Source organism: Vibrio sp. SCP2 (genome assembly GCF_059295395.1).
This window is the reverse complement of the sequence record NZ_JCAFVV010000004.1, coordinates 230,549-288,219: the sequence shown is the minus strand read 5'-3', so window position 1 is coordinate 288,219 and position 57,671 is coordinate 230,549. Positions and strand designations below refer to the sequence as shown.

At 45.8% G+C, this 57,671-nt stretch carries 49 protein-coding genes and 1 other annotated feature (2 of these 50 running past the window's edge); of the genes, 34 read left to right on the top strand and 15 right to left on the bottom strand.

The window, feature by feature from the left end; genetic code table 11:
* The 10 genes from AC5O63_RS14620 to acpS all read left to right on the top strand — a co-directional run.
* Window positions 1–267, top strand: partial view of an RseA family anti-sigma factor gene (locus tag AC5O63_RS14620; protein WP_275664509.1) — the 3' end only. 348 nt of this gene lie to the left of the window's left edge; only the last 267 of its 615 coding nucleotides appear in the window; its start codon lies off the left edge, out of view; the stop codon is at window positions 265–267.
* On the top strand, window positions 264–1,229 hold the full coding sequence (gene rseB, locus AC5O63_RS14615; protein WP_069667205.1) for a sigma-E factor regulatory protein RseB: 966 nt from the start codon (window positions 264–266) through the stop codon (window positions 1,227–1,229). The genes AC5O63_RS14620 and rseB overlap by 4 nt, the downstream gene beginning before the upstream one ends.
* Window positions 1,226–1,696 (top strand): SoxR reducing system RseC family protein, encoded by a 471-nt coding sequence (locus AC5O63_RS14610; protein WP_239850857.1) that lies wholly within the window; start codon window positions 1,226–1,228, stop codon window positions 1,694–1,696. Before rseB ends, AC5O63_RS14610 begins: the two co-directional genes overlap by 4 nt.
* A gap of 127 nt (window positions 1,697–1,823) precedes the next feature.
* Window positions 1,824–3,617 (top strand): translation elongation factor 4, encoded by a 1,794-nt coding sequence (gene lepA / locus AC5O63_RS14605; RefSeq protein ID WP_004744758.1) that lies wholly within the window; start codon window positions 1,824–1,826, stop codon window positions 3,615–3,617.
* A gap of 201 nt (window positions 3,618–3,818) precedes the next feature.
* On the top strand, window positions 3,819–4,715 hold the full coding sequence (gene lepB, locus AC5O63_RS14600) for a signal peptidase I (protein WP_004744757.1): 897 nt from the start codon (window positions 3,819–3,821) through the stop codon (window positions 4,713–4,715).
* A gap of 149 nt (window positions 4,716–4,864) precedes the next feature.
* On the top strand, window positions 4,865–5,542 hold the full coding sequence (gene rnc, locus AC5O63_RS14595) for a ribonuclease III (protein WP_004744756.1): 678 nt from the start codon (window positions 4,865–4,867) through the stop codon (window positions 5,540–5,542).
* Entirely contained in the window at window positions 5,535–6,512 is a 978-nt protein-coding gene (era, locus tag AC5O63_RS14590) for a GTPase Era (protein WP_069667202.1), read from the top strand. Before rnc ends, era begins: the two co-directional genes overlap by 8 nt.
* A gap of 112 nt (window positions 6,513–6,624) precedes the next feature.
* A complete protein-coding gene (recO, locus tag AC5O63_RS14585; protein ID WP_069667201.1) occupies window positions 6,625–7,347 on the top strand; it encodes a DNA repair protein RecO in 723 nt (240 codons plus the stop codon).
* Entirely contained in the window at window positions 7,344–8,075 is a 732-nt protein-coding gene (gene pdxJ, locus AC5O63_RS14580) for a pyridoxine 5'-phosphate synthase (RefSeq protein WP_004744753.1), read from the top strand. Before recO ends, pdxJ begins: the two co-directional genes overlap by 4 nt.
* Window positions 8,076–8,077: 2 nt before the next feature.
* Window positions 8,078–8,458 carry a holo-ACP synthase gene (acpS, locus tag AC5O63_RS14575; RefSeq protein ID WP_494505440.1) on the top strand — a complete coding sequence of 127 codons (381 nt, stop codon included), beginning with the start codon at window positions 8,078–8,080 and terminating at the stop codon, window positions 8,456–8,458.
* 27 nt (window positions 8,459–8,485) lie between these two features.
* On the opposite strand, the gene barA is transcribed toward acpS, so the two are convergent.
* Window positions 8,486–11,275, bottom strand: coding sequence for a two-component sensor histidine kinase BarA (barA, locus tag AC5O63_RS14570; RefSeq protein ID WP_494505439.1), 2,790 nt, complete (start codon window positions 11,273–11,275; stop codon window positions 8,486–8,488).
* A 374-nt stretch (window positions 11,276–11,649) separates the two neighbouring features.
* Between barA and rlmD the strand changes: the two genes are divergently transcribed.
* From rlmD to eno, 5 genes are all read left to right on the top strand, one after another.
* The gene (gene rlmD, locus AC5O63_RS14565; RefSeq protein ID WP_494505438.1) at window positions 11,650–12,969 is read left to right on the top strand and encodes a 23S rRNA (uracil(1939)-C(5))-methyltransferase RlmD; all 1,320 of its coding nucleotides are present in this window, start codon (window positions 11,650–11,652) and stop codon (window positions 12,967–12,969) included.
* A 72-nt stretch (window positions 12,970–13,041) separates the two neighbouring features.
* Window positions 13,042–15,261 (top strand): GTP diphosphokinase, encoded by a 2,220-nt coding sequence (relA, locus tag AC5O63_RS14560; protein ID WP_494505437.1) that lies wholly within the window; start codon window positions 13,042–13,044, stop codon window positions 15,259–15,261.
* A gap of 220 nt (window positions 15,262–15,481) precedes the next feature.
* Entirely contained in the window at window positions 15,482–16,294 is an 813-nt protein-coding gene (mazG, locus tag AC5O63_RS14555) for a nucleoside triphosphate pyrophosphohydrolase (RefSeq protein WP_494505436.1), read from the top strand.
* A gap of 146 nt (window positions 16,295–16,440) precedes the next feature.
* Window positions 16,441–18,081, top strand: a complete 1,641-nt coding sequence (gene pyrG, locus AC5O63_RS14550) for a CTP synthase (RefSeq protein WP_272785677.1) — start codon at window positions 16,441–16,443, stop codon at window positions 18,079–18,081.
* Window positions 18,082–18,158: 77 nt separating this feature from the next.
* Window positions 18,159–19,457 carry a phosphopyruvate hydratase gene (gene eno, locus AC5O63_RS14545; protein WP_272785676.1) on the top strand — a complete coding sequence of 433 codons (1,299 nt, stop codon included), beginning with the start codon at window positions 18,159–18,161 and terminating at the stop codon, window positions 19,455–19,457.
* A gap of 353 nt (window positions 19,458–19,810) precedes the next feature.
* Here the strand turns inward: eno and AC5O63_RS14540 are convergent, their stop codons facing one another.
* On the bottom strand, window positions 19,811–21,040 hold the full coding sequence (locus AC5O63_RS14540) for a multifunctional CCA addition/repair protein (RefSeq protein ID WP_494505435.1): 1,230 nt from the start codon (window positions 21,038–21,040) through the stop codon (window positions 19,811–19,813).
* Window positions 21,041–21,128: 88 nt separating this feature from the next.
* Between AC5O63_RS14540 and AC5O63_RS14535 the strand changes: the two genes are divergently transcribed.
* Window positions 21,129–22,751: an ExeA family protein gene (locus tag AC5O63_RS14535; protein ID WP_494505434.1), complete on the top strand. Its 1,623-nt coding sequence runs from the start codon at window positions 21,129–21,131 to the stop codon at window positions 22,749–22,751.
* Window positions 22,744–23,535, top strand: coding sequence for a general secretion pathway protein GspB (locus AC5O63_RS14530; RefSeq protein ID WP_494505433.1), 792 nt, complete (start codon window positions 22,744–22,746; stop codon window positions 23,533–23,535). Before AC5O63_RS14535 ends, AC5O63_RS14530 begins: the two co-directional genes overlap by 8 nt.
* A 65-nt stretch (window positions 23,536–23,600) precedes the next feature.
* On the opposite strand, the gene AC5O63_RS14525 is transcribed toward AC5O63_RS14530, so the two are convergent.
* From AC5O63_RS14525 to AC5O63_RS14515, 3 genes are all read right to left on the bottom strand, one after another.
* Window positions 23,601–24,212 (bottom strand): TIGR04211 family SH3 domain-containing protein, encoded by a 612-nt coding sequence (locus AC5O63_RS14525; RefSeq protein ID WP_367937889.1) that lies wholly within the window; start codon window positions 24,210–24,212, stop codon window positions 23,601–23,603.
* 174 nt (window positions 24,213–24,386) lie between these two features.
* Window positions 24,387–25,646 carry an inorganic phosphate transporter gene (locus tag AC5O63_RS14520; RefSeq protein WP_486787618.1) on the bottom strand — a complete coding sequence of 420 codons (1,260 nt, stop codon included), beginning with the start codon at window positions 25,644–25,646 and terminating at the stop codon, window positions 24,387–24,389.
* A gap of 132 nt (window positions 25,647–25,778) precedes the next feature.
* On the bottom strand, window positions 25,779–26,459 hold the full coding sequence (locus tag AC5O63_RS14515; protein WP_069667294.1) for a TIGR00153 family protein: 681 nt from the start codon (window positions 26,457–26,459) through the stop codon (window positions 25,779–25,781).
* Window positions 26,460–26,665: 206 nt separating this feature from the next.
* Between AC5O63_RS14515 and AC5O63_RS14510 the strand changes: the two genes are divergently transcribed.
* Window positions 26,666–28,183, top strand: a complete 1,518-nt coding sequence (locus AC5O63_RS14510) for a CYTH and CHAD domain-containing protein (protein ID WP_494505432.1) — start codon at window positions 26,666–26,668, stop codon at window positions 28,181–28,183.
* 15 nt (window positions 28,184–28,198) lie between these two features.
* Here the strand turns inward: AC5O63_RS14510 and AC5O63_RS14505 are convergent, their stop codons facing one another.
* Complete coding sequence (locus tag AC5O63_RS14505; protein ID WP_494505431.1) at window positions 28,199–28,966, bottom strand: potassium channel family protein; 768 nt, start codon at window positions 28,964–28,966, stop codon at window positions 28,199–28,201.
* 111 nt (window positions 28,967–29,077) lie between these two features.
* Here AC5O63_RS14505 and AC5O63_RS14500 point away from each other — a divergent pair, with 111 nt between their 5' ends.
* The 3 genes from AC5O63_RS14500 (at window position 29,078) to hldE (ending at window position 34,769) form a co-directional block, all read left to right on the top strand.
* Window positions 29,078–30,334 (top strand): methyl-accepting chemotaxis protein, encoded by a 1,257-nt coding sequence (locus AC5O63_RS14500; RefSeq protein ID WP_494505430.1) that lies wholly within the window; start codon window positions 29,078–29,080, stop codon window positions 30,332–30,334.
* 111 nt (window positions 30,335–30,445) lie between these two features.
* Entirely contained in the window at window positions 30,446–33,286 is a 2,841-nt protein-coding gene (gene glnE, locus AC5O63_RS14495; RefSeq protein ID WP_494505429.1) for a bifunctional [glutamate--ammonia ligase]-adenylyl-L-tyrosine phosphorylase/[glutamate--ammonia-ligase] adenylyltransferase, read from the top strand.
* Window positions 33,287–33,338: 52 nt separating this feature from the next.
* A complete protein-coding gene (gene hldE / locus AC5O63_RS14490; RefSeq protein ID WP_004744735.1) occupies window positions 33,339–34,769 on the top strand; it encodes a bifunctional D-glycero-beta-D-manno-heptose-7-phosphate kinase/D-glycero-beta-D-manno-heptose 1-phosphate adenylyltransferase HldE in 1,431 nt (476 codons plus the stop codon).
* A gap of 118 nt (window positions 34,770–34,887) precedes the next feature.
* On the opposite strand, the gene arcA is transcribed toward hldE, so the two are convergent.
* Window positions 34,888–35,604, bottom strand: a complete 717-nt coding sequence (arcA, locus tag AC5O63_RS14485; RefSeq protein ID WP_038202903.1) for a two-component system response regulator ArcA — start codon at window positions 35,602–35,604, stop codon at window positions 34,888–34,890.
* Window positions 35,605–35,930: 326 nt separating this feature from the next.
* Between arcA and AC5O63_RS14480 the strand changes: the two genes are divergently transcribed.
* Both AC5O63_RS14480 and AC5O63_RS14475 read left to right on the top strand, forming a co-directional pair.
* Complete coding sequence (locus AC5O63_RS14480; RefSeq protein ID WP_004744733.1) at window positions 35,931–36,320, top strand: DUF3293 domain-containing protein; 390 nt, start codon at window positions 35,931–35,933, stop codon at window positions 36,318–36,320.
* Window positions 36,321–36,357: 37 nt separating this feature from the next.
* Entirely contained in the window at window positions 36,358–36,843 is a 486-nt protein-coding gene (locus tag AC5O63_RS14475) for a putative 4-hydroxy-4-methyl-2-oxoglutarate aldolase (protein ID WP_004744732.1), read from the top strand.
* Here AC5O63_RS14475 and AC5O63_RS14470 read toward each other — a convergent pair.
* Window positions 36,840–37,301 carry a hypothetical protein gene (locus AC5O63_RS14470; RefSeq protein ID WP_494505428.1) on the bottom strand — a complete coding sequence of 154 codons (462 nt, stop codon included), beginning with the start codon at window positions 37,299–37,301 and terminating at the stop codon, window positions 36,840–36,842. The two genes, AC5O63_RS14475 and AC5O63_RS14470, sit on opposite strands and share 4 nt — an antisense overlap.
* A 284-nt stretch (window positions 37,302–37,585) precedes the next feature.
* Window positions 37,586–37,705, top strand: a sequence feature (Thr leader region).
* A 30-nt stretch (window positions 37,706–37,735) separates the two neighbouring features.
* Between AC5O63_RS14470 and thrA the strand changes: the two genes are divergently transcribed.
* The 3 genes from thrA to thrC are packed head-to-tail and all read left to right on the top strand — an operon-like array spanning window position 37,736 to window position 42,447.
* A complete protein-coding gene (thrA, locus tag AC5O63_RS14465) occupies window positions 37,736–40,195 on the top strand; it encodes a bifunctional aspartate kinase/homoserine dehydrogenase I (protein ID WP_494505427.1) in 2,460 nt (819 codons plus the stop codon).
* 15 nt (window positions 40,196–40,210) lie between these two features.
* Complete coding sequence (gene thrB / locus AC5O63_RS14460) at window positions 40,211–41,167, top strand: homoserine kinase (RefSeq protein ID WP_004743205.1); 957 nt, start codon at window positions 40,211–40,213, stop codon at window positions 41,165–41,167.
* Window positions 41,164–42,447, top strand: coding sequence for a threonine synthase (gene thrC, locus AC5O63_RS14455; RefSeq protein WP_486787313.1), 1,284 nt, complete (start codon window positions 41,164–41,166; stop codon window positions 42,445–42,447). Before thrB ends, thrC begins: the two co-directional genes overlap by 4 nt.
* Window positions 42,448–42,664: 217 nt before the next feature.
* Here thrC and AC5O63_RS14450 read toward each other — a convergent pair whose 3' ends face one another.
* From AC5O63_RS14450 to mtnN, 4 genes are all read right to left on the bottom strand, one after another.
* Window positions 42,665–43,285, bottom strand: coding sequence for a TRIC cation channel family protein (locus AC5O63_RS14450; protein ID WP_239850900.1), 621 nt, complete (start codon window positions 43,283–43,285; stop codon window positions 42,665–42,667).
* Between the two features lie 74 nt (window positions 43,286–43,359).
* The gene (gene btuF / locus AC5O63_RS14445) at window positions 43,360–44,181 is read right to left on the bottom strand and encodes a vitamin B12 ABC transporter substrate-binding protein BtuF (RefSeq protein WP_494505426.1); all 822 of its coding nucleotides are present in this window, start codon (window positions 44,179–44,181) and stop codon (window positions 43,360–43,362) included.
* Window positions 44,182–45,135: a cobalamin biosynthesis family protein gene (locus tag AC5O63_RS14440; RefSeq protein ID WP_494505425.1), complete on the bottom strand. Its 954-nt coding sequence runs from the start codon at window positions 45,133–45,135 to the stop codon at window positions 44,182–44,184.
* 14 nt (window positions 45,136–45,149) lie between these two features.
* Complete coding sequence (mtnN, locus tag AC5O63_RS14435; RefSeq protein WP_171323141.1) at window positions 45,150–45,845, bottom strand: 5'-methylthioadenosine/S-adenosylhomocysteine nucleosidase; 696 nt, start codon at window positions 45,843–45,845, stop codon at window positions 45,150–45,152.
* 344 nt (window positions 45,846–46,189) lie between these two features.
* Between mtnN and rpsO the strand changes: the two genes are divergently transcribed.
* The 5 genes from rpsO (at window position 46,190) to AC5O63_RS14410 (ending at window position 51,887) form a co-directional block, all read left to right on the top strand.
* Window positions 46,190–46,459 carry a 30S ribosomal protein S15 gene (rpsO, locus tag AC5O63_RS14430; RefSeq protein ID WP_004745010.1) on the top strand — a complete coding sequence of 90 codons (270 nt, stop codon included), beginning with the start codon at window positions 46,190–46,192 and terminating at the stop codon, window positions 46,457–46,459.
* A 329-nt stretch (window positions 46,460–46,788) separates the two neighbouring features.
* Window positions 46,789–48,921, top strand: coding sequence for a polyribonucleotide nucleotidyltransferase (pnp, locus tag AC5O63_RS14425; RefSeq protein ID WP_171323139.1), 2,133 nt, complete (start codon window positions 46,789–46,791; stop codon window positions 48,919–48,921).
* Window positions 48,922–49,054: 133 nt separating this feature from the next.
* Window positions 49,055–49,984 (top strand): lipoprotein NlpI, encoded by a 930-nt coding sequence (nlpI, locus tag AC5O63_RS14420; RefSeq protein ID WP_494505424.1) that lies wholly within the window; start codon window positions 49,055–49,057, stop codon window positions 49,982–49,984.
* Window positions 49,985–50,091: 107 nt separating this feature from the next.
* Window positions 50,092–50,505, top strand: a complete 414-nt coding sequence (locus tag AC5O63_RS14415; protein WP_494505423.1) for a MarR family winged helix-turn-helix transcriptional regulator — start codon at window positions 50,092–50,094, stop codon at window positions 50,503–50,505.
* A gap of 44 nt (window positions 50,506–50,549) precedes the next feature.
* Complete coding sequence (locus AC5O63_RS14410; RefSeq protein ID WP_494505422.1) at window positions 50,550–51,887, top strand: MATE family efflux transporter; 1,338 nt, start codon at window positions 50,550–50,552, stop codon at window positions 51,885–51,887.
* Window positions 51,888–51,936: 49 nt separating this feature from the next.
* Here AC5O63_RS14410 and AC5O63_RS14405 read toward each other — a convergent pair whose 3' ends face one another.
* The 3 genes from AC5O63_RS14405 to AC5O63_RS14395 form a co-directional block, all read right to left on the bottom strand.
* Window positions 51,937–52,815, bottom strand: coding sequence for a U32 family peptidase (locus AC5O63_RS14405; RefSeq protein WP_272785654.1), 879 nt, complete (start codon window positions 52,813–52,815; stop codon window positions 51,937–51,939).
* A 34-nt stretch (window positions 52,816–52,849) separates the two neighbouring features.
* On the bottom strand, window positions 52,850–53,863 hold the full coding sequence (ubiU, locus tag AC5O63_RS14400) for a ubiquinone anaerobic biosynthesis protein UbiU (RefSeq protein ID WP_494505421.1): 1,014 nt from the start codon (window positions 53,861–53,863) through the stop codon (window positions 52,850–52,852).
* A gap of 117 nt (window positions 53,864–53,980) precedes the next feature.
* Window positions 53,981–56,020 carry a sensor domain-containing protein gene (locus AC5O63_RS14395; protein ID WP_494505420.1) on the bottom strand — a complete coding sequence of 680 codons (2,040 nt, stop codon included), beginning with the start codon at window positions 56,018–56,020 and terminating at the stop codon, window positions 53,981–53,983.
* Between the two features lie 195 nt (window positions 56,021–56,215).
* Between AC5O63_RS14395 and ubiT the strand changes: the two genes are divergently transcribed.
* The 3 genes from ubiT to secG form a co-directional block, all read left to right on the top strand.
* Window positions 56,216–56,743, top strand: a complete 528-nt coding sequence (gene ubiT / locus AC5O63_RS14390; protein ID WP_494505419.1) for a ubiquinone anaerobic biosynthesis accessory factor UbiT — start codon at window positions 56,216–56,218, stop codon at window positions 56,741–56,743.
* Window positions 56,727–57,230, top strand: coding sequence for a GNAT family N-acetyltransferase (locus tag AC5O63_RS14385; RefSeq protein ID WP_494505418.1), 504 nt, complete (start codon window positions 56,727–56,729; stop codon window positions 57,228–57,230). Before ubiT ends, AC5O63_RS14385 begins: the two co-directional genes overlap by 17 nt.
* Before the next feature lie 223 nt (window positions 57,231–57,453).
* On the top strand, window positions 57,454–57,671 hold the 5' portion of the coding sequence (secG, locus tag AC5O63_RS14380) for a preprotein translocase subunit SecG (RefSeq protein ID WP_171323123.1). 115 nt of this gene lie beyond the right edge of the window; 218 of the gene's 333 nt are visible here — the first part of the coding sequence; its start codon is at window positions 57,454–57,456; its stop codon lies off the right edge, out of view.

Here is a 57,671-nt window from a genome sequence, read left to right as displayed (position 1 = left end):
TTAGGTGTTCAGCAGTATGGCGGTTCAGACGCGACAACTTCACCTGAAACAGAAACATTACCTGTTCTCCAAACAATTCCATTTTCTGGTAGCGCAGAGCCTGTAAGCTTGACGCGCTCTTCGGTTGAACAACCAGCAAGTGAGATCAATGTTCAGGAGCAACGTCGCCGCATTAATGCGATGTTACAAGATTACGAATTACAACTACGCTTAAACAGTGAGAAAACCATTGAATATAGCGATAATCCTGAAACGGTAGTTGAATGAAAAAATTTCTGATCAGTGCGCTGACACTGTTCAGTTTGAATACACCAATAGCCTTTGCAGAAGACAACGCTGCAGAGGCTTTGTTGCATCAAATGAACGAGGCCAGTCAGCAACTTAGTTATGAACTGTCTTACATACTGATAAAGAAAAACAGTATTGAACCTCTGCTGTATCGTCATGCCAAAGCAGACGAACAACAACTTGCCCATCTTGTCTATCTGAGTGGGCCAATACGTGAAGTGATTCGTCGTGGTGACGAAGTGAGCTACATTGAACCTGGTGTTGAGCCTTTTACCATTGAGTCTGGCAATATGGTCGCGCCGACGATACCGCTACTCAACTCTGATGTAGGCCAACTAAGTGATTTCTATGATTTTATCCAAGTAGGTCGTGCTCGTGAAGCGGGCGCAGCTTGTCAGGTTCTGCGTGTCGTACCAAAAGATGGTCAGCGCTACTCTTACGTGCTTTGGGTAGATGAGAAGAGTAAACTACCTTTACGTGCTGATCTTGTCGATCGTGACGGTGAGATCTTAGAGCAGTACAGAACGATCTCTTACAGCGTAAACGATCGAATCAGTCAGATCCTTGGTGGATTGAATCAGGTTAAACTGCCTGAAGTCCTATCTCTGCCAAAAGGCCAGATTACTAACCCTTTCTGGACTGTGGGTTGGATCCCTAATGGGTTCGAACCTAAAGAGCTTAATCGCTATCGTATGACCAATACAGAGCGTATGGTTGAGAGCCAAATGTACAGCGATGGACTGTTCAGTTTCTCGGTATATGTCTCAGACAGTGATAACTTGTCTCTTAAAGGGCAGCTTGTTCGTCAAGGTCGCCGTACCTTACATAGCTTCGTCCGTGGAGACAGAGAGATTTCTGTGATTGGTGATATTCCGCCAGCAACCGCAAAGCGTATCGCTCAGTCTGTCACTTTTAATACTAGTGAGAGTGCCACTCAATGATGACTGCATTAGCCACAGTATCGAGCGTTAAGCCTGTTGCTTCAGGCTTTGACGTTGAGCTGAGCTGCGAACAACAAACCAGTTGTAGCAGTTGCTCTTCACAAAAGAGCTGTGGTACCGGCATTGTATCTAAAGCGGTAGGTAACAAATCTTTACACTGGCATTTGATTACCCAAAAGCTGGTTAAAACAGGCCAAGTTGTCGAAATTGGTCTGCCTGAAAAGAGCTTACTGCAATCTGCCGCTGTGGTTTATTTGGTGCCTTTGTTTGCCATGATAGTGGGCGCATTAGTTGCTCAGTGGTGGTTGGCACCACTCCTTTCATTAGGGGAGGGGCTAGTTATTTTGTTCTCTGCGCTCGCAACCACAGCAGGCATTTTCCTCGCAAAACGATTATCTGCGAAATTAGAGCAGCAATCTTCGCAACAAGTCATACTATTAAGGGTGTTGGGCGAACCAATTAGCTAGTGCGAAGTGGCTAGAAATTGGGTAGAATCTGCCAACTTGATTGAAATGCCGTCGTTACCGTTGAATTGAATCAATGGTTGGATCGGCTTTCTTGTCCTTATTTTAAAGAGTTTAGTCACACCAAATCATGAAGCACATTCGTAACTTTTCGATTATCGCCCACATCGACCATGGTAAGTCGACCCTATCAGACCGTTTGATCCAAGTATGTGGTGGATTGAGCGACCGTGAAATGGCCGCACAGGTTCTGGACTCCATGGATCTAGAGCGTGAGCGTGGTATCACCATTAAATCTCAGAGTGTGACTCTAAACTACACCGCTAAAGATGGTGAAACATACCAGCTTAACTTCATCGATACCCCAGGACACGTTGACTTCGCCTATGAAGTATCACGTTCTCTCGCAGCTTGTGAAGGTGCACTACTGGTGGTTGATGCAGGCCAAGGTGTAGAAGCGCAAACTCTTGCTAACTGTTATACCGCGATCGAAATGGATCTAGAGGTAGTGCCAATCTTGAACAAGATTGACCTTCCAGCAGCCGATCCAGAGCGTGTTGCAGAAGAGATCGAAGAAATCGTTGGTATCGACGCGATGGAAGCGACTCGTTGTAGTGCGAAAACTGGTATCGGTGTTGATGATGTTCTAGAGAACATTGTATCTGCGATTCCTGCACCAGAAGGTGATCCAGAAGCGCCACTACAAGCACTAATTATTGACTCTTGGTTCGATAACTACCTAGGTGTTGTTTCATTGGTTCGTATCAAAAATGGCGAACTGAAGAAGAACGACAAGATCAAGGTAATGAGCACAGGTCAGGTTTGGGGTGTTGACCGTCTTGGTATCTTCACACCTAAGCAAGTTGATACTGAAATTCTACGTACAGGTGAAGTAGGTTGGGTTGTTTGTGGTATCAAAGACATCCTAGGTGCACCAGTCGGTGATACGCTAACACTAGCGAAACATGGCTGTGAACAAGCGCTACCAGGTTTTAAGAAAGTGAAACCACAGGTTTACGCTGGCCTATTCCCAGTATCATCTGATGATTACGAAAACTTCCGTGATGCACTTGGTAAGCTTAGCCTTAACGATGCTTCTCTGTTCTATGAGCCAGAAAACTCAGCTGCTCTTGGCTTTGGTTTCCGCTGTGGCTTCCTTGGCATGCTACACATGGAGATCATCCAAGAGCGTCTAGAGCGTGAATACGATCTAGACCTGATCACAACGGCGCCAACAGTAGTTTACGAAGTTGAAGAAACAAACGGCAACCTACTTTATGTTGATAGCCCAGCGAAGCTTCCTGCGGTTAACGACATTGAAGAAATTCGTGAACCAATTGCTCGTTGTAACATTCTTGTGCCTTCAGAGTACCTAGGTAACGTAATCACGCTTTGTGTTGAAAAACGTGGTGTTCAGGTTGATATGGTTTACCACGGCAATCAAGTCGCGGTGACTTACGATATTCCGATGGCTGAAGTGGTACTCGACTTCTTTGACCGTCTAAAATCAACCTCTCGCGGTTATGCGTCGCTAGATTACAACTTCCAACGTTTTGAAGCATCTAACATGGTGCGTGTTGATGTTCTACTAAACGGTGACACGGTTGATGCGCTTGCAATGATCACTCATAAAGATCAATCGCAAACTCGTGGTCGTCAGCTAGTTGAGAAGATGAAAGAGTTCATCCCTCGTCAAATGTTTGATATCGCGATTCAGGCTGCGATTGGTAACCACATCATTGCACGATCAACAGTTAAGCAGTTACGTAAGAACGTAATCGCGAAGTGTTACGGTGGTGACGTGAGCCGTAAGAAGAAGCTACTGAAGAAGCAGAAAGAAGGTAAGAAACGTATGAAGCAGATCGGTAACGTAGAGCTGCCTCAAGAAGCGTTCTTGGCTATTCTACATGTAGGAAAAGACTAATCCCTGTCATATTTGGCGCTACAGCGTTGTTGCCAGCGCAAACTCACCCTAATCACATAGACCCTCTATGCTCATAGGGCTGAGTTTGCTTGCCGCCTAGCTGTAACACCAACTATTTAAGGGATTACTGAAACAAATTAAATTGGTAAGTGGAAGGGTTTCGGCTCTTTCACTTTCGTATTTTTGAGATAAGGGAAGTCAATGGCGAATACATTTTCACTCATCCTAGTGATCGTTACCTTGGTAACGGGTGTTGTCTGGGTTCTAGAAAAGCTAGTTTTTGCGAAAAAGCGTCAAGAAAAACTGGCTGAAGTTGAAGCTCAAACAAATGGCTTAGATGCCGCAGTACTAGAAAAAGTGAAGACGCAACCATGGTGGATTGAAAATAGTGTTTCTATTTTTCCAGTGATTGCCGCAGTACTTGTTCTACGTTCATTCATCTATGAGCCATTTCAGATCCCATCGGGCTCTATGATGCCAACGCTGCTAGTCGGTGACTTCATCCTTGTTGAAAAGTATGCCTATGGTTTGAAAGATCCGGTATGGCGCACTCAACTAGTTGAAACCGGTAAGCCAGAGCGCGGTGATGTCGTGGTGTTTAAATACCCACCTCAGCCAAGTATTGATTACATTAAGCGTGTCGTTGGTCTGCCGGGCGATACTGTGCGTTACAACAGTAAAAAAGAAATCTGCATTCAGTCTCAAGGTGATACCAGTTGTAAGCCAGTGAAACTATCCAATGTAGAAGAGAGCCAGTTCATTCAAAATGGCATCCCATTGATTCAGTTGGATGAACAATTGAGTGAACAAGGTCACCAAATTTTGGTTAACCCACTACGTCGCGATCGCGTTGAACTTTATCAACCACGTAACGGCGTTAACGAGTGGGTGGTACCTGAAGGCCAGTACTTTGTGATGGGTGATAACCGTGACAACAGTGCTGACAGCCGCTACTGGGGCTTTGTTCCAGAAGCAAACCTAGTGGGTAAGGCGGTAGGTATCTGGATCAGCTTTGAATTTGAGCGTGGTGCAGATAGCGTTTTACCTTCTTGGATTCCAACTGGTGTGCGATTTAACCGCATCGGTGGTATTAACTAAATTTTCGTCATAGTTGTTACCACAGCGTTGTTGACTGCATAAATCCACCCTAATCACATAGAGCCCCTATGCTCATAGGGTTGGATTTATTTGTCGCCTAGCTGTGAAATCAACTATCTAGAAAATTGTAATTAAATTATTGAGAGAGCATGAATTCTCCTACTGCAAAACTAGAGAAAAAACTCGGCTATCAATTTAACGATGCTGAGCTAATCAGTTTAGCGCTGACTCACCGCAGTGCTAATGGAAAACACAACGAGCGTCTTGAGTTTCTGGGCGATTCAATTTTAAGTTTTGTCATTGCTGATGATCTTTATCACCGTTTCCCTAAAGTGAACGAAGGGGACATGAGCCGCATGCGTGCCACATTAGTACGTGGCAATACACTGGCGGAACTAGGTCGTGAATTCGAACTAGGAGATCACTTAAAATTAGGTCCAGGTGAATTAAAAAGTGGCGGTTTCCGTCGTGATTCAATTCTTGCCGATGCTGTGGAAGCGATTATTGGTGCTATTTACCTTGATAGCGATATCGAAGTAGTACGCGGCATTATTCTTAGCTGGTACAAAACGCGTCTTGATGCAATCAAGCCGGGTGTTTCGCAAAAAGACCCGAAAACGCGTCTTCAAGAGTTCCTTCAAGGGCGAAGAAAACCGCTACCTGCTTACACAGTGACTAATATTAAAGGTGAAGCACACAACCAAGAGTTTACGGTTTCGTGTGAAGTGGCAGGTATTGGACAACCTGTTATTGGTAAAGGCACCAGCCGCCGCAAGGCAGAACAAGCGGCTGCTGAATTAGCACTAGAGCAATTGACCAATGACTGATTCAACTGACAACAACGAATTTGATATCGATGCGTTTTTCTCATCGAGCGACGAGCAAGCAAGTTCGCCAGAAAACCAACACTGTGGTTTTGTGGCGATCGTTGGTCGTCCGAATGTAGGTAAATCAACGCTTCTTAACCGTATCCTTGGCCAGAAGATTTCGATTACTTCTCGTAAACCTCAGACAACTCGTCACCGTATTATGGGTGTTGATACGGAAGGGGATTACCAAGCGATTTTTGTTGATACTCCAGGCCTGCACATTGAAGAGAAACGTGCCATTAACCGCTTGATGAACCGTGCGGCTAACTCATCACTCAGTGATGTAAACCTTGTGTTCTTCCTAGTGGACGGTACGCATTGGACTGCTGATGATGAAATGGTTCTGACTAAGCTGCAGAAGTCCAACTTCCCTGTCGTACTTTGTGTAAATAAGGTCGATGTTGTTCAAGACCGCAATGAAGTCATGATGCATATGCAAGAGATGTCGAGCAAAATGGACTTTGTTGATGTTGTGCCTATCTCGGCTAAACACGGCAAGAACATTGACGTTTTGCGTAAGCATGTACGTGAGCATCTACCTAAAGCGACGCACCACTTCCCTGAAGAGTACGTGACTGACCGTTCTCAGCGCTTTATGGCTTCAGAGATTGTGCGTGAAAAGCTGATGCGCTTTACTGGTGAAGAGCTGCCTTACTCTGTGACGGTTGAAATTGAGCGTTTCGATTACAACCCAGAGACTGATGGCTTCCACATCAACGCCCTAATTTTGGTTGAGCGTCTTGGTCAGAAGAAGATGGTGATTGGTAAAGGCGGCGAGAAGATCAAAACGATTGGTCGTGAAGCGCGCCTAGATATGGAAGAACTGTTCGGCCGTAAGGTTTACCTAGAGACTTGGGTAAAAGTGAAATCAGGTTGGGCGGATGACGAGCGAGCACTGCGCTCACTTGGCTACATTGACGATCTATAAGTCGTGCGAGGCTAAAGGCTTCGCTCCGCAAATGACGAAATAAGGAGCCATCTGGCTCCTTATTTTTTATTATAACGATTCATATTGGTTTAATAATTCTCTGGCAGATTTTATGTCCTCTGAAGGTTTACAGCGCTGCTTTGTGTTACACCGCCGCCCTTACAGCGAATCGAGCTTAATTCTCGATGTATTTAGTGAGGAGTATGGACGTGTGACTTTAATGTCCAAGGGGGCTCGTAGCAAACGCTCGAACCTCAAAGGCGCGTTGCAACCTTTTACCCCCTTGCTACTTAAATGGTCGGGGAATGGTTCAATGAAGACCTTGCGCCAAGCCGAGCCAATCAGCCTTGGGTTACCTCTGACAGGCATCAACCTCTATTCGGGGATGTACGTTAATGAGTTGGTTGGGCGAGTGCTGATGGCTGAAGTGGCCATGCCTGCATTATTTCATGATTATCTACACGCTTTGACGGAACTGGCGCAGTGTGAAAACCCTGAACCCGCCCTGAGAAGATTTGAACTCGCACTGCTCTCTGCGATGGGCTATGGCGTTGATTTCATGCACTGTGCTGGGACAGGAGAACCGGTAGAAGCCAACATGACTTATCGCTACCGCGAGCAAAAAGGTTTTATCGCTTCTGTGCGCAAGGACAACCTTACCTTCTATGGCAGTGAACTGATTGCAATCAGTGAACGTAGATTTACCACAAAAGAACAACTTAAAGCGGCAAAACGCTTTACACGTATAGCATTAAAGCCGTATCTTGGCGGCAAACCATTAAAAAGCAGGGAACTCTTTCTTAGCATGGTTCCCAAACGGAGTATTGGAAAATGAGCTCAATCTACCTAGGTGTTAATATCGACCACATCGCGACGTTACGTAACGCACGTGGTACTAAGTATCCAGATCCTGTGCATGCCGCTGAAATTGCAGAGCGTGCAGGTGCGGATGGTATTACGATTCACCTGCGTGAAGACCGTCGTCACATTGTTGATCGCGATGTTCGTATTCTGCGTGAAACGCTACAAACGCGCATGAATCTTGAGATGGCAGTGACTGACGAAATGGTTGAGATTGCGCTTAAGACCAAGCCTGAGTACGTATGTTTGGTACCTGAAAAACGTGAAGAGCTAACGACAGAAGGTGGTTTAGATGTTGCTGGGCATCTTGAGAAAGTAAAAGCGGCGACTCAAACACTCACTGAAGCGGGCATTAAAGTATCTCTGTTCATTGATGCAGACCGCGAGCAAATTGATGCAGCAAAAGCGTGCGGTGCACCGTTTATTGAACTGCACACTGGTCACTATGCCGATGCGGAAACTGAAGAAGATCAGCAAGATGAGCTGAAGAAGATCGCTGCAGGAGCAAGCTACGCTGATGATTTAGGTATCACAGTGAATGCAGGACACGGCTTGACTTACCACAATGTGGCGCCAATTGCGGCTATTCCGGAAATATTTGAGCTTAACATCGGTCACTCGATTATTGGCCGAGCGGTGTTCGACGGTTTACACAAAGCGGTTGCGGACATGAAAGCCATCATGGTTGAAGCGCGTCGCTAAACATGGCAATTGTAGGTCTAGGAACAGACATCGCTGAGATTGAACGAGTTGAAAAGGCTCTGGATCGAAGTGGTGAGCCATTTGCTCAGCGTATCTTGACTCAAACTGAATTAGAGAAGTTTTCAGCGCTTAAGCAGCAAGGAAGATTTCTTGCAAAACGCTTTGCCGCGAAAGAGGCTGCGTCGAAAGCGCTTGGCACTGGGATTGCGTTGGGCGTGAGTTTCCACGACTTTGAAATAACCAACGACGAGTTGGGAAAACCAGTGTTAAACCTTACAGGTAAGGCTCTGGAAATTGCTACACAAAAACAGGTGGAGCATATCCACCTGTCTATTTCCGATGAGCGACACTACGCAGTCGCAACGGTTATTCTAGAGAGTTAAAGCTTAGCTCTCTAGCTTTATAGCTCTCTAATTCTCTAAATAGGGCTGAGCGCTCGCAACCACTTTCTCCATCTCATCTTGCAGTTCGAATAACTCAGGCTCTATATCCTCAATCGCGGCACCTGAACGAAGAGTTTTCTCTATCGTTGCGCAGACATTTTTCAAGCGCGGAACTCCGCAATAAGAGCTGCTGCCATGTAGTTTGTGTACGTGATGAATGAGCTGTTCGGTATCGAAATGATCATCTTCAAGAGCGCCTTCGACAATCGCGTTTACTTCAGGAATATAATCGACCAACATCTTGAGCATATCACGTGCTAAATCTTCTTTATTGGCGGACTGCTTAAGTGCGGCTTGCCAATCAATGATCATATTGCTGTGTTCAACTTGAGTTGCTTCTTCCGCATGAGCTTCGATAGTCACAGGGCTTGAAGTAATATCGAGTTTCTCTAACTCTTGCTCGCTGGTGTGCGGGTTCCAATGCATCAAGACTTGTTGCAGCACGTGCTCTTCGATTGGTTTGGTGAGGTAATCATCCATACCTGCCTGAAGTAAGCGGTCGCGTTCACCGCTCATCGCATGGGCGGTTACTGCTATGACCGGCGTATTCGCGTTGAGCTCAGTTTGTTTGATCTTGCCACACGCGGTCACACCGTCCATATGCGGCATTTGGATGTCCATTAAGATGATATCAAAGTGTTGAACTTCCGCTTGCTTGACCGCATCGACACCATTAGTGCAAGTAATCACACTTTCCACTCGCTCTTGGAGTAGGGCGCTGATCAGTTTCAAGTTAGCTGGGTTATCGTCAACTGCCATCACTCGAAGTGGTAATGTTTCGCGGCTTTCTTGTGGGCTTTCAAGCAGAGGAATACTCTCTTGATTTGTCGCTAGGGTTTGCAGAAGTTTTCGACGCGATAGCGGCTTGGTAATACAGTGAATATGGTATTTCTGAATCAGATGATCTGACAGTGCAAGCGTGGTACTCGGTGTGCCCACGACCACATGAGGTGCGCAGCGCATGGCTTGCTCAACCATCAATTGAACTGATGTTGTGTCGTTATCTTTACTTGGTGAAAGGTTGAGTAGTACATAGTCAAAGCTTTCTGCTTCCTCTGGTAAAGAAGATCGATAGGTCACTACCAAGCCCTCTTGTACCAAGGTTTGCTGAATTACCGACGCCGCTTGCATATTTGGCTCGACTAACAGCAAGGTGCGTTGGCGGAGCACTTGGGTTTCAATCAGGTCGCTGACCGGCATATCTGTAGAAGAGAGTCGCAGCGTAAACCAGAACGTCGAACCTTGGTGCAATCGGCTTGTTAGGCTGATTTCGCCCCCCATTTGGCTGACCAGTTTTTGGGTGATAACAAGGCCTAATCCTGTACCGCCATAACGTCTTGAAATACTAGCGTCAGCTTGGCTAAAGGCTTGGAATAGCTGCGATTGCTGGCGTTCGGAAATACCGATACCTGTATCGCGCACCATAAATTGAAGTTCAACCGAGTCGTCTCTTTGTGAGCGAAGCTCGACACTAATATCGATATTGCCGCGTTCAGTAAATTTAATCGAGTTACCGACAAGGTTAGTCAGAACTTGTTGAATACGTAGTGGGTCACCAACCAGTCCGGTTGGGATCTTAGGATCAACTTTCAGTGTCAGTTCGAGCCCTTTTTCGTGGGCGCTGGTGGCTTGCAAGCTAACCACTTCTTCTAGCGAGCCTTGGAAATCAAATGGGATATTTTCCAGAGCCAGTTTACCCGCCTCAAGCTTCGAAAAGTCGAGAATATCATTGATGATATTGAGTAGGTTATTGGCCGATTTCTCGATCGTTTGTAGATAATCCGTTTGGCTATTAGTCAGGGTCGTTTTCAGCATTTGACGAGTGAAACCAATCACCCCGTTAAGTGGCGTGCGTAGCTCATGGGACATGTTAGCTAAGAACTCTGATTTAACCCGCGCAGCCTCTTGAGCACGTTTTTTCGCGATATCTAGCTCGACGTTTTGAATTTCCAACTGCTCTAAGGTTTCTCGCAAATCAGAAGTCGCTTGGTCAATACTGTGCTGCATTTCCACATGGTACTCTGACAGCGATACTGCCATCGCGTTGATACCGTTTTTCAGCGAGTCTAGCTCCCCGTGCATCTTGCCTTCGATACGTACATCAAGGTGACCACGACGAATCCGGTCAACCATGTTTTTCATATGCGAAATTGGTCGTGTCACGTCGTACATCAAGCGATAAGCAAAGACGGCAGATAAACCTAAGCCAATCAACAAGACTAAAAACGCAGAGAAAATTTCTTGATACTGTTGTAAACGCAGCGAGGATAAATCGAGCTCAATAGCCACATAGCCGAGAGCTGGATTGGCGTTTGGCCCTTTCATCGTCGCGACAAGCCCTGATTCAGCAATGACAGGGGCGCGAAGAATGAGAGTGTTTTCTTGTAAATCTGAACTGACTAACAACGGAATAGGCGCATTGCGCGGAAACGTCAGTAATTCAAAGTTTGGATGGAAGTTAGAAGTAACAAACAGTTCGTGGTTGTAGTCAAACACCGCGATACTGCGAACAAATTTAGAATTCTTACGATGGGCGTAGCTGATGATACGGCGCACCGATTCGCGGCTGTTATTCTTTAATCCATCTTCACTGGCGATCGCCAGCGGTTCGATAATACTTAATCCTGAATTGATAACCTGCTTTTCTAAGTCGTGATAGCGGTTGAAAGAGAAAAAAGCACTCAGAAGCAGTCCGATAATTAGCGTCGGCGCTAAGGTAAGAGTAATAACGCGGGCGCGTAAGCCATATCTTGTCATTATTGTCTAAACATCGTGGTGTGGATATGGGAAAATAACTTCCAAAATAAAAGAAGCCGTCGAATCGATAGCCTTAGCTTGGGATAAGAAAGTCATAGAGATTTTCTTCCGTGAGCCCATGTTCTTACAGGCTAGTACGATAATTTTAGATGCATAACGAGGAAAAATCACAAGTCAATAGCTGGTCTATTGCGGTGATTTTGACAAAGTTAGGCGCTAAAAGGAGCGTGCTAGCAGGCTTAGGTTATTCCAAGCTAAGGTTACTAAGCATAATCAACTCAGTCGGCTCAGACAATGATTCAAGCGTAAAAGCTTGGGACACAAGCAGCAATTCGAGCAATAGGCCGTAAGGTCATAAATAGTAGGCACAAAGCATGGCGCGTTTTTTCCAACCAAAGAAGAAAACTCAACTGAATACCAAACACCAATCGCTGACGATTGAAAAGTTGGATCATCACGGCGCAGGTATGGCCTACCAGAATAAAAAGCCCATTTTTATAGAAGGTGCTTTGCCCGGTGAACAAGTTCTTGCTCAGCTGACAGAAAGTAAGAGCAAGTTTGCCCGTGCCAAATTAATTAAGATTCAAAAAGCTAGCGAACAACGCATAGCGCCATTTTGCCAACATTACGCAGAGTGTGGCGGTTGTAATATGCAGCATTTATCTGTAGAGGCGCAGCAAGAGTACAAGCAGCAAACACTGAGTCAGTTGATGAGTAAATTTGCTGGGCAAAGCGTCGCACTAAGCGCGCCTGTTGTGGGAGATGAGCGTGGTTATCGCCGCCGTGCCCGCGTTAGCATCAAGCTGAACAAGAAAACTCGTCAGCTTGAGTTTGGCTTTCGTAAGAAACAAAGCAAAGACATTGTTACTGTGACCCATTGTCCCGTTTTAGATACCGAGCTGGATAATTTATTAGCGCCACTTTATGACCTGCTCAGTGGTTTCTCCAACCAAGAGAACCTTGGTCATGTGGAGCTAGTTAAAGGCGACAATACTAAAGTGATTGTTCTGCGCCATCTAAAAGCCCTCAAAGAGAGTGAGCAAAAACTGCTGGAGCAGTTCGCGGTAGAGAATCAGGCAAGCTTATATTTGATGCCGGAAAGCGATCAGCTTAATCGAGTGGTGGGGGAGTCGGCTCACTATCTAGAAGCGGGTGTGACAATACCGTTTGAGCCAAATAATTTTATTCAAGTTAACCAGAACGTTAATCAAGCCATGGTTGAGCAAGCGTTGATTTGGCTTGAGTTGAGTGAGCAAGACAGAGTATTAGATCTGTTTTGTGGTTTGGGTAATTTTAGTTTGCCAATGGCAAAACAAGTGGCAAGTGTTGTCGGGGTAGAAGGCGTTGATGTCATGGTTGAAAAAGCCACCAACAATGCCCAAGTTAACGGTATCAATAACACCGCTTTCTATCAGGCCAATTTGGAACAAGATGTGTCTGGTCAGCCCTGGGCAGCAGAAAAGTTTGATAAAATACTGCTTGATCCAGCAAGAGCAGGGGCAAGCGGTATCATCGAACAGATTTCCGTTTTGGGTGCGAGTCGAGTGGTATATGTGTCGTGTAATCCAGCGACGCTTGCCAGAGACTCACAAAGCTTGCTCAATCAAGGCTACAAATTACAAAAATTAGGTATGCTCGATATGTTTCCGCATACAAGCCATTTAGAATCTATGGCGCTCTTTGTAAAGGATTAAAACGAACTTCCCTACTAGTCGGCAGTCTGAACATGGGCAGTTCGAAAATAGAAAAATAACAGGACGAAAATAATGGTTGCGGTAAGAAGCGCACATTTAAACCAAGACGAACAGTTTGAGCTAGATAAGTGGATTTCTAGCTTAGGGCAAGACCCTAAAGTGGCTAAGCGCTTAAAAGAAGTTTACCTCCAGGGTGAGGCGATTTTACAAGATAACGATCAAGGCCAGCTACTCTTGTGGCGCGGGCGTGAAATGATCGAAATTCTTATCACTCTGTCGATGGACAAAGCGACCCTTGTCGCTGCATTGTTGTTTCCGCTGGTGTCGAGCGGCGCGTATAGCCGAGAGCAGTTCGAAGAAGATTTCGGTAAAGAGACCATCAAGCTGATTGATGGTGTTGAAGAGATGGCCGCACTGGGTCAACTGAACGTGACCCTTGAAGGCAGTGCTGCCTCTTCTCAGGTCGACAACGTACGTCGCATGCTACTTGCGATGGTGGATGATTTTCGCTGCGTCGTTATCAAACTTGCTGAGCGCATCTGTAACTTGATTGAAGTGAAGAAAGCGCCAGATGAGGTACGCCGAGCAGCCGCTCAAGAGTGTACTAACATCTATGCACCACTAGCGAACCGCCTTGGTATCGGTCAGTTGAAGTGGGAAATCGAAGATTACGCGTTCCGTTACCAACAACCTGATACCTACAAACAGATCGCTAAGCAGCTTTCTGAGCGTCGCATTGTCCGCGAGCAGTACATCAAAGACTTTGTTGATGACCTGACGTCTGAAATGAAAGGCTCTTCTATTAATGCTGAAGTAAGTGGGCGTCCTAAGCACATCTACAGCATCTGGCGAAAAATGCAGAAGAAAGGCCTCGCGTTTGATGAGCTATTCGATGTACGTGCGGTGCGTATTATCGCCGACAAACTGCAAGATTGTTACGCGGCACTCGGGACTGTGCATACCAAGTATAAGCACCTGCCGAGTGAATTTGATGACTACGTGGCTAACCCTAAACCTAACGGTTACCAGTCAATTCATACCGTGATTCTTGGCCCAGAAGGCAAGACGATTGAGATTCAGATTCGTACTAAAGACATGCACGAAGATTCTGAGCTAGGTGTTGCTGCGCACTGGAAATACAAAGAAGGTGGTGGCGGCCGCAGTGGTTACGACGAGAAAATTACTTGGCTGCGTAAGCTACTCGATTGGCAAGAAGAGATGTCTGACTCGGGTGAAATGCTTGATGAACTGCGTAGTCAGGTGTTCGATGACCGTGTGTATGCCTTTACCCCGCGTGGCGATGTGGTCGACCTACCAATGGGAGCTACACCACTTGATTTTGCTTACCATATTCACTCTGAAGTTGGTCACCGGTGTATTGGTGCCAAGGTCGCTGGGCGTATTGTTCCGTTTACCCACAAATTGGCAATGGGTGATCAAGTTGAGATCATCACCTCTAAAGAGCCCAATCCATCCCGTGACTGGCTAAACCCTTCGATGGGCTTTGTGACTTCAGGTCGAGCTCGCGCGAAAATCAATGCGTGGTTCCGCAAACAAAGCCGCGAGAAAAACGTCGAAGCAGGGCGCGATATTCTCGAAGTTGAATTGCAGAAAATTGGTGCGACTTTAAAACACGCCGAGCAGTATGCGTTGAAGCGCTTTAACGTCAACAGCACGGATGAGCTGTACGTTGGTATCGGCAGCGGTGACTTACGTATCAACCAAGTGATCAACCACATCAATGCCTTGGTCAATAAGCCAACCGCAGAAGAAGAAGATCAGCAAGCCCTAGAGAAGCTTCAAGAGGCAGAAAGCAAAGCTCCAGCGCAAAGTCGTCCGAAGAAAGATGCGGTTGTAGTGGAGGGGGTTGATAACTTAATGACCCACCTTGCCCGCTGTTGTCAGCCGATCCCAGGTGATGAGATCGCAGGTTACATTACGCAAGGGCGCGGTATTTCAGTACACCGAGCAGACTGTGAGCAGCTTGAAGAACTGCGTCATCATGCACCAGAGCGTATTATCGACACGGTGTGGGGTAGTGGATTTGTTGGCTCTTACATCCTAACCGTTCGCGTTGAAGCGATGGAACGCGGTGGACTGCTTAAAGACATCACGACTCTGTTTGCTAACGAGAAGATCAAAGTGACCAGTATGAAGAGTCGCGTTGATTATCGTACTCAAATGTCGATCATGGACTTTGACTTGGAAGTGACCAACATTGAGATTCTGCAGCGCGTGTCTAAACGAGTTGAGCAGATCAAGGATGTTATGTCGGTAAAACGCCTCGGCTAAAATTCTCGTCATACTTGAAGCTGACAGCGTTGTTGCCTGCGCTCACTCGCTCCATCACATAGGCAAGCTATGCTCAGGAGTCTCGCTCGCTTGTCGCCTAGCTGCAGCTTCAATTATTTAGAGAATTGATCAATATATAACGAAGGTGAGTGGTTTTGGCTGCTCACCTTTTTATTTAAATGAATGTTCTTTAGATAGCAGATTTAAAGGAAGAAGGAATATGAGTCACCCGATTGAACAGTTAGAACAGATTATGGCGCAGCTTCGTGACCCAGAAACAGGTTGCCCTTGGGATCTAAAACAAAGCTTTGACACTATTGTTCCTCACACCATTGAAGAGACCTATGAAGTTGTTGATGCGATTCAGAATCGCGATTGGTCGAACCTAAAAGAGGAACTGGGTGATCTGCTGTTTCAAGTTATCTTCTACAGCCAACTGGCTAAAGAGCAGCAACTGTTTGATTTCTCGGAAGTGGTCGAAACCGTCAATGAGAAGCTGACCCGTCGTCATCCGCATGTTTTCTCTGATGTTGAGTTTGAGTCGGATGAGCAGATCAATGCCAACTGGGAAGTGGAAAAAGCAAAAGAAAAAGCTCAGGTAGGCAAAAAAGAACAAAGTATTCTAGACTCAATACCAAATTCTCTACCTGCGTTATCTCGTGCCACAAAAATACAAAAGAAAGTGGCGAAACACGGATTTGATTGGGACTCACTTGGCCCAGTAGTCGGTAAAGTTCAGGAAGAAATTGAAGAGGTAATGGAAGAGGCACTGCAAGTCGCTCCTGACGAAGAAAAAATTGAACTTGAGCTCGGAGACCTGCTGTTTGCCACGGTAAACTTATCGCGTCATTTAGGGAAAGACCCAGAGGTAGCGCTGAGTAAAGCCAACCTTAAATTTGCTAAGCGGTTTAAAGGTGTAGAAGCCATGGTAGCCGAGCAAGGTAAACAACTAACAGATTACGATTTAGATCAGTTAGATGCGCTTTGGGACAGAGTAAAAGCGCTAGAAGTAGATAAAGGTAGTGGCAACTAATCCGTTACTCGAATTTGATTTGAAGCAAAAAATAAAAAATTGCAGTGTGATAGATTTCACGTTGTGGCGGTTAAGGGCTTCTGGTATATTTATATCCCGTCCAGAAGAAATCCATTTTCCCTCATTCAACCAATTTCAGGTTAAACATGACGACAAATTACATTTTTGTTACTGGCGGGGTTGTATCCTCTCTAGGTAAAGGTATTGCAGCAGCATCGCTTGCAGCTATTTTAGAAGCTCGTGGTCTTAAAGTGACTATGATGAAGCTTGACCCTTACATCAACGTTGATCCAGGCACGATGAGCCCGACTCAACACGGTGAGGTGTTCGTCACTGAAGATGGCGCTGAAACTGACCTAGACCTTGGTCACTACGAGCGTTTCATCCGCACCAAAATGACTAAGCGTAACAACTTCACTGCAGGTCGTGTTTACTCAGACGTTCTAGCTAAAGAGCGTCGTGGTGATTACCTAGGTGCAACGATTCAGGTTATCCCTCACATCACCAACTCTATCAAAGACCGCGTAATCGCAGGTTCTGAAGGTCATGATGTAGCTATCGTTGAAGTGGGCGGTACGGTAGGTGATATCGAGTCTCTGCCATTTATGGAAGCTATCCGTCAGCTAGCAGTAGAGCTAGGTCGTGAACGCGCAATGTTCATGCACCTAACACTGGTTCCTTACCTAGCAGCAGCGGGCGAAGTGAAAACTAAACCGACTCAGCACTCTGTAAAAGAGCTGCTTTCTATCGGTATCCAGCCAGATATTCTTGTTTGTCGCTCTGATCGTATGATCCCTGCGAATGAACGTAAGAAGATCGCTCTTTTCTGTAACGTTTCAGAGAAAGCGGTTATCTCTATGAAGGACGTAGATTCAATCTACAAGATCCCTCAACTAATCAAATCTCAAGGTTTAGACGACCTCGTATGTACTCGATTCGGTATTACTGCTCCTGAAGCAGATCTGTCAGAATGGGAACAGGTAATCTACGAAGAAGCGAACCCAACGGGTGAAGTGACTATCGGTATGGTTGGTAAGTACATCGAACTACCAGATGCTTACAAATCAGTAAACGAAGCACTTAAGCACGCAGGTCTTAAGAATCGTCTAAGCGTTAAGATTAAGTACGTTGATTCACAAGACGTAGAAAGCAAAGGTAATGAAGCGCTAGAAGGTCTAGACGCGATCCTAGTACCAGGTGGCTTCGGTGACCGTGGTGTGGAAGGTAAGATCCTTGCGGCTAAATACGCGCGTGAAAACAAAGTACCTTACCTAGGTATCTGTCTAGGTATGCAAGTGGCATTAATCGAATACGCGCGCAACGTTGCGGGTATGGAAGGTGCACACTCAACAGAATTTAACAAAGAGACTAAATACCCTGTAGTTGGTCTGATTACTGAGTGGGTAGACGGCGATGGTAACGTTGAAGAGCGTACTGAGAAGTCTGACCTAGGCGGTACAATGCGTCTTGGTTCACAGCTATGTCACCTTGAGAAAGGGACGAAAGCGCGTGAACTATACGGTAGCGCGACAATCCACGAACGTCACCGCCACCGTTACGAAGTGAACAACAATCTTCGTCCACAGATTGAAAAAGCAGGCCTGAAAGTTTCTGGTCTGTCTGCTGACAAGAAACTGGTTGAAGTCATTGAGAACCCAGCTCACCCATGGTTTGTAGCGGCTCAATTCCACCCAGAGTTCACTTCAACACCTCGCGATGGTCACCCACTGTTTGCAGGTTTCGTGAAAGCGGCTGGTGAATACCAACGCGACGAATTAGAGAAGTAAAGGATACGGGCAGTAGCGTTAGTAGTGCTGCTGCCCTTAATTTTGACATTATATATTCAACGAGAAGGAAACATTCAATGTCTAAGATCGTTAAAGTTCTAGGTCGTGAAATCATCGATTCACGTGGTAACCCAACTGTAGAAGCTGAAGTACACCTAGAAGGCGGTTTCGTAGGTATGGCTGCTGCTCCATCTGGCGCATCAACTGGTTCACGTGAAGCTCTTGAGCTACGTGACGGCGACAAAGCTCGTTTCCTAGGTAAAGGTGTTCTTAAAGCTGTTGAAGCTGTAAACGGTGCAATCGCTGAAGCTCTAGTTGGTAAAGACGCTAAAGACCAAGCTGCAATCGACGCAGTAATGATCGAGCTAGACGGTACAGAAAACAAATCTAAGTTCGGTGCTAACGCAATCCTAGCTGTTTCTCTAGCTAACGCTAAAGCTGCTGCAGCGGCTAAAGGCATGCCTCTATACGAGCACATTGCAGAACTAAACGGTACTGCTGGTCAGTTCTCTATGCCTCTACCAATGATGAACATCATCAACGGTGGTGAGCACGCAGACAACAACGTTGACATCCAAGAGTTCATGATCCAACCAGTTGGTGCTAAGACTCTTAAAGAAGGTCTACGTATCGGTGCTGAAGTATTCCACAACCTAGCTAAAGTTCTTAAGTCTAAAGGCTACAGCACTGCAGTTGGTGACGAAGGAGGTTTCGCTCCTAACCTTAAGTCTAACGCTGAAGCTCTAGAAGTTATCGCAGAAGCTGTTGCTGCTGCAGGTTACGAACTAGGTAAAGACGTAACTCTAGCTATGGACTGTGCTGCATCTGAGTTCTTCGATAAAGAAGCAGGCATCTACAACATGAAGGGCGAAGGTAAAACTTTCTCTTCTGAAGAGTTCAACCACTACCTAGCTGAGCTAGCTAACCAGTTCCCAATCGTTTCTATCGAAGACGGTCTAGACGAGTCTGATTGGGCTGGCTTCAAGCACCAAACTGAACTACTAGGTGACAAGCTTCAACTAGTAGGTGACGACCTATTCGTTACTAACACTAAGATCCTTGCTGAAGGTATCGAGAAAGGCGTAGCTAACTCTATCCTTATCAAGTTCAACCAAATCGGTTCTCTAACTGAGACTCTAGCTGCAATCAAGATGGCTAAAGATGCAGGTTACACAGCAGTAATCTCTCACCGTTCTGGCGAAACTGAAGATGCAACTATCGCTGACCTAGCGGTAGGTACTGCTGCAGGTCAAATCAAGACTGGTTCTATGAGCCGTTCTGACCGTGTTGCTAAGTACAACCAGCTAATCCGTATCGAAGAAGCTCTAGGTGCTAAAGCTCCTTACAACGGTCTAAAAGAAGTTAAAGGTCAATAATCTCTCGTAGATTATTAATCTAAGCTTTGAATGCCTCGCAATAGCGGGGCATTTTTTATCTTGAGAAAAGTGAGATAGAGAAGCTCTAGGCGCTAAAGCTCCTCCTCTTTACAACGAAAGCGGTCTTAAAGAAGTTAAAGGTCAGTAATTCATAGCAATTTGCTGAATTATTCGCTTTAAAGCTTTCGAAGCGCTCCACTTAGGTGGAGCGCTTTGCTCCGAGATCGGGCTTCGCCCTACGAGAATCGGGAACGGACTTCGTCCTTCGAGAAGTTCTCGTGGTGAAATGGTCGAGACTTGTTGGCCGTATCTGCTCACGTTAGAGCTTAACTCTTTGAGCGTATCTCTATTCTCTATTCTCTATTCTCGCTTCTCAGCTCTCGAATCGCCTCAACTCGACGCTTTTCCATCTCAGTGCGAATATCCGCACCCTTAAACCCATCTTTAATAATGTCTTGTACGTTGACGGAAAGAGCGGCTTGATAGGCTTGCTCGAAAATAGTTTTTTGTGGGTAGTCGATATCTTCAAACCCAGTGCGTCCACGGCTATCAGCCATACAACAAATCAGAATGTCTTGTAAGCGTTCCGGCTTGCGCCATACATCGAACTTGTTCAGCACTTTGAGTTTGGTTTCTGGGCGAAGCTCAGCAGCTCGATGAATATTGGAGTGTTGCTCACAGACCATCAAGGCGAGGTCACGATATTCATTAGGGACTCTGACACGTTCACACAGCGATTTAATCAGCTTAAGCCCAGTATGACAGTGCATTTTATGGCTCGGCCATTCAGACTCTGGCGTAATGCCTTTGCCAAGATCATGGACTTGAGAGGCAAACCTTACTGGAAGAGACTCGCTAAGTAGTGCGGCTTGCTTTGCGACCATCAGCGTGTGGATTCCTGTATCAATCTCAGGGTGCCACTTTTCAGGTTGTGGAACACCAAACAGAGCATCGAGCTCAGGCAAGACGACCTTGAGAGCATCACACTGCTTTAAGACGGAGAGAAATACTTGCGGATTTTGGGTTGATAACGACTTATGCCACTCTTGCCAAACCCGTTCAGCGGTTAAGTGCTCTAGCTCACCAGAGCTGGCAATGTGGCGCATTAGCTCAATGGTTTCATCGGCAACACTAAAGCCTAGGTGATGAAGCTTAGCGGCAAAGCGCGCGACTCGCAGTACGCGGAGAGGATCTTCAGTAAACGCCTGCGAAACGTGGCGTAAGATCCGATCGTTGAGATCTCGCTGACCATTAAAGGGATCGATGATATTGCCATCAGGATCTTGCGCCATCGCATTGATGGTCAGATCGCGTCTGAGCAGATCTTCTTCTAAGGTGACATCGGCGGCAAAGTAACATTCAAACCCGGTGTAGCCAGAGCCGACTTTACGTTCGGTTCTTGCCAATGCATGTTCTTCTTTACTCTCTGGGTGAAGAAATACAGGGAAGTCTTTACCAACCGCGGTATAGCCTTTGTTAAGTAGCTCTTCAGGGGTTGAACCAACAACAACCCAGTCTCTATCATAGACATCAATATCTAGCAGTTGATCGCGAACTGCGCCGCCAACAAGGTATCTTTGCACCTAGCTCTCCCTTTTCATCAGTTTGGCATTGGCTAATTGTGTCAGCAATGGTACTTTTCTTAGCACTAAATTCCCAGAGAAGAGAGTTATGTATCAACAACATTTTGCACTGACAGAATTGCCATTTTCTATTGTGCCTAATTCTCGTTTCCTCTATCAGAGTCGACGCCATAAAGAAGCTATCTTCCAAATCCAAGCTGGGCTAGGTGAAGGTGGCGGTTTCGCTATGCTGACGGGTGAAGTGGGAACCGGTAAAACGACCATTGCAAAATCGATACTTAAAACTCTAGCAGACAACACGCGCGCAGGGCTGATCTTAAATCCGACTTTCTCAAATATTGAGTTGTTAGAAGCAGTGTGCGATGAGTTCGATATCCATTATCAGGAAAACGCGTCTCTAAAGCAGCTTAATCAGTTGATTCATCAATTTCTAATGGACAACCATGCTAATCGGGTTCAAACCTTATTGGTGATTGATGAAGCTCAGCATTTATCAGCAGATGTCCTCGAACAACTACGCTTACTGACCAACCTTGAAACAGAAAGCCAAAAGCTACTTAAGGTGCTGTTGATTGGTCAGCCCGAGTTACAGCAGAAACTGCAAATGCCACAATTAAGGCAGTTAGCGCAGAGAATTACCGGTCGATATCATTTGCTGCCCCTCAATCAAGAGGAAACTAGAGACTATATTAAGTTTCGTCTCGCTTTGGCTGGTGGTAATCCTGAACTCTTCTCGGTTCAATCGATTAAGTATATAGCTCGGCAAACGCAGGGCATTCCTCGTCTTATTAACTTGGTGTGTGATGCGAGCCTTAAGCAAGCTTATAGCATTGGAGAACCGCAGCCGACACACAATATCGTTGTGACGGCCTGCGATGATGTGATGAGCTTTCAAACTGGCTCAGTGCCGCCTGCTGCGAGTAAGGCTTCTAGCAAAAAAGTTTCCCTTTCTCCGAGCGTACTTTCTATTCTCGTCGGGAGTATCTTGTCGATTGGCGCATACTACGCGACGCCGACACTTGTAACACCCGTTGTCGTTAATCAATTACAACAGCAATACCCAGCGGTTGAAAACGTACAGCAGCAAGATGAGGTGTTTCCTCAAGCCTTGAAGGCGCAACTTAATCAAGCCAACAATCAAGAAGTAGCGATTGCCGCTTTATATAAAGTGTGGGGATATCGAGCTTCAGTGTTGGACCAGCTGTGTCTTGATAATGGCGAAGCTCTGTTTCGCTGTGCGCTTGAGAGCGGCTCTCTGGAACAGCTTGCTGAGAAAAATGTGCCTGTTGTGCTGACATTGAATATTGACCAACAACCTCGTTTCGCTGTGTTGTTAGGGCTATCTGATACCCATGTTCAGCTATTAGCTAACGATCAAGTTTTCGAGTTTGAGCGTGAATGGCTAAGCAGTATTTGGCAGGGAGAATATCGCGAGATATGGCAGGGCTACTGGAACCAAACCTTAAAGCCGGGTATGAGCGGTGAAGCCATCGCGGTGTTAGATCAGCACCTTTCCCAAGTATTAGGGGAACAGTCTTCTGGAAAAAGCCAGTTTAATGAGCTGCTTAAACATAAAGTTGAGTTGTTCCAACGTTGGCAAGGATTAACTGTTGATGGTATTGCGGGGCGTAAAACATTACGTCTTTTGGAGAAGCTTTCTCAGCCACAAGCGCCAACATTAATGTCTCGAGAGGTCAGTTCTAATGTCTAAAGTCATGCAAGCCTTAGAGCACTCTGAGCGCAGTCATCAAAATCTTTCATCTCTCCATCAAGCCCCAGCTCATGTTATCGAGCAACAGAAAGAATCTCGCCGAGGACGTAATGTCGCATTCGCACTGCTTCCACCTATATTGGTAGCAGGGGTAATGGCATTTCAAACCTATCAAGCAGAGAAACAGCGTTGGTTGGAGCATAATGTTGCCGAAACCGTTCTAGTTGAAGTCCCTTTTGAATACACGGCTAGCCAAGCTCCTGATTTTGGCCCTTTGGCTGTCACTTATCGTGACAATAGCAGCTCGGCGCAGAGTGAATGGTTAAACCAAATTGAGCAGGATAACAGCTCGTTACCTCAAGAAGTTTTAGAGCAAGCGAGTACTGTTGATAGCAATACAACAGAGAGTCATGTCTCTGAAGGCAGTGATGACCTGCTGGCTGGACTTGATTTGTCGCAGCTATCGCCGGAGTTAGCACAGCGTTTTGAGTCTGCGCTGAGTAGCAATGCTAAACCAAAGTCAAATAGACAAAACAGTGAAGCTTCGAACCTATCTCAACAAGCGGAACGTTGGTATGGCAAACTGCCGGCCTTAAATTTCCAAACTCACGTCTATTCGAGCAAACCAAGCAAACGATGGGTCAAGATCAACGGTGTTGAGTATAACCAAGGTGATTGGCTGAGTGACAATATTGAGCTGGTGGCCATTGAGCAGCAATCTTGCCTAATACGCTTTAAAGGCGAGTTAATAGAAGTGCCGGCTCTGTATGATTGGCAAGGATAGGATTGCAACGGATCAAAAAAGGTCACCTCGGTGACCTTTTTCGTATCTAGCGTTTGCTGTAGCGATTACGCCCAGCCATTGTGAGAACGTTTTTTACGTGGAATGATGCTCGGTAGAATCAAACCGAATAGTAGACCTAGACCAGCGACACCGCCGCCGTACATAAAGTATTTAAGTAGTAGGTCATCTTTTTGCGTATCTAGTTTCGCACGTAGTTTACGAACTTCTTCCTGAGATGCCGACAGCTGTTTACTCATGTCGTTGTAGCCTTGCTCAAGCTCGCTAATCTGGTTGTTACGTGTTGCGAGAGAATCAACCAGACCCGCTTTCTCTTGGTCTGCATTCGAACGTGCATTGGCAAGCTTCTCTTTTACATCAGCTAGCTCTTTTTCTAGCTTAGGTAGACGAAGTGCCATACTCTCTTGTCGAGTTACGAAGCGGCTCTCAACCCAACCTTTACGACCTTTAGCATCTTCAATTTGTGTGTAGCCAGTATCACGGTTGGTTGAAACTTGCTTCACCTTATCACCTGCATCGACACTGCCGATGATGCGAAATTGGTTGCTAGGGCCAGAGTGCATGTAGGTAAATAGCTTATCAGAGATGTAACGGTCTTGAGCCATTGCTGCAGGAACAGCAAGCATTGATGCTAGAACGAAGCAAACCAGTTTTTTCACGGTAAATCCTTTAACAGTCTAAGAGGGTCTGCAAACCCATAATCTATTTCTTTGCTAACGCCAAATAGTAAGTAGTTTCTAGGTTGACTGCAACAAAGAAGGGAGGCTGAGCCTCCCTTTATGCGGTTTTGAGTCAATAATGACAGTGAGTTAACACATCACTGACCTTATTGATTAAATGAACATTGCTTGAATTGCGTAGAAGAACACAACTGCAAGTAGTGCACCTGCTGGTAGAGTTACAATCCATGAAGCAACAATGTTACGTACCACGCCTAGGTTTAGCGCTGCGATACCGCGAGCAAAACCAACACCAAGCACCGCACCAACCAGAGTTTGCGTCGTTGAGATAGGAAGACCAGTACCAGAAGCTAGAACCACAGTACATGCCGTTGCTAGCTGTGCAGCAAAACCACGGCTTGGCGTAAGTTCGGTGATACCCGTACCTACGGTAGCCATTACTTTATGGCCTAGAGTCGCAAGACCAACAACAATACCGAAACCACCTAGAGGTAGAATCCACCAAGCGATTGTGCTCTTACCTGTGATTTCACCCATGTGCTCAACTGTTGAAACAACAGCTGATAGTGGACCAATCGCGTTTGCTACGTCGTTCGAACCGTGTGCAAAAGCCATCGCACACGCTGTGATAACCATAAGTACGCTGAAGATACCTTCTACACCAGCAAAGCCGTGATCATCTTCGCGGCTAGCGAATTTCTTCTGAATGTAGAAGTAACCACCTGCCATAACGAGTGCAGAAACACCAGCTGCCCACATCCAAGCTTCACCGTTTGAAAGGTGCAGACCTACGTGCTTAAGGCCTTTCTTGATGGTTACCAGAGCGATAACCATAGTGGTGATAAACATGTATACAGGCACAAAGCGCTTAGCATTAAATAGCGGCTTTTCAGTATCGAAAATCAAACGTTGTGCGCTGACAAAGATTACGTAAGCAAAGAAACCTGAGATAACCGGGGTAATAATCCAGCTACCGACGATGCCTTGTACTGAGCCCCAGTCCACAGCTTCGGTACCAACAGATACACACGCAAAACCGATGATCGCACCGATGATTGAGTGAGTTGTTGATACAGGCCACCCCATGTAAGAGGCAAGCAGTAGCCAAGTACCCGCTGCAAGAAGTGCTGACATCATACCGTAGACAAGTACGTCAGGTTGATGAGCAAATAGGGACGTTTCAATTACGCCTTTACGGATAGTGTCGGTTACTTCACCCCCTGCAAGATATGCACCCGCAAATTCAAAGATCATCGCGATAATGATCGCTTGTTTCACGGTTAATGCTTTTGAACCTACTGATGTACCCATCGCATTGGCAACGTCATTCGCGCCAATACCAATCGCCATCAGAAAACCGAAAGCTGCTGCAATAATAATCAGGACAGTGCCGTAGTTCGCAAGGATATCCATCGTAATACCTAGTTGTTGATAACAAGCGGAGCAAAAATTCAGCACGACAAAACCCCTTCAGCGCGTCAGTATTTATCGCCTAGCAGGGGTGTGAACTAGTTAGATGCTCTTCGTTATTTGGTTAACTTATGTTTATGAGCGAGACAGCATCACTTCAAGACGCGCACCAACACGTTGCGCCTGATCAGCAATACCACCTACCCACTCTAGAATTTTGTAAAGGAACATCACATCAATCGGATTCAGATCCGCTTCAATCGCCATTAGGTCTTGGCGAAGTTGAATCTGCATCGCGTCCGTGTCGTCCTCAATCACATCCAGTTGGTGGATCATTTCAGCCACAAGTGTTACTTCACGGCCTTTAAATCCAGTTTCCAATAACTCATCAAGCTCATTGATAACTTTCTGCGCTTGTTCTGCTGCGTCTAAACAACGTTTTACGTACGCAATGAAGTTTTCTTGAAGAGGTGCAGGGATAGTCAATTGACGGCCATATACTCGGCCAGCAATGTCTTTTGCAAGGTTTGCTAGTTTGTCTTGCTGCGTAAGTAGTTCAAGCATATCGCTACGATCTACTGGCATAAACAAACCGCGAGGAAGTTTAAGACGAATTTCGCGCTTTAGTACGTCTGCTTCTTTCTCTAGGTGAGAAATCTGTGCACGAATTTCTGATGCTTTCTCCCAGTCACCCTTTGAACTTACTTCAAAGAAGTTAACGAGATGCGAGCAACATTCGTTTACACACACAACGTGGCGCTGCAAAGGTTTAATAGGGGACTTTGCAAATAACCCCATAATTGTATTTACTGGCATGGTCATTCAACCCAATTAATATAACCTAAAAACTAACATACACCATTTCATGGCGAAATGTTGAACGATGGCTATAAAGGCGCGCATGTTAACCCATTAAATCACTCATTAAAACTGTTTTAGATCATCATTAGCGCGATATTTCTTTCTTGCCGAGTAAGAAAATTGGCAATATCCTGTCTCTATCTGCTTTGAAAGGTATAGCTATGGAAACCGAGATAGAACTGAAGTTTTTTGTTTCTCCCGAATTTTCAGAGACTTTGCGTCAGAAAATATCAGAAACCAAAGTACTTCAGCACAGTTGTCGAGAGTTAGGTAACACCTATTTCGATACGCCTGACCAATGGTTGCGTCAGCACGATATTGGCCTTCGTATTCGTCGTTTTGACGATGTCTATGTGCAAACGGTGAAAACCGCCGGACGCGTGGTGGCGGGTCTACATCAGAGACCGGAATTCAACGCTGAACACGACAGCAACGACCCAGAGCTTACCCTTCATCCTCTAGATATTTGGCCAGCAGGCAAAGATGTAGCGACGTTACAAGCTGAGCTACAGCCACTGTTTGCCACTAACTTTACCCGTGAGCAATGGTTGATTGGGATGCCTGACGGCAGCCAAGTTGAAGTGGCCTTTGACCAAGGTAAAGTGGAGGCAAATGGTAAAGAAGACCCTATTTGTGAAGTGGAGCTTGAGTTGAAGTCGGGTCAAACCGATGCCTTGTTTACATTGGCAAGAAGTTTCTCTGAGCAAGGTGGGATGCGCCTAGGCAACTTAAGTAAAGCGGCTAAGGGCTACCGTTTGGCGATGGATTACCAAGGTGACGAAGTTAAGTCACTGCCTTTGGTTAAGACTGACAAAAGCGATACGGTTGAATCTTGCTTTATCAATTCTCTAGAGCATGCGCTATCTCATTGGCATTACCACGAGCAGATTTTTTCAGAGCGTGACTCTATTGAAGCGGTTCATGAAATCAAAAACTCGATCAGCTTTATTCGTCAGATCTTGACCGTTTATGGTGGTGTCGTCCCTCGTCGAGCCAGCGCTATCTTGCGTCAGGAGTTGAAATGGTTAGAACAAGATCTCGAATGGCTGCATGACTACGACTATTTAGATGACCTTCTAGATGATAAAGGCCATGCGTTGCGTAAATTAGATGCACGCAAATTCCTTGTTGGTGAGCTCAAACTTATGCAAGAGCAGCTACCAAGTCGCGAACAGATTTTAGAGCTGCTTAATTCTGCGCGCTACACTGGTCTGTTGCTCGATCTGAGTCGTTGGATCCTGACGCGCGGTTGGCAGCCTTTCTTAGATGAAAAATCCCGTGAGAAGATGTCACTTAATATTGAACACTTTTCCGTTCAACAATTGGATCGTACTTGGGCTGAGTTGATGGAGGCGTTTCCGCCAGAAAGAAGCTTAACGAGTGCCGACTATATTGAGCAGCAATACCGCTTGATGCGTAACCTTTATACAGGGGTGAGTTTTGCGAGCCTGTTTGACTTTGATGAGCGCGATAGTTTCCGCTTACCGTGGAGTGATTTGCTGCACGGTACTGATGATCTGCTTAAGCTAAAAACCTTAGAACAATTGGTTGAGAAGCTTGAAGGTGAAGAGCGTGAGCAATTAGAGCGCTGGTTAGCAAGGCAAGAAAGCTCAATTTTACATGCGATGGAGCAGACGCGAGTCATCTGTATCGAAGCCGAGCCATACTGGCAAGATTAATTGATAACGGGAACCTCAGGGTTCCCGTTTTTGTTTGTCTTGATTTCTTTCCAGCCGATCTAAGCGTTCAAGTATTTGGTTTTGTTTTTCGACTAACTCAAGCAGCAAGCGTTCTTTATTTTCCGAACGAGTGGTCTGTACTTTAGAGGGGGAGGTAATCATCGAGGTAACTAGGCCTGAAATCATACCAAACAAACCTACACCACAGATAATCAACCCCGCCGCTAAAATTCGCCCTGCATTGGTGACGGGGTAGTGATCCCCATAACCGACCGTTGAAATTGTCACTAGCGCCCACCACATCGCATCTCCACCATCACGAATATTGGCATCCGGTGAGTGGCCTTCAATAAACAGCATCATGCTTGATCCCGCAGTGAGTAAGATCACCATTAGCAATAAGATCGACGCTAATGTCGTTTCATGCTTGTTCTTGAGCAGTTGCTTGATCACGCTGCGGCTCGAGCGAATAACTAAGATCACTCGCAAAATTGAAAATAACCTTGCATAGCGCAAAGGCTCAATCATCGGGATACTTGCCACAAAGTCTATCCAGTGGCGTTTCATAAATTGCACACGATCTGTAGAACGGATCAAATCTACACCGAGTTGCAGTAGGAATATGCTACAGATTATAAAGTCGAGGCCGATAAGGACTTGTCGAGTTTCAGCGCGCAATGGAAAAAACAGTAAGCCAGAGATCACAAATAGCGCCATAAAAGACAAGATTAGTGATAGCAAGCTCATCGGTTTTGTATCGTCTTTGATATTATCTCTATTCATACGAGGCTCGAAATAAATAAAATGCAGTGAAACCAGAGGATTGGGTCTCAGTTACGCTCACTCTAGTACAAAGCGCTGCAAAGATAAAATTGACGAAATGGAGAATGGACAATGACCAAGATGGCATTTAAGCCATGGGAACGCGTGATCACGGATATTCGCCTTGTTCCTAAAATGGTAATGCTGATGGTGTTCAGTACGTTATTGATCATCGGCAAGCAGTTGTGGGATGCGAGTACATTTTATGATGCATTGCTAGCAGCGACACAAAATGCGCAAGTAGCACAACAGCACTATGAAGCCTATTTAGTCCAGGTTGTATGGCAAACCGTCATCATGATCGTGGTCTTCGTTATCCTTCTGTTATTTGCTGCACGCGTAATGCTGCGCCAGACCCAATACCTTAGCGACTCGATTAAAACCATGGCAGAGAAAGACCTATCAGTGCCAATCGAAATGGAATGCAAAGATGAGTACGGTGATGTCGCACGTGAGCTAGAAAAAACGCGAGTTCAGCTGCAAGAGATGATCAAACTGCAGGTGGATGCTTCTCAAGAGCTTGCGGGACTGACTGAGGTGATGACGCTTAGCATGTCTGAAACCAAAGAATCGGCACAGGAAGAATTCAATGAGATCGACCAACTGGCAACGGCGATGAGTGAGATGACCTCGACAGTGCAAACCGTCGCGGATCATGCACAAAACGCGTCAACATTGACGGAAAGTGCATCAGGGCAGGCAGCAACCGGTCAGCGTTTTGTTCAAGATACAGTGGTTAAGATTAGTGAGCTGTCACAAGATATTTCCGCTTCTGCTCAAGCGGTGAACCAAGTTGAAGAGAGCGTTGACTCTATCGGTAGCGTGGTAGGCACCATTCAAGGTATTTCAGAGCAAACTAACCTATTGGCTTTGAATGCCGCTATTGAGGCTGCCCGAGCGGGTGAAGCTGGTCGCGGCTTTGCTGTGGTGGCTGATGAAGTGCGTAACCTTGCACAGCGAACTCAGCAAGCAACCGTAGAAATTCAAGAGATGATCACTCAGCTACAGTCGAGCGCAAACTCAGCAGTTGAGTTGATGGAGAAAAGCGTAGTAGAAGCGGCAGAAGGGGTAGAACTTGTTACTAATGCAGGCAGCGAACTGGATGGCATTGTTGGTCAAGTAAACCAGATCAATGATATGAACTTCCAAATCGCAACCGCAGCAGGCCAACAAAGTAGTGTGGCTGGTGAAATGAACCAAAACCTAACCAATGTTCGTGAGTTAGTTGAAGCCTCGGTTACAGTGGTTTCTGAGCTACTTGAAACGTCGGAAATTATGCAGCAAAACGCGGAAGAGTTAGATAAGAAGATCACTTCATTTAAAGTCTAGCTTCTCAACTTACTCCTTATAAACGCTCACTGGCTACTAGTGGGCGTTTTTTATTGGTATAAATAAGGGGTTACTCTTCTCTCGATTGGTATTTTTCTACAAGGAAGAATCATGCAACTGCCCGAAAGTCTTACTGCAATTTCTCACTCTGCTCTGGAATCACTCTCTACCTCTCAAGCGTTGAATAGCTGGTCAACGGATCTAAAAGAACAGCTTGGTTATGTGACTGGCTTGAGTAAGTTTATTAGCCAGACTTTAAGTAGCGATGAAGAACTGGTGCAAGCACTTCCAGCCATGTTGGCTGAAGAGTCACGTTGCGAACAGTACCGACAACGATTATCACAGCTACTTGAATCGTGTAGTGATGAAATGCAGGGTCATCGTGTGTTAAGGCAGTTTCGCAACCGAGAGATGACTTACATTGCCTGGCGAGATTTTACGGCGTCATGGTCATTAGAGCAGAGTCTAGAGCATCTGTCACAGCTTGCGGAAGCGATGATTTTTGAAACCTACCAATGGCAGTACAAAGTGTGTTGCGAGTTGTGGGGTACACCGACCAATGCGCAAGGTGAAGCGCAACCTATGCTAATTATTGGTATGGGTAAACTCGGTGGTGGTGAGCTCAACTTCTCATCGGATATCGATCTGATCTTTACCTATCCAGAAAACGGTGAAACTCAAGGTGCTCGTCGCAGTATCGCTAATGCTCAATTTTTTACTCGACTAGGTCAGAGAATCATTAAAGCGCTCGATCAGCAGACTTTCGATGGTTTCTGTTACCGAGTCGATATGCGCCTGCGCCCGTTTGGAGATAGCGGGCCACTGGTGATGAGTTACGCGGCACTAGAAGATTACTACCAAGAGCAAGGGCGCGATTGGGAACGTTATGCGATGATCAAAGCGCGTGTGATGGGACGCGAGATGTACCCTGAATACCAAGAGCTGCGTCAAATGCTGCGCCCTTTCGTCTTCCGTCGCTACATCGATTTTAGTGCGATTCAATCTTTGCGCCGTATGAAATCGATGATCAGTAGCGAAGTGCGTCGCCGTGGGCTAAGCAACAATATTAAGCTTGGCGCGGGTGGTATACGTGAAATTGAATTTATTGCTCAAGTGTTCCAGCTTATCCGCGGTGGCCGCGAACCGAGCTTACGTCAACGTGGCTTGTTAGATACACTTGATGCGATTGAAGAGTTAGAACAGCTTAATGCCGAAGAAACAGAGCACTTACGTAATGCGTATAAGTTTTTACGTCGCTTAGAAAACTTACTGCAGGCAATGGCAGATAAGCAAACACAGACCTTGCCAGAATCGGATACCGAACAGCTTCAGCTAGCGGTGGCGATGGGCTATAGCCAGTGGCAAGATCTTATTGCTGAAGTGCAACAGCATATGGCCAATGTTCATGCCGTTTTTGCCACATTGATCGGTGAAGAAGAGGAAGAGCAGCAGGACATTGCCAAGCACTTTACCGAGCTGTGGGATATGGCGGCTAAGCAAGATGTGATAGAGCATATCTTAGAGCATGATATTCAAGCCGATGATCCACAGCAAATGGCGCAAACCATTATCCAATTTAAGCAAGATTTGGCTAAGAAAACCCTTGGCCCCCGTGGCCGTGAAGTGCTTAACAAGCTGATGCCGAAGATCTTCTCGGCCATCTATAGCCATCAAGATGCTAAGTTTGGCCTGCCGCGCGTGTTGCATTTACTGCATAAGATTGTCACTCGAACCACCTATTTGGAGCTACTTGATGAGCACCAAGCGGCTCTAGTCCAGCTAGTTCGTTTGTGTACCGCAAGCCCGATGATTTCTGAGCAACTGGGTCGTTATCCAATCTTGCTTGATGAGCTTATTGACCCGCAGCAGCTATATAACCCAGTTCCACTTGAAAGTTATCGCACGGAACTGCGTGACTTCCTTGCTCGCATCCCAGAAGATGATATGGAGCAGCAGATGGAGGCGCTACGCCAGTTTAAGCAGATCTGTATCTTAAGAATTGCTGCCGCAGATATTGCGGGTGTTTTACCTGTAATGAAAGTGAGTGATCACTTAACTTATCTCGCAGAAGCGATCGTTGAGTCGGTAGTGAGCCAAGCTTGGCTGCAGATGACAGAGAAATATGGTGAGCCGACTCATATTAAAGAGCGCGATGGCAAAGGCTTTGCAGTAGTGGGCTACGGTAAAGTGGGAGGCTGGGAGCTCGGCTATAACTCAGACTTAGATATCGTCTTTATGCATGACTGTCCGGTCCACGTTTATACCGATGGTAAAAAAGAGATTGATGGCCGCCAGTTCTACTTACGCTTAGCGCAACGCGTGATTCATATCTTCTCTACGCGAACCGCATCAGGGATACTGTATGAAGTCGACACTCGCTTACGCCCTTCTGGCGCTTCTGGCTTATTGGTAAGCCCTACTGACGCGTTTGATGAGTATCAGCGTGATGAGGCTTGGACTTGGGAGCATCAGGCACTTGTTCGGGCGCGGATGATTTACGGAGATGCTCCCCTGCAGCAAGCTTTTGCACAAACACGCCACGATATTCTCTGTCTAGAGCGTGACGAAGCTAAACTGGTTAAAGATGTCTCTGAAATGCGAGTCAAAATGCGAGATCACTTGGGCGGCAAGAAAGCAGGGCGCTTTATGCTTAAACAAGATCCGGGTGGTATCACCGACGTTGAATTTTTAGCTCAATACCTTGTCTTACGCTACAGTCATCAAAAGCCTAAGCTTACTCGTTGGAGTGACAATGTACGTATATTTGAAAGCATGATGGCACAAGGCATTATGGATGAAGGAGCTGCGATGGCGCTCACTCATGCCTACACGACAATGCGAGATCAGATCCACCATCGCAACTTATTAAGCCTTGATGCCGATGTGGCAGATGAAAAATTACTCAAAGAGCGTGAGCTTGTGACTAAGCTATGGCACGAGTGGTTAGAATAACGTCGATCCTTTATGTTAAACTCTTGCCCGAATTAGAATTTGGAGAACCACAATGAAGCCAATCCTACCGAACTACAGCGATTCTGGCGTGCTTATTATCGGCGACGTGATGTTAGATCGCTATTGGTATGGGCCGACGGGGCGTATTTCACCAGAAGCACCAGTACCTGTAGTAAAAGTAGAAAACAATGAAGAGCGTCCTGGTGGTGCTGCCAACGTTGCGATGAATATCGCCTCTCTTGGTGGTCATGCTCATATTGTTGGTTTAACAGGGATTGATGAACCTGCCAAAGTACTTAACGAGACGCTTTCTGCTCTAAAAGTGAAATGTGACTTTGTTGGACTGCCAAACTACCCAACGATTACTAAGCTACGTGTATTAAGCCGTGGTCAGCAACTGATTCGTTTAGACTTTGAAGACAAATTTGAAAACGTTGATGCTGAGCTGATTCTCGATCGTATGGAACAAGCGCTACCAAAAGTGAAGTCAGTGGTGCTATCTGATTACGCTAAAGGTGCACTAGAGCATGTTCAGCAGTTCATCCAAAAAGCACGCGCCGCTAAAGTGCCGGTATTCATCGACCCGAAAGGTGCAGACTTTGAACGTTACCGTGGTGCGACGCTACTGACACCAAACATGGCGGAATTTGAGCATGTGGTTGGTAAAGTAAAAACAGATGAAGAGCTAGTCGAGAAAGGCTTAGCACTGATTGAAGAATTTGACTTCGAAGCACTACTGGTGACTCGTAGTGAACATGGCATGACACTACTACGCCGTGGTCAAGAACCTTTCCACCTTCCAACTCAAGCGAAAGAAGTCTACGACGTAACGGGTGCGGGTGATACGGTTATTTCGGTACTGGCTGCCTCTGTCGCAGCGGGTAAACCGTTGGATCAAGCTTGTGCACTTGCCAATGCTGCCGCTGGTGTTGTTGTTGGTAAGCTAGGTACATCAACCGTTTCAACCATTGAACTTGCTGAAGCGGTACATGGTAGCCAAGATACTGACTTTGGTGTGATTGGGGAGCAGGCGCTGATTGAAGCGGTTAAGAAAGCACAGTCGAAAGGCGAGAAGGTTGTCATGACCAATGGCTGTTTTGATATTCTTCACGCAGGCCATGTTTCTTACCTAAACCACGCTGCTGAGCTAGGCGACCGCTTGATTGTTGCTGTTAATACTGATGAATCAGTGAAACGCCTTAAAGGCCCAGGCCGCCCGGTGAACCCTACTGATCGTCGTATGGCAGTATTAGCTGGTCTTGGTGCGGTTGATTGGGTGGTGCCTTTCGGTGAAGATACACCGCAGCGCTTGATCTCTGAAGTTCTACCTGACTTGCTAGTAAAAGGCGGAGACTACAAACCTGAAGAGATTGCGGGTGGTAAAGAAGTGATCGCTAATGGTGGTGAAGTTAAAGTGCTTAACTTTGAAGATGGTTGTTCAACGACTGAGATCATCGATGCTATCAAAGGTGGCCGCGGCTAACCGAAGGTCAATAGACCCTAACAACGAATGAAAAATGCTCGCTAAATAGCGAGCATTTTTATATCCAATACATACAAAAATGGAGCCGATTGGCTCCATTTTTTTGATAAAGAGTCGATTACTCTTCTAGATCACCACAGAAGCGGTAGCCTTCACCGTGAATCGTTGCAATGATTTCTGGTGTACCAGAAACTGATTCAAAGTGCTTACGAATACGACGAATCGTTACGTCAACAGTACGGTCGTGTGGCTTAAGTTCGCGACCTGTCATTTTCTTCAGCAGGTCTGCACGTGTCTGAATTTTGCCTGGGTTTTCACAGAAGTGAAGTAGAGCACGGAACTCAGAACGCGGTAGCTTGTAGCCATCGCCGCTTGGGCTAACCAGTGAGCGACTGTTGATATCAAGTACCCAACCATTGAACTCGTATTTCTCTACGCTGCGCTTTTCTTCGCTAACTGCGCTTGAATTCATCGAGCGATTCAGTAGGTTGCGAGCACGGATAGTCAGTTCACGTGGGTTAAACGGTTTGGTGATGTAATCGTCAGCACCAATTTCTAGACCAAGAATCTTATCAACTTCATTGTCACGGCCTGTTAAGAACATTAGTGCAACGTTAGCTTGCTCACGCAGTTCGCGAGCGAGCAGTAGACCATTCTTGCCTGGTAGGTTGATGTCCATAATGACCAAGTTCACTTGGTTATCAGACAGCACCTGGTGCATCTCTTCACCGTCACTGGCCTCAAAAACAGCGTATCCCTCTGCTTCAAAAATACTCTTTAGAGTGTTACGAGTTACTTGCTCATCTTCAACAATAAGAATGTGCGGGGTTTGCATTGGCGGTACCTAAACTTGTGAAAAATTTGTGCTAATAGAATAAATTCTAGGCAAAAACATAACATACAGGTAATGTGATGTTGATAATAAACCAAAGACTGTAAAAATACACTCTCTTTGATCGCCCGCCATCCTTGGTGCTGCTTTTCTACGCTGAAGAGGTCCCTAATCCTCTACATTCTACTAGTCTTTGAGGCGGATTCTATAATGTTAACAGCATGCTAACAACGTAGAAATGTTAATTCCAATCACTTTGTTGATTTATATCAAGAGTTAGAATGTAACAAATATTAATAGTATCTATTAAATGTATAACTTGTGGTTTTATGGCAATTGATTCTGACCTCTGGCAAGCCTACTGCGATCCTTACTTTCGTTTTGAGCGACAACTAATGTGCAGCCAGTTTGCTATTATTACAGCTTGGAACCCGAAAAGTATTTGGCTGTCAAAAAGTGATAATGACAGAAATAATCAACACTTAGCTCAAGAAGTGAGCCATACTTGTTGGTGTGGTGTCCAAGTGGGCAATAAGGATTTTACTTGGTTTGAAGAGAGTTTTGCTGTTCAAATTAGCCAACACGAGGCGTTAGAGTTAGGGCGAAAATACCAACAAAACGCCATCTATTATGTCGAAGGAGAGAGGCTATTTCTCCTTTCCTGCTTAGAAGAACAAAGCAAGGTCGCGCTAGGCAATTGGCGCAGCCGCTGTCGATAGGATTCGATTTTTAATTTTGGAAGTTCATGGAGGAAAAATGAAAGATATAACCCCTGATATTTGTGATAAGCATGAAGATAAGGTCACTCTGCTAGAGTTACCTCTACACAGCTTTGGTCAAAAGTTTGCCTTTTACGGTGAAATTGTCACGGTGCGCTGCTATCACGATAATTCAAAAGTTAGAGAAATGCTGAGCCAAGATGGTACGGGAAAAGTACTGGTTGTCGATGGACATGGCTCTTGCCAGAAAGCCTTGTTAGGCGATCAACTGGCGATCTTGGCTATCGATAATAACTGGGAAGGTGTGATCGTCAATGGTGCCGTTCGAGATGTCGGCATGATGGCCGAAATGGAGTTGGGTATTAAAGCCTTGGGGACTTGTCCATTTAAGACAGAGAAACGTGGTGCTGGGGAAGTGAATGTCACACTGACAATACATAACCAGATGATTCAACCGGGCGATTATATTTATGCGGATTGGAATGGCGTCTTGATGTCCACCGAACTGCTAGATTGGAGCTAGAACCTAAAACCTAGCCCTACTTCAACCCCTTTTTGCCACTCTTGGTAGTCGAGAGTGGCATGCACATCTAAATTGTCTGTGAGTTTCATTCGGCTTGATACCTCGGCCGCAATACTGGATTCTTTTCCTTCTGATAAGGTCTCATCGCTGTAAGAGTGCAAGGTACTTTGTACCGAGACTCTTGGTGTCAATTGATAACTCACACCACTTAAAAAACCAGTCTCGTTAATTTTATCGCTGTTGTTAAGTCGCGCCCCGACATAAAGATCGACTTTGTCGAAGAGATTGTAAGAGTAGCCACCATCAATTTTCCAAGAATCAAAATCATACTGATCGTTTTCAGTCGATAAAAAGATCTTATGTGGCGAAGTGGATTGCTGAGAAGGTAAGGGAGGCAGTTCGGTTGCAAACAACGGGCAGGCACATAGTAGCGCTGATAGGCTTAGTATTATTTTCATATGCCACTCCTTTGTTATTGTCTGCTTTCCACTGCAAAACTAATTAAAGCATAAAACGAACGAACTAGTTGCAAGTTTTATATAGCAATTAGTTATTATGATATGTGCTAATGGTTTCATTGATTGTTGCAATCGATGATTAACATGATGAGATGTTGTGAATGCGAGTGAGCCTGAGTGTGAACAAAAAATAGTAACTTTTCGTTGACGGGAGCAGGAAAAATAAGGTAAACGTATAGGTAAGCAAACACACATCGTAAAGATAATTAAGAATATGCAGCACCAACGCCTAGTAATGACCACAACCATTATTATTACCGACATCGCTATTGTTGGGGCAGGCTGCTAAGCGAAAGAAATTTTAGAAAAAGGCCTGTATCCCACCAGATACAGGCCTTTTTTTATGCCAATTTATGACCTATTTGGAGGAAGGGATGCGAGTTTTAAAGTTTGGAGGTTCATCATTAGCGGATGCTGATCGTTTTTTAAGAGCGGCAGATATCATTGCTAATAATGCCCAGCAAGAAGAAGTGGCGGTTGTGCTTTCAGCACCGGGTAAAACCACCAATAAGTTAGTTTCTGTGATTGAAGGCGCGTTAAAAAATGGTGAGGCTGAGCTACAAATTGCTGAGCTCGAAGATTCTTTCCGCGACCTTTTCCAAGATATCAAACAAGTGCTGCCAAACATTGATGGCAGTGGTTACGACAACCAAGTTAAAACTTCTCTAACTCAGTTACGTCAGTTCGTTCATGGCATCAACCTTTTAGGCATGTGCCCAGACAACGTTAATGCTCGCATTATCAGTAAAGGTGAGCGCGTTTCTATCCAACTAATGAAGGCGGTATTAGAAGCGAAAGGGCAAGCGGCAAGCCTGATTGATCCTGTTCAGTACCTATTTGCTCGCGGTGAGCATTTAGAAGCGATGGTTGATGTTGAAGTTTCAACGCAAAACTTCCGTCAAAACCCTCTTCCTCAAGGTCACGTTAACATCATGCCTGGTTTTACTGCGGGTAATGAAGATGGCGAATTAGTCACGCTAGGTCGAAACGGCTCAGATTACTCAGCGGCAGTATTGGCTGCATGTCTGCGCGCCGATTGCTGTGAGATTTGGACTGACGTAGATGGCGTCTACAACTGTGACCCTCGCCTAGTCGATGATGCGCGTCTACTTAAATCGCTCAGTTACCAAGAGGCAATGGAGCTCTCTTACTTTGGTGCTTCCGTTCTGCACCCTAAAACCATTGCGCCTATCGCTCAGTTCCACATTCCTTGTTTGATTAAAAACAGCTTTAACCCACAAGGCGCGGGTACTTTAATCGGTCAAGATACAGGTGAAGACAATCTAGCGATTAAAGGGATCACGACGCTTAGCGACCTAACGATGGTTAACGTGTCTGGCCCAGGTATGAAAGGCATGGTTGGCATGGCGAGCCGAGTGTTCGGTGCAATGTCTTCGGCAGGTGTCTCTATTGTGCTGATTACTCAGTCTTCTTCTGAATACAGCATCAGTTTTTGTATTGAAGCACAAGACAAAGAAATTGCTGAGCAAGCACTGAGCGAGACTTTCGAACTTGAGCTTAAAGATGGTCTACTAGAGCCTGTCGAATTTATCAGTGACGTGGCTATCGTAACGCTAGTGGGTGACGGCATGCGCACATCACGTGGTGTGGCTTCGCAATTCTTCTCTTCTCTAGCAGAAGTGAACGTCAACATTGTCGCTATTGCACAAGGTTCTTCGGAGCGTGCGATCTCAGCGGTGATTCCGGAAGATAAGATCTCTGAAGCGATCAAGGCGTGTCATGAGAATCTATTTAACTCGAAACACTTCCTCGATGTGTTTGTTGTTGGTGTCGGTGGTGTCGGCGGTGAGCTGTTGGATCAGATTCAACGTCAGCAAGCTAAATTAGCAGAAAAAGGCATTATCCTTCGAGTATGTGGCCTAGCAAACAGCAAGGGGCTACTACTAGATAGTGAAGGGCTACCGCTCGATCATTGGCGCGATCGCATGAAAGATGCTTCCGAAGAGTTTACTTTGGCTCGCTTGATCTCTCTTGTTCAACGTAACCACATCATCAACCCTGTGCTGGTGGATTGTACTTCAAGTGAATCTATCGCCAATCAGTACGCAGATTTCTTGGCAGCAGGCTTCCACGTTGTCACACCAAACAAGAAAGCCAATACGTCGAGCATGGCTTACTACCACCAATTGCGCGATGTTGCGCGTAGCTCTCGCCGCAAATTGATGTACGAAACAACGGTAGGTGCTGGTCTACCAGTTATCGAAAACCTACAGAACCTTATTTCTGCAGGTGATGAACTTGAACGCTTTAGTGGCATTTTATCTGGTTCACTCTCTTACATCTTCGGCAAGCTTGATGAAGGTATGACGCTAAGCCAAGCGACCAACATTGCCAAAGACAATGGCTTTACAGAGCCTGACCCACGTGATGACCTTTCAGGTATGGATGTAGCGCGTAAGCTACTTATTCTTGCTCGTGAAGCGGGTATGAACCTTGAGCTTGAAGATGTGATCGTCGATCAAGCATTGCCACCTGGCTTTGATGATTCAGGCAGCGTAGAAGAGTTTATGGCTCGCCTTCCAGAAGCGGACGCTTACTTTAAGGAGCAATCTGCTCAAGCCGCTGAAGAGGGCAAAGTACTGCGTTATGTGGGTGAAATTGCAGATGGCCAGTGCCGCGTTAGCATTGCCGCAGTAGATGAAAATGATCCAATGTTTAAGATTAAAGATGGTGAGAACGCACTGGCATTCTACAGCCGCTACTACCAACCAATTCCGCTTGTATTACGCGGTTACGGTGCGGGTACTGAAGTAACAGCGGCAGGCGTTTTCTCAGACGTGATGCGTACATTAGGTTGGAAGCTAGGAGTTTAGAATATGAGCCGTGGTATGGATGTAGCAGTTTACGCTCCAGCATCAATTGGTAATGTTAGTGTCGGTTTCGACGTGTTGGGGGCGGCTGTGTCCCCAATTGATGGCACTCTGCTCGGTGATCGAGTTTTAGTGAAATCAGGTAGCGAACCATTCAGTTTGAAAACAGCAGGTAACTTTGTTTCTAAGCTGCCTGCTGATCCAAAAGAAAATATCGTTTATGACTGCTGGCGAGTATTTGCCAGAGAGCTAGACAAAAAAGGTGAAGCCCTGCTGGCGTTGGAAATGACGTTAGAAAAGAACATGCCAATCGGCTCTGGATTAGGTTCTAGTGCCTGTTCGATTGTTGCCGCGCTTGATGCACTAAACCGTTTTCATGGTGAGCCGTTAAATGAGACTGAACTGCTCGCACTCATGGGTGAAATGGAAGGCCAAATTTCTGGTGGCATCCACTATGATAACGTTGCGCCATGTTACTTAGGTGGCGTTCAGCTTATGCTAGAAGAGCTTGGGATTATTAGCCAAGAAGTGCCATGCTTTGACGATTGGTACTGGGTAATGGCGTATCCAGGGATCAAGGTTTCAACCGCTGAAGCGCGTGAGATCTTGCCTTCTCAATATCGCCGTCAAGACATCATTGCTCACGGTCGTCACCTTGCTGGCTTTATCCATGCTTGTCATTCAAATCAACCTGAATTGGCAGCGAAGATGATCAAAGACGTGATCGCTGAACCGTATCGTGAGAAACTGCTACCAGGCTTTGCTGATGCACGTAAATATGCAGCTACAGCCGGGGCTTTGGCTACTGGTATTTCTGGTAGTGGCCCAACACTATTTAGTATTTGTAAAGATAAAGATGTCGCTGAGCGAGTTGCTCGCTGGCTTGAACAGAACTACGTACAAAATGAAGAGGGATTCGTCCATGTTTGTCGCCTCAACAAACAAGGTTCGAACGTAACAGGAAGTGAGCTATGAAGCTGTACAACATAAAAGAAAATGATGAACAAGTATCCTTTGGCCAAGCCGTTCGCCAAGGGTTAGGTCGTAACCAAGGCCTTTTTTTTCCACAAGAGTTGCCTAAGTTCGATGATATCGATGCCCTGTTAGCAGAAGATTTTGTTTCACGTAGTACAAAGATTCTTTCTGCGTTAATCGGTGATGAACTTGCGGAAGAGAAAGTGAACTCGCTAGTGGATGCTGCTTTCCAATTCCCAGCTCCAATTAACAAAGTTAAAGAGGGCGTATACGCGCTAGAGTTATTCCATGGTCCGACATTAGCGTTTAAAGACTTTGGTGGTCGTTTTATGGCGCAGTCACTCGCGGCTGTTTCTGATGGCGGTAAAATCACCATCCTAACCGCAACTTCGGGTGATACGGGTGCAGCAGTGGCTCATGCCTTCTATGGAATGGAAGACATCAATGTCGTTATCCTATATCCAAAAGGTAAGATCAGCCCGCTACAAGAAAAGCTGTTCTGTACGCTTGGTAAGAACATTCACACAGTAGCCATTGATGGTGACTTTGACGCTTGTCAGGCTTTGGTTAAGCAAGCATTTGATGATGCGGCACTGCGTGAAGAGATTGGCCTTAACTCAGCGAACTCGATCAACATCTCACGTCTAATGGCGCAAATCTGTTACTACTTTGAAGCGGCTTCACAGCTAAGCAAAGAGCAGCGTGAGAATCTTGTTGTTTCTGTACCAAGTGGCAACTTCGGTAACTTAACTGCGGGTCTATTGGCTAAAGCACTGGGTTTGCCAATCAAACGTTTCATTGCGGCGACTAATGCCAATGACACTGTGCCACGCTACCTAGAAACTGGTAAGTGGGATCCTAAGCCAACAGTGGCGACAACATCGAATGCGATGGATGTTAGTCAACCAAACAACTGGCCGCGTATTGAAGAGCTATGCCGCGTAAAAGAGTGGGGCTTAGAGACGCTTGGTAAGGGTGCTGTTACTGATGCGCAAAGTGCTGAATCAGTCAAAGAGCTGCATGAGCAAGGCTATCTGTGTGAGCCACACGGCGCGATCGCTTACCGCGTTCTAGACGAGCAGCTTCAAGAAGGTGAGACGGGTCTTTTCCTATGTACCGCTCACCCAGCTAAGTTCAAAGAAGTAGTCGATGATATTCTAGGTTCAGATATCGAATTACCAGGACCACTTGCTAAGCATGCAGCAATGGAGCTTCTATCTGAAGACCTAGCGAACGACTTTGACTTGCTAAAACAAGTACTGCGTCGAGTGCAGAAGTAATCCTAAACAATGGAAGATTAGAAAGGTCGCTTAGGCGGCCTTTCTTTTTTTGAACGCTTCGTTTTGAGATCGGGCTGCGCCCGCGAGAATCGGGAACGGACTTCGTCCTTCGAGAGTTTTTCGTTCCCACATCCCGAATCCATAGCGAAGCGTTCCTAAATAAAAAGGATTGACACTTAGTGCCAATCCTCGATCTTTTCTCGCTTCTCGCTTCTCGCTATCGATTCAAAGCAAACGTCGGCAGTGACAAGTGCCAGCGAATGGCGCCAAGTCTAATGAGTAGAGTCGAGGCTACACCTGCGAGAAATGCGCTATCGCTACTGTGACCCATGGCTAAAGCGGTGGTGTGGAATGCGCCACCAATGATACATGCGGTCGCGTACACTTCACTTCTAAGAACCATTGGTACTTCACGGGCAAGTACGTCACGGATAATACCGCCACCGCAGCCTGTTATTACACCCATAATGATCGCTACAAGGGCTGAGTCTTGATAAGCCATGGTCTTTTCAACACCAATGCCGACAAACACCGCGAGACCTATTGCATCACAGACAGGTAATATCCACCATGCGAGACGTTTAGGTCTTCTGACGATAAGCATGGTGAGTAAGCAAGTAATCAGGATGGTCCATAAATAGTTGGTATCGGTGATCCAGAAAACCGGCGTCGCGCCCAAGGCCATATCACGGATGGTGCCTCCGCCTATAGCGGTGACACTACCAAGTACAGCAACACCAAAAGGGTCCATTTTTAATCGACCCGCTAATAGAACACCTGAAATTGCAAAAATAGCCGTACCGAACAAGTCGACGACATAAAGCAGCATGGAATCCATGACACTAAAATCTCTTACTTAAAAAAGGGAACAGAAAACGAAGAGAGATTGTACGAGATCTCATCGTTTAACCGTTAGCGATTTCGCCTTACTGTTTCGAAATGCTCACAAACTTGCTCGATAGCTTTGAGCGTTCTTGGCGTTGGGCGATTTATCCAGTCTGAATTTAAAGACCAGATATAGTTGTTCTTTACCGCCGAAAGTTGCTCACTCCACTGCGCCCAAATATTGCCATTGGCGATGGCATGCTGAGAAGTAAACATCACCTCCGGGTTTTGTAAGATGACTTGCTCTTTTCCTACTTGAGGGTAAGGCGCAGCACTGCTCTCAAAGATATTTTCACCGCCACAGAATGAAAACACTTCACTAGGCCATTTGCCTTGCGCTAAAGTGATAATAGGCTGCTCACTCAGTTGGTAGAAGTAACGAACTTTAGACTCTGTATCGTAACGATTTTTGAGTTCGGCTAGCTGATTTCTAAACTCCTGAGCGTTCTTTCTTCCGACATTCGGATCTTCTGCATATTTGCTTAGCTGCTCAATGTTAGCGGCAATATCTTCTAGTGAGTGGGTTTGAGAGTAGTAAATGTTGAGGCCAAATTGCTTAAGCTTGTCGAGCTCTCCATTTGGGTTACCAGAAGGCCACGCGATAATGAGATCCGGTTGTAGGGCGATGATACGTTCGATCTTGATCCCTTGATAGTTCGCGACTTTTTCTATTTTTTGCGCTTGTTCCGGGTAATCACTTCGTTCACTGACGGCGACGAGTTTGTCTCCAAGCCCTGCGGCAAACGCAAGTTCTGTTGCGTGTGGTGCCAAGCTGATAACGCGCTCTGCAGGAGCTGATACTGCAAAGTGAGAAACAAAAGCCGTCAGGAGCAATAAGGTGAGACGCATTTAGATTCCTTGATAGATTAAGCCCATGATAAGGCTTTGGATAATAATCCAAGCGAACATTCGCCACGCCAGAGTTTTTTGTACCTGAGCAATATGAATGGCTGATGGTGCAATGCGACCACCAAGTTTAGCACGTACCGCTTTGTGACCGTCATAAATCGCCGGACCGCCGAGTGAAAGTTCAAGCTTGGCACCGACGGAAACCAATAGCCAGGCAGGTCCAGGAAGAGGCCACGACTTGGCTTGTTCTTGAATTAGTTGAGCGGTTGCTTGCGCCCTATGACCTAAGGTGATCATGATGGCAAACAGCCTAAGTGGGATAAAGTCTAATACTGCCACCGCACGAATTGCGGGAATACCAAATGGTGAAAAGCGTTGTCTGCTTGGTGACCATGCCCGAGCCAACTCTACACTCATGCGATACATGAAAGCTCCGATACCACCGCCAATGGCATACCAAAACAGCACGCCGACGACATTGCGGCCGTAAGACATGATCAGAGTTTCTGCGCCCGCTTTACCTAGCCCTAATATTGATAAAGGCGCGGTCGAGCGATTGATGAGTGGCTTTATGAGCATTTTGGCATGCTCTTTATCTTCGCGAGCCATCGCAGCGACAAATTGGGCGGTAAATTTGTCGGTATTACGCCAATCAATCGCGAGCAGTAAAAAGGCCAATTCGAACAGTTCTGGCTGCCAAACCAGCGGTTTTAGTGCAATCAAGACAGCGAGCATTGGAAATAGCATTAATAACCAAGCTAGAGTGCCAGAGATAATGCTTTGCGAATAATTGGAATTAACGTTGACCTTGTCCGCTAACTGCTCAGCAAACTTATGCCACAAGATGGCGGGATGTGCCTCACGTGGGAAAGGTAGGATTAGATGAAATAACAATGCGCCCCACAATACGAGGAGCGCGCCATTCGAGTAAAATTGATTGAAAATATCTTCCATGATATCGCTTCAGCTTACTTCAGCAGGTCAACCATTTTTACCACCATCTCAGATGAACTCTTAGCAGCTAGCGGTAGGAACTCATCAAAGCTCATGCCTGCTTCTTTGTCGGCTACGTCAGAGATAGCACGTACGACAACGAATGGGACCTTGAATTGGTGACAGGTTTGAGCGATAGCTGAAGCTTCCATTTCAACGGCGATAACCGAAGGGAAGTGTTTGCGAATGAAGGCTTGGCGCTCCGCGCTTGCTACAAATGCATCACCAGTACAGATTAGTCCTCGTACCGCGTGTTTGTCTTCCATTTGCGCCAGTGCTTTTTCAGCCACATCCATCAGTTTTTCATCTGCCATGAAAGCCGCTGGTTGCTGTGCCATCTGTCCCATTTCATAACCAAATGCTGTGACGTCTGCATCGTGGTGACGAACTTCAGTTGAAATAACAACGTCGCCAAGGTTTAGGCTAGAGTCAAAGCCACCTGCAGAACCTGTGTTAATCACGACATCAGGCTTGTATTCGTCAAGTAGAATCGTCGTACCTACCGCAGCAGCAACTTTACCGATACCTGATTGAAGGAGTACAACCTCTACACCATTAAGCTGACCCGCGTAGAAAGTACAACCCGCTTTAGAGACTTCTTGGCAGTTTTCAATAGCTTGCTTAAGAATAGAGACTTCTTGCTCCATTGCACCGATGATGCCGATTTTCATAAGGAATCCTGTTAATTCAAATAGGTAGGTTTAGATAGGCTAAGTGTAACAGAAAAGGGCAATAACGGAACGGACTTCGTCCTTCGGGAGCGCTTCGCTTGAGAGTCGAGATCGGGCTTCGCCCTTCGAGAGGTGCGTACTTGGTGGTAGATAGATGAGCCTTAGTTTAGAAAGTGTTGATAGGAAACTCTCTCGATTCTCGCCTCTCTATTCTAGACTCTCGCTTCCTTTCAAATACCTATTGCTTAACCTGTGTACATCCCCTATAATTCGCGCTTCTCGTGTCGGCTGAATCAGAGATTGGCTGACACAAATATCAACCTACTCTTATTTAGGAGAGAATTATGTCTCTGAATGCAGAAACTAAAGCAGCAATCGTTGCAGAATACGCGCGCTCTGAAGGCGACACTGGTTCACCAGAAGTACAAGTAGCTCTACTGACTGCTTCTATCAACCACCTACAAGGTCACTTCAAAGCTCACAAAGGCGATCACCACAGCCGTCGTGGTCTTCTACGCATGGTTTCTAGCCGTCGTAAGCTTCTTGACTACCTGAAAGGCAAAAACCTTTCTCGTTACCAAGACCTAATCAAGCGTCTAGGCCTACGTCGCTAATCAGCGGCTGCATAGAACAGTTTGTCGAAAAAGGGGCTTTTAGCCCCTTTTTTGTTGCCCGTTAGTTATTTTGGCTGCTATAGCTTAGCCAAACCGAATTAATCCCGCTATACTACGGCGGCCGAAATCTATCGGCATTTTCTATTTGCTCATTGCATTACAATTACATCGTATGCAGTTATAGAATTTAGTTTCTAGCTTCTCGTTTGATTCCGGTCGTAAGTGGTCGATTGGGAGCTACAAACTAAACTCTAGACTGTTTAAGCATGTAATGCCTTGGGCTAACACAATTGCTCTTATTAAACAGAGCTATCCCAAAAGGAATAACAATGTTCGAAAAACCAGTTGTTAAAACGTTCCAGTACGGTAACCACACAGTTACTCTAGAGACTGGCGTTATCGCACGTCAAGCTACGGCTGCAGTAATGGTTACTATGGACGATACAGCAGTATTCGTTTCTGTAGTGGGTAAAAAAGAAGCGGTAGAAGGTCAAGACTTCTTCCCTCTAACGGTTAACTACCAAGAGCGTACTTACGCAGCGGGTAAAATCCCTGGTGGTTTCTTCAAGCGTGAAGGCCGTCCTTCTGAAGGTGAGACGCTAACGGCTCGTCTAATCGACCGTCCAATCCGTCCTCTATTCCCAGATGCATTCAAAAACGAAGTACAAGTTATCGCAACTGTAGTATCTGTGAACCCAGACGTACAGCCAGATATCCCAACAATGATCGGTACTTCAGCAGCACTTGCTATCTCTGGTATCCCGTTCAACGGTCCTATCGGTGCAGCGCGCGTTGGTCACATCGACGGTCAACTTGTTCTTAACCCAAGCAACACTGAGCTAGAAACATCTAAGCTAGACCTAGTTGTTGCGGGTACTGAATCTGCAGTACTTATGGTTGAGTCAGAAGCGGACAACCTAACTGAAGAAGAGATGCTTTCTGCGGTAGTATTTGGCCACGATCAACAGCAAGCGGTTATCAATGCAATCAACGAATTCAAAGCTGAAGTTGCTACTCCTGCTTGGGATTGGGTTGCTCCTGAAGAGAACACTGCGCTTGTAAACAAGATTGCTGAGCTAGCAGAAGCGAAACTTGTTGAAGCGTACCAAATCACTGAGAAGATGGCTCGTTACGACCGCATCCACGAGATCGCTGGTGAAGTAAACGAAGTACTGCTTGCTGAAGATCCAGAAGCAAACACCAAAGAAATCCACACTATCTTCCACGATCTAGAGAAGACAGTGGTACGTCGCAGCATCATCGCTGGTAACCCACGTATCGATGGTCGTGAAAAAGATATGGTTCGTGCGCTAGACGTACGTACTGGTGTTCTTCCACGTACTCACGGTTCATCACTATTTACTCGTGGTGAAACTCAGGCTCTAGTAACTGCGACTCTAGGTACGCAGCGCGATGCTCAAATCATCGACGAGCTAACTGGTGAGCGTAAAGATCACTTCCTACTACACTACAACTTCCCTCCATACTGTGTTGGTGAAACAGGTTTTGTTGGTTCTCCTAAGCGTCGTGAAATCGGCCACGGTAAACTAGCTAAGCGTGGTATTGCTGCAGTAATGCCTTCTGTTGATGAGTTCCCATACACAGTACGTGTTGTATCGGAGATCACTGAATCTAACGGTTCTTCATCAATGGCTTCTGTATGTGGTACATCTCTAGCTCTTATGGATGCTGGTGTGCCAATCAAGTCTTCTGTTGCGGGTATCGCAATGGGTCTTGTTAAAGAAGGCGACGATTTCGTTGTTCTTTCTGACATCCTTGGTGACGAAGACCACCTAGGTGACATGGACTTTAAAGTAGCAGGTACTAACACTGGTATTACTGCACTTCAGATGGATATCAAGATCGAAGGTATCACTAAAGAGATCATGCAGATTGCTCTTAACCAAGCGCAAGGTGCACGTAAGCACATCCTATCTGTGATGGATGAAGCAATCTCTGGTGCTCGTGAAGATATTTCTGAGTTCGCTCCGCGTATTCACACAATGAAGATCAGCGCTGAGAAGATCAAAGACGTTATCGGTAAAGGTGGTGCAGTTATCCGTGCTCTAACTGAAGAGACAGGTACAACTATCGAAATCGAAGACGACGGTACAATCAAGATTGCTGCAACTGAAGGTACAGCTGCGAAAGAAGCAATCCGTCGTATCGAAGAGATCACTGCAGAAGTTGAAGTAGGTCGCATCTACACAGGTAAAGTAGCGCGTCTAGCAGACTTCGGTGCATTCGTAACTATCCTGCCAGGTAAAGATGGTCTAGTACACATCTCACAAATCGCTGACAAGCGTGTAGAGAAAGTGTCTGACTACCTAGCTGAAGGTCAAGAAGTTCAAGTAAAAGTTCTTGAGATTGACCGTCAAGGCCGTGTACGTCTAAGCATGAAAGAAGCAGTTGAAAAGACTGAAGAAGCAGCTTCAGAAGAGAAGCCAGCAACTGACGCATAATGCGATTTAAGTGAATAGGCAGATTCTGCGAATTAGCCTATTTTGCTAAAAGCATGTTATAAAGGGAGCATTAGGCTCCCTTTTTTTATGCGGAAGACGCTAGGTAGCAGCCTAGCAACAGGAGTATTTATTTGTGAAATGGTTTCAAACCGCAACGCTTAGCCTTGCCTTGTTAGTGACAGCAGGCTGTGCATCAACATCGAACCAACAAGCTGAGTGGGTGCTGCCGCCTATGGTAGAAGCGCTTCAGCCTAGCTTGCAGCAAGAGGTTCAGATCGCACGTTTAAGCCAACTACTTGGCAGAACAGATCTACCTAATGAAACACGCGCTAAAATACTCTATGAACGCGGCAACTACTATGACAGCGTAGGTTTACGCAATCTAGCGAGATTAGACTACGAACAGTCTCTTGCTATTTATCCAGCGCAAGCGGATCTGTTCAACTTACTGGGTGTCTACTTTACTGAAAAGCGCAATTTCGATGCGGCTTACGATGCCTTTGATTCGGCTTTAGAGTTGGCGCCAGATAATAGCTATGCGGCACGTAACAGAGCCATTGCGCTCTATTATGGTGGTCGTTTTGATCTCGCATTAGAAGAGATGCAGCAGCATTATAATCAAGAACCGAGTGATCCATTCAGCGCGTTGTGGCTCTATATAATTAAGTCAGAGATTTCACCGGAAATCGCTAGGCAAGAGCTTGAACAGAGCTACCAAAATCGCAATGACAAGTGGGGTTGGATTATGGTTGCGATTACCTTGGGTGAGATTTCTGAAAAGCAAGCATTCAAAGCAATTGTCGAAAGTACACGAGATAAAGTCGTGCTTGCCCAACACCTGACGGAAGCTTACTTCTATCTAGGTAAGCGCTACCAACAAAGTGACTCAGAGCAGGATATCGCCAAAGCGATTTCATTCTACCGTCTTGCGATCTCATTCAATGTTTTTGAGTATGTCGAGCATAGATACGCAATACTAGAATTGACTAATATTTATGAAGATCTACAAGCGCAAGTCATCGCTAGAGCGAAAGCCCAGCAAGCGGCAAATCCAACTCAATAGAACTATTGAACCTACGTAAAGAAAAGCGCTGATTCAGCGCTTTTTTATTGCTTGTTAATTAAACTGCCGTTAATATTGTTAGCTTGGCTAACTAAGTGGACTTGCCTATGAATCTAGAAACTAGCCTGATTGAGCTTGAACGATTTTGTTCTAAAGCTTGGCGTATTTATGGAAAAGAAGATCCTTTGTCGCTGTTGAGCTTTAATGAGTTCGACTATTTGCGTGTCGTTCAAGCCTTTCCTGAAGGGATACGAATTACAGATTTAGCCGATGAAATGAAAGTGACCAAGCCTTCTGCTTCAAATATGGTTGTACGACTAGAAAAGAAAGGGCTTGTTAAACGAATCTCATGTAATGAAGATGCGCGTTCTAAGAAAGTCGTCTTAACCGAGAATGCGATACAAGATATGTCTCTTGAGCAGGTTGTCTATAAAGAGATCGCTGAGGTTATGAACTCTAAGCTTTCTGAGCAAGAAGCTGAGCAACTCGTTAGCTTATTGAAAAAGTCGTTATCGACTTAAAATATTAATTATTTAGTTAGCCTTGCTAACTAGAGCAGAGAAACATGCAAACATCCATTTATAAACAGTTTTGGAAATACACCATCCCAACCGTCGCGGCAATGCTCGTCAACGGTTTGTATCAGGTGGTGGATGGAATCTTTATTGGTCGCTATGTCGCTGCAGATGGCCTCGCAGGTATTAACGTAGCTTGGCCTGTTATTGGTTCAATTCTTGGCATTGGTATGTTGTTGGGCGTTGGAACAGGTGCTTTGGTATCCATCCGCCAAGGCGAAGGAGACACTCAAGGCGCGAAAAAGATACTAGCAACAGGTTTGCTTTTATTACTTGTTTTGGCACCTCTTGTTTCAGGCATCTTGTATTTCTGTTCAGAGTATTTCTTACGCTGGCAGGGTGCTGATGGAAAAGTTTATGAACTAGGGCTGCAATACCTACACGTGTTAATCGGCGCTTGTATCTTTACCTTAGGCTCCATCGCGATGCCATTTTTACTGCGTAATGATGATAACCCTAACTTAGCGACGATTTTGATGGTAATCGGCGCTGTGATTAACATTGCGCTAGATTACTTAATGATTGCAGTGTGGGACTGGGAGCTTACAGGAGCTGCGTTGGCGACCGCTATTGCTCAGGCTGTGGTGACATTACTTGGCCTTGCGTACTTCTTCTCATCTAGAGCCAACTTAAGGCTTAAGTTGAGTGAGGTTCGTTTGAGCTTACCTGTCATTCCACAAATATTTGCCATAGGCACGTCAAGCTTCTTTATGTATGCCTATGGTGCAGTGATGGTCGCGCTACACAATAATTTATTCGCTCAGTATGGCGATGTGATGATGATTGGAGCCTATGCGATTCTTGGCTATATAGTGACTGTTTATTATCTTACTGTAGAAGGTGTCGCAAACGGTATGCAGCCATTGGTCAGCTATAACCATGGTGCGCGAAACAAAGAGAACATCCGAGCATTACTTAAAATTGCTATGACTACGGCTATCTTGATTGGTGTTGCCTTTGTATTGGTGATTAACCTGTTCCCTAGAGAGTTTGTCTCGGTGTTTAACTCAACCGATGAAAAGTTAATAGAGAACACAATACTAGGCTTTAGATTGCATCTATTCGCGCTTTTTTTAGATGGTTTCTTAGTGGTTGCGGGTGCTTATTACCAGGCAATTAATAGTGGCACTAAGGCGATGTTTGTGAATATTGGCAATATCTTAGTTCAGTTGCCTTTCTTGTACTTAATGCCGAAGTTGCTTGGTGTTTCTGGAGTTTGGATTGCTTTCCCGCTTTCCAATATTGCACTGAGTGCCGTCGTTATAGTAATTCTGATGAAAGACCTGCGTCGTTATCGGATTCACCAAGCGGAACAAGCGATTGCTTAATAGAAAAGGGCTCAGTTGAGCCCTTTGTTGTATTGGTGACTATCTAGAACTAGAGAGTTTTCACTTCTAAACCGGCTAGTTGGTGCCAGTAGCCATTACACTGTCTGCTTTCGATTTGGCTAGGGCTGGCTCCTTGTTCATTCGCTCGGAATTTATCTACTTGTGAGAAGGTATCAAGACCAAGTGGACTTAAGCGAACCACGTCGACCAATCCTTGCATGCTTGGTAAATCATTGATGAGGTTGTAACAGTAGCCTGACTGAGTCTGGATACCATTAAGATTAAACACCTCTTGTCCTTCTTGGCTGCTTACCTGAATGCCCGTTGGATATTTGATACAGCAAGTCTCGCAATCATCCTTGGCTTTATTTTCTGCTCGGGCAGTGAAGCAGCGCGCCGAGTAGGCTAGGGGGAGATAACCGTGGCTGAATACCTCGACTTCAAATTTGCCTTTAATACCGATCTCGTCACATTGGTTAAGCACATTACCTAACCACTCACGAGATAGCTCTACCGGCATACACCAACGAGTCATGCCTTGTTTTAAGAACAAGTTTAAAGTGTGCGCGTTGTAGGTATTCACCGCAGGGCCGACAACGAAAGGCACTTTACGCTCAGAGGCAAGTTGAATCGCAGAGACATCATTGGCTTCAATGGCGAAATCACCATTGTCGATGTACTTCTTCATCACGTTGACTTCGCTTGGGGCTTCGAGCAATGCCATTGTCGACAACACGACTTGCTTACCAGTTTTGCTGAGCTCCTTTGCAATCTCAAACCAGTGCGCTGGTTTCATCTCGCGGCGCTTTGAACAGACACTCTCACCTAGATAGATAATATCTGCCGAGCTGGTTTTCGCTTGCTCATAAAACGCTTCGACATCTTGCTTTGGCCAGAAGTAGAGTAGTGGGCCGAGTGCATATTTCATGTTGTTTTCCATTGTTATCTCTACAAGTAAAGCTCTACTGCCATTTACGGTGGTATGCGCCAAGTGTGGTTTGCGTACCTTCTGATACATTAGCGAGCGTCGCATTCCAGCTTGGCTCTACTTGATAGCCTTCTGGGTTCGTCAAGTAACGATCGATTGCGGCTCGCCAAGTTCGGGTTACTTGCTCAACGTAAGCTGGGCTGCGTTGGCGACCTTCAATCTTGACGGAAGCAACATTAGCGGCAAAGAGCTCGGGCAGCATAGATAGCGTATTCAAGCTGGTCGGCTCTTCCAGTGCATGATAAGCCTTAGTTTGCTCATCCAAGTCCGCAGTGAATCGCCCTTTACATAAAGTAGGGTAGCCCGCATTTTCACCTTCACTGTAGCGATCAATCAGGATGTCATTAAGGCGAGATTCGAGGCCGTTTTCCGTTTCTTGCCAGCGAACGTATTTAGCTGGAGAGCAAGCCCCCACGGTATTGGGAGACTCGCCTGTCATGTACGACGACAGATAACAACGGCCTTCAGACATAATGCACAGGCTGCCAAAAGCGAATACTTCTAGCTCGACGTCACTGGTGATGTTGCGTGACAGCTGCTTTACCTGATGAATGGAAAGGACACGTGGCAGCACAACACGCTTTACATTGAAATTCTGTTTGTAGAAATCAATGGCGGCGACATTGGTTGCGGAGGCTTGCACTGATAAATGAAGTTCAAGCTGTGGGTATTTTCGCGCGGCATATTCGAGTACGGCAATGTCTGCCACGATCAGAGCATCTACACCACTTTGCGCCGCTCGGTCGACTGCTTCTGTCCAGCGTTCGAATCCATCTGGATGAGCGAAGGTGTTTAAGGCAACGTGTATTTTCTTGTTGTTGTCGTGAACGTATTGAACGGCTTTTTCGAGTTTCTTACCCGTAAAGTTCAAACCAGCGAAGTGGCGGGCATTGGTGTCATCTTTAAATCCGATGTACACCGCATCAGCACCACAATCAATCGCCGTTTTTAAGGCAGGTAAGTTACCTGCTGGGCATAGGAGTTCCATTGCTCGCACCATGACTGTCTGTTCTAAATTTGCTGAGCATTTTATGAAGAAATATGAACGGCAAATTTGATGTACAGCAGGTTTGCGTGACTTTCTAAGTCAAATACTCACTTGGAGTTAGTTTTTGTGGCGGCGATTCTGCGCAAATAGCTCTTCAACTTCTTGTCTTGGCTGAGGACGATAGAAGTGGAAGCCTTGAATTGAGTTACAATTTAGGTTGGAGAGTAGGGTTGCTTGCTGCTGGGTCTCAACACCTTCAGCAACGACAGTTAAATCAAGAGATTTACCAAGGTTGATGATGTTTTCGATAACGGTGATCTGCTTTGGCAGCGTATCTATATCAGAGATAAATGCTCGGTCGATCTTAAGCTCATCAATTGGGAAGCGCGCCAGATAAGAGAGCGAAGAGTAGCCAGTACCAAAGTCATCAATTGATAGCGCAAACCCCAGTTTTTTGATGGCATTCAGCATTTGAATCGTGTGCTCGCTGTCACTCATTACCGCACTTTCGGTTAGCTCGAAAGTGATGCAGCTTGGGTCAAGTTCTGTGGTGCGCAGCAGTTTTTCCATGTAGTCGATGAGCTTTGGATTACCAAACTGTTCTGGAGATAGGTTGATCGCCACTCGTCCAGGTAAGATACCTTGTAGCTTCCAGCGCTTAACCGTGCTAAAGACATCACGCATTACTACGCGACCTAAGTGCTCGATCAATCCTGCTCGTTCAGCTACCGGAATGAAAGCGCCAGGGCTGATATAGCCTTCGACTGGGTGTTTCCAACGGATCAGGGCTTCAGCGCCGTTGATGCTAAAATCACGAGCATTAACTTTCGGCTGATACCAAACCTCGAGGCCATTTTGCTGTAATGCTTTTTGCAGCTCGATTTCCAGCCATAGACGCATGCGAGCTTCTTTGTTCATCTGATCATTGAATTTAATCAGACGGTTACGACCGCGATCTTTCGCTTCATACATGGCCGTGTCGGCATTCTGCAGCAAAATGCGTGCGTCATTGCCATCTCCCGGATAAGCCACGCTACCAATTGAACACGCTAAGCGTTTACTAAAGTGGTGTAGATCAAAGGGCTGGTTAATCAGAGAGATAATTCGCTCAGACAGCATTTCTGCCATGCGATTGTTTTCAGGCTCAGGCAAGATAATGCCGAACTCATCGCCACCTAAGTGCCCCAACACGGCTTGTTGTGGAAGCAAACGCTTCAAGCGCGAAGAGACTTCTTTAATCACTTTGTCGCCAATATGGTGACCTAATGAGTCATTGATATTTTTGAAGTTATCAATGTCGAGGTAGAGCATGATTAAAGGGGTTTCGTTGTGGATCAGTTGTTCCAAACGCTTGGTAAAGCCAAAACGGTTGTACAACCCTGTTAGCGAGTCAAGGTGGATATCTTCCTGTTTATTGGTTGCAAGCGTAGTAGGTGCTGCTTCCGCATCATGAATCAGTATCAACTGTGAATCGCTACCCAGAATCATGGCAGCATCTGCCTGAAGTTGAACCTTACGCTCAAAACCACAGCGAGGACTCGTTAAACAAGTCAGTGGCGTTTCTCCAAGCATACTGGCTAACGATTCAGAAAAGACAGTCTTGGTTTTCTCATCAACAAATAAGCGCGATAGGCTTTCACCTAACACATCTTGAATCGAATCAAAGCCGAGTAATCGCAAGGCGGCTGGGTTGGCTGACAGAATACAATCATCTTCAACTAGGAAGATGCCTTCTGGCAATAAGCTAGTCAGTGTTGAAAACTTGCCTTCAGATTCCTCAAGAGAGCGAATCAGAATTTGTTTTTCAGAGGTATCAAGAGCGTGGAAAATGACATGCTCAATCTTGCCTTCGTTTTCGATAGGCGAGATGTTGAAATGGAGGCTCGTCTCTAGGTCGAGATCGCCCATGGTCATTTCCGCTTCGATGGATTCGCCTTTAAAGGCTCTATCGTAGTAAGGCTTGAGGTGGTCATAGAACTGCTGTCCCATGATCTGGCTGTCGCACATACCAACAAGTTCAGTCGGAGTTAGCCCTGCGATATCGCAATAGCGGCCATTAACCATTGCATAGTTATGCTGGTTATCCAAAATGGCGAAAAAAAACGGACTATTGGCCGTAATTTTTGTAAACCAGTGCTGTAATTGTTGCGATAGCATCAAGTTTTTTCCGACTCTCCAAAGAGCAACTATCCACGAAGTAGTGAATTTGAGTGATGTATTAACTATAACTGTCCTTGCCCAGACTTTAAAGAGTTAAGGCTTAGCGTAGATTCTTTGATAAATAACAGGAATCTCTAGTTAAACATCCTTTATGATGAGTAATTCTAGCTAACAAAGTAACGGATATCTCGCGTGATTAACAAGATTCGCACTCAACTAGTTCAAAATGCCGCATCAATTTTGCGATCTCCAGTCCACTTCTTACCTCAAACTGTTCAAAAAAAAGCCTTGCTTGAAGGGCTTAAAACTGTTTTTAAAGAAGCACTTGAGGATGGCGACTTTGAATTTCTCGAAGATAAGTGGTTAAAAGTTGAGGTAAAAGATCTGCAATTAAGTTGGCTGATAAGTTATAAGGATGACCAAATTATTGTCGCGGATAAGCCAGTTAAAGAAGATGTCTTGTTTAGCGGCAACCTCAATGACCTGGTATTGATTGCCGGACGCAAAGAAGATCCAGATACGCTATTTTTTCAACGTCGCTTGACGATTGAAGGAGATACCGAGTTAGGCCTTGAAGTAAAGAACTTGATGGACAGTGTTGATCTGGAGTCTTTACCTAAGCCTCTACAAACCTTGTTAAATCAACTAGCCGATTTTGTGCAAAAAGGATTACAATCGCCTGCAACACATAATGAGGTTGTAAATGCTTATTCGAACTGAAGCGCCGGCAGACATACTTGCCATTGATCGATTACTGAAATCAACGTTTGAAACCGAAGCGGAAGCTGACTTGGTCATGAAGCTAAGAGAAAACGGTCGTCGTACCTTATCTCTGGTTGCTTGTAATGACGAAGGAGAGGTGGTTGGTTACGTTCTGTTTAGTCCAGTGACATTAGACGGCAATGACTATAATTGGCAGGGGCTTGCACCGTTAGCTGTCGATGAAAAGTATCGCAGACAAGGTCTTGCGGCTGACATGGTTAAGGAAGGGCTAGCTTCATTACGTGAGTTTGGTTACCCAGCTTGTGTTGTGTTAGGTGCTCCTGCTTATTATGGCCGTTTTGGATTTGTGGATAGCGCAAATCAGCAAATGCATTGCCAATGGGAAGTTCCTCAAGGGGCATTCCAAGTCCTGGCGCTAGAAGAGAGCGAGTTTGACGGACGCTCAGGTTTGATTGAGTACAGTCCTGAATTTTCAGAGCTTTAATTTCAAATTCACCAATATAGAGTGCTTAATGTGTGGTTTTGTCCTTTTTTTGACCGCTTAGCTCTCAAGGTGTACTTTTTTGAAAAAATCTACTTGTCAGCGTAATCGGCTTTCGCTAGTATTGCTCGGCCTTCGATAAGGAGGTCGCTAGCCTTGTTCAAAAACATCAACAAAGAGTTTTCGAGCGGCGCTGGCTCAACAATTTGGAACATAGGTGGAAATCATGTTTACAGTTCTACTTGTGATTTACCTGTTGGCAGCGGTTGGTGTAATCGGCCTAGTGCTGATTCAACAAGGTAAAGGCGCAGATATGGGAGCCTCATTCGGTGCAGGCGCATCAAACACAGTGTTTGGCGCAAGCGGCTCAGGTAACTTCCTAACCCGAATGACTGCAATTTTTGCAACAGTATTTTTCATCGTCAGCTTAGTGCTAGGCAACAT

What these genes read in the sequence shown, in the direction of transcription:
- rseB (WP_069667205.1), top strand. Translation starts at nt 264, where the DNA reads ATGAAAAAATTTCTGATCAGTGCGCTGACACTGTTCAGTTTGAATACA.
- AC5O63_RS14610 (WP_239850857.1), top strand. Translation starts at nt 1,226, where the DNA reads ATGATGACTGCATTAGCCACAGTATCGAGCGTTAAGCCTGTTGCTTCA.
- lepA (WP_004744758.1), top strand. Translation starts at nt 1,824, where the DNA reads ATGAAGCACATTCGTAACTTTTCGATTATCGCCCACATCGACCATGGT.
- lepB (WP_004744757.1), top strand. Translation starts at nt 3,819, where the DNA reads ATGGCGAATACATTTTCACTCATCCTAGTGATCGTTACCTTGGTAACG.
- rnc (WP_004744756.1), top strand. Translation starts at nt 4,865, where the DNA reads ATGAATTCTCCTACTGCAAAACTAGAGAAAAAACTCGGCTATCAATTT.
- era (WP_069667202.1), top strand. Translation starts at nt 5,535, where the DNA reads ATGACTGATTCAACTGACAACAACGAATTTGATATCGATGCGTTTTTC.
- recO (WP_069667201.1), top strand. Translation starts at nt 6,625, where the DNA reads ATGTCCTCTGAAGGTTTACAGCGCTGCTTTGTGTTACACCGCCGCCCT.
- pdxJ (WP_004744753.1), top strand. Translation starts at nt 7,344, where the DNA reads ATGAGCTCAATCTACCTAGGTGTTAATATCGACCACATCGCGACGTTA.
- acpS (WP_494505440.1), top strand. Translation starts at nt 8,078, where the DNA reads ATGGCAATTGTAGGTCTAGGAACAGACATCGCTGAGATTGAACGAGTT.
- barA (WP_494505439.1), bottom strand. Translation starts at nt 11,275, where the DNA reads ATGACAAGATATGGCTTACGCGCCCGCGTTATTACTCTTACCTTAGCG.
- rlmD (WP_494505438.1), top strand. Translation starts at nt 11,650, where the DNA reads ATGGCGCGTTTTTTCCAACCAAAGAAGAAAACTCAACTGAATACCAAA.
- relA (WP_494505437.1), top strand. Translation starts at nt 13,042, where the DNA reads ATGGTTGCGGTAAGAAGCGCACATTTAAACCAAGACGAACAGTTTGAG.
- mazG (WP_494505436.1), top strand. Translation starts at nt 15,482, where the DNA reads ATGAGTCACCCGATTGAACAGTTAGAACAGATTATGGCGCAGCTTCGT.
- pyrG (WP_272785677.1), top strand. Translation starts at nt 16,441, where the DNA reads ATGACGACAAATTACATTTTTGTTACTGGCGGGGTTGTATCCTCTCTA.
- eno (WP_272785676.1), top strand. Translation starts at nt 18,159, where the DNA reads ATGTCTAAGATCGTTAAAGTTCTAGGTCGTGAAATCATCGATTCACGT.
- AC5O63_RS14535 (WP_494505434.1), top strand. Translation starts at nt 21,129, where the DNA reads ATGTATCAACAACATTTTGCACTGACAGAATTGCCATTTTCTATTGTG.
- AC5O63_RS14530 (WP_494505433.1), top strand. Translation starts at nt 22,744, where the DNA reads ATGTCTAAAGTCATGCAAGCCTTAGAGCACTCTGAGCGCAGTCATCAA.
- AC5O63_RS14520 (WP_486787618.1), bottom strand. Translation starts at nt 25,646, where the DNA reads ATGGATATCCTTGCGAACTACGGCACTGTCCTGATTATTATTGCAGCA.
- AC5O63_RS14515 (WP_069667294.1), bottom strand. Translation starts at nt 26,459, where the DNA reads ATGCCAGTAAATACAATTATGGGGTTATTTGCAAAGTCCCCTATTAAA.
- AC5O63_RS14510 (WP_494505432.1), top strand. Translation starts at nt 26,666, where the DNA reads ATGGAAACCGAGATAGAACTGAAGTTTTTTGTTTCTCCCGAATTTTCA.
- AC5O63_RS14505 (WP_494505431.1), bottom strand. Translation starts at nt 28,966, where the DNA reads ATGAATAGAGATAATATCAAAGACGATACAAAACCGATGAGCTTGCTA.
- AC5O63_RS14500 (WP_494505430.1), top strand. Translation starts at nt 29,078, where the DNA reads ATGACCAAGATGGCATTTAAGCCATGGGAACGCGTGATCACGGATATT.
- glnE (WP_494505429.1), top strand. Translation starts at nt 30,446, where the DNA reads ATGCAACTGCCCGAAAGTCTTACTGCAATTTCTCACTCTGCTCTGGAA.
- hldE (WP_004744735.1), top strand. Translation starts at nt 33,339, where the DNA reads ATGAAGCCAATCCTACCGAACTACAGCGATTCTGGCGTGCTTATTATC.
- arcA (WP_038202903.1), bottom strand. Translation starts at nt 35,604, where the DNA reads ATGCAAACCCCGCACATTCTTATTGTTGAAGATGAGCAAGTAACTCGT.
- AC5O63_RS14480 (WP_004744733.1), top strand. Translation starts at nt 35,931, where the DNA reads ATGGCAATTGATTCTGACCTCTGGCAAGCCTACTGCGATCCTTACTTT.
- AC5O63_RS14475 (WP_004744732.1), top strand. Translation starts at nt 36,358, where the DNA reads ATGAAAGATATAACCCCTGATATTTGTGATAAGCATGAAGATAAGGTC.
- AC5O63_RS14470 (WP_494505428.1), bottom strand. Translation starts at nt 37,301, where the DNA reads ATGAAAATAATACTAAGCCTATCAGCGCTACTATGTGCCTGCCCGTTG.
- thrA (WP_494505427.1), top strand. Translation starts at nt 37,736, where the DNA reads ATGCGAGTTTTAAAGTTTGGAGGTTCATCATTAGCGGATGCTGATCGT.
- thrB (WP_004743205.1), top strand. Translation starts at nt 40,211, where the DNA reads ATGGATGTAGCAGTTTACGCTCCAGCATCAATTGGTAATGTTAGTGTC.
- thrC (WP_486787313.1), top strand. Translation starts at nt 41,164, where the DNA reads ATGAAGCTGTACAACATAAAAGAAAATGATGAACAAGTATCCTTTGGC.
- AC5O63_RS14450 (WP_239850900.1), bottom strand. Translation starts at nt 43,285, where the DNA reads ATGGATTCCATGCTGCTTTATGTCGTCGACTTGTTCGGTACGGCTATT.
- btuF (WP_494505426.1), bottom strand. Translation starts at nt 44,181, where the DNA reads ATGCGTCTCACCTTATTGCTCCTGACGGCTTTTGTTTCTCACTTTGCA.
- AC5O63_RS14440 (WP_494505425.1), bottom strand. Translation starts at nt 45,135, where the DNA reads ATGGAAGATATTTTCAATCAATTTTACTCGAATGGCGCGCTCCTCGTA.
- mtnN (WP_171323141.1), bottom strand. Translation starts at nt 45,845, where the DNA reads ATGAAAATCGGCATCATCGGTGCAATGGAGCAAGAAGTCTCTATTCTT.
- rpsO (WP_004745010.1), top strand. Translation starts at nt 46,190, where the DNA reads ATGTCTCTGAATGCAGAAACTAAAGCAGCAATCGTTGCAGAATACGCG.
- pnp (WP_171323139.1), top strand. Translation starts at nt 46,789, where the DNA reads ATGTTCGAAAAACCAGTTGTTAAAACGTTCCAGTACGGTAACCACACA.
- AC5O63_RS14415 (WP_494505423.1), top strand. Translation starts at nt 50,092, where the DNA reads ATGAATCTAGAAACTAGCCTGATTGAGCTTGAACGATTTTGTTCTAAA.
- AC5O63_RS14410 (WP_494505422.1), top strand. Translation starts at nt 50,550, where the DNA reads ATGCAAACATCCATTTATAAACAGTTTTGGAAATACACCATCCCAACC.
- AC5O63_RS14405 (WP_272785654.1), bottom strand. Translation starts at nt 52,815, where the DNA reads ATGAAATATGCACTCGGCCCACTACTCTACTTCTGGCCAAAGCAAGAT.
- ubiU (WP_494505421.1), bottom strand. Translation starts at nt 53,863, where the DNA reads ATGGAACTCCTATGCCCAGCAGGTAACTTACCTGCCTTAAAAACGGCG.
- AC5O63_RS14395 (WP_494505420.1), bottom strand. Translation starts at nt 56,020, where the DNA reads ATGCTATCGCAACAATTACAGCACTGGTTTACAAAAATTACGGCCAAT.
- AC5O63_RS14385 (WP_494505418.1), top strand. Translation starts at nt 56,727, where the DNA reads ATGCTTATTCGAACTGAAGCGCCGGCAGACATACTTGCCATTGATCGA.